The sequence below is a fragment of the Leptolinea tardivitalis genome (assembly GCF_001050275.1).
GTDB lineage: Bacteria > Chloroflexota > Anaerolineae > Anaerolineales > Anaerolineaceae > Leptolinea > Leptolinea tardivitalis.
Map to the genome: position 1 here is coordinate 115,344 of NZ_BBYA01000011.1, position 57,671 is coordinate 173,014.

Genomic DNA, 57,671 nt, shown 5'->3' on the forward strand with positions numbered 1-57,671 from the left:
CTGCATTGATCAGAATCAGATCACAATGCAAACCATCCAGTTGCTTTACCGCATCAGTACCGTTTAAAGCCGTCAATATCTTAAAGCCCTTACGTGAAAGGCCTTCATAATAAACTGACCGTACCGCCGGCTTATTTTCTACCAGTAAAATGGTAGCCTTAGGCGCGGCCGGACCGGGTGGAATTGTTTTTAATGTTGCGAATTTTTGTGAAAACTCGTCCATTATCCGGGCAATTTCCCTGGTACTGAAAAAAATAGCCTTTGAATTTCAAAGGACATGGGTTGTGATATAGGCTTCACCCCCCCCATTGTGGAAACCTTAAAAGTATTTTGTTAAGACTTAAGTATTATACACTAACATCAGAGAACCGGTTGCAGTCAATGTTGGCGCATGTTAGAATCGAATGAATGATGGGAGAGATCCTATCAGGGAGGTTCGAATGCCCCGAATGGTTGAAGTCGTCATAGACAGTGTGCGTGTTTCGCTGACAAATCAGCAGCGGATTGTTATTCTCCGGGAAGTGGATGCTGAAAGGTACCTGCCGATATGGATTGGCCCGTATGAAGCAGAAGCCATTACAATTGCATTACAGGATATTGAAGTTGCCCGACCACAAACCCATGATCTGATGAAAAACCTGCTTACCTCTCTAAATGCCCGGCTTGTACGGGTTGAAGTGGTGAGCCTCAAGGATGATGTTTTCTACGGTAATCTTGTGGTGGATGTAGACGGCAAGATTTTAGAAATCGATTCGCGCCCATCAGATGCGTTAGCCATGGCTGTGCGTGCCCATGTACCCATTCTGGCAGCACGTGAGGTCATGGAGACAGCCGGAATTCTCCCAGAGCAGGATATGCAACCACATGAACCTTCTGCACCGGCTCCCCGAAAACCTGAATGGGCGAAAGCAGAAGAAGAGGAAGGCAGCGACCGTCTGGAAGTATACGAAGACTTTCTTCAGAACATCGATCTTGACAGCCTCAGTAAACCACCTGACGACGATAGCAGCGAACCGCCGTCTTCTGAACCGGATGAACCATCCCCTTAATAAGACTTTCATGTTTCGCTGAATACTCCACAAAAGAATCGGATACAATAACGGGTAGGCAGATTTTTTCACTACCCGTTAACATTTAACCTATGGACGATTTCCAACTTACCGAAGAAGAACCAATAGCCGATATCCAGGTACAACCGCACAACCGGCAGGCAGAAGAAGCTGTGATTGGTGCCGTGTTGATCAATCCTGATTCGTTTTTTGAACTCGGGCAATTCCTGAAACCGGAAGATTTCTATATTGTGCGTAATGGTTGGATCTGGGGGGCATTCTCGCGTTTACATGAAAAACGCACCCCGATCGATTTCCTGACGGTTGTGGAAGACCTGGAAGCAAATAACCAACTGGCTGATGCCGGTGGTCCCGCCTACCTCATGCAGTTGATCAACCAGACCCCGACTTCATTGCATGCTGAAACATACGGTCACATGGTGGAGGAGACGGCCATGCGCCGCCGCATGCTGGCATCTGCCAATGATCTGGCCCGATTGGCATATGATCAAAAAACCACACTGGATACAGTTATTGATACGGCCGAAAAGTCCATTTTTGCCATCAGTGAACGCCGTACCCATAAGGATGTCCAGCCGATCAAAGAAGTAGCCAGTGAATATTATGACCGGGTGGACAAACTTTCCGGCCGCAGTGAAGAGATTTACGGCGTTCCCACGGGTCTGCTTGATCTTGATAATTTACTGGGAGGTCTGCAAAAATCTGATCTGTTGATCATTGCCGGTCGTCCCTCTATGGGAAAAACAGGTTTCCTGCTTTCAATAGCTAAAAATGCTGCCCAGATGTACAAGAAACACGTAGCCATGTTCTCGCTGGAAATGTCCAATGAACAGTTGGTACAGCGCCTGGTTGCGCAGGAGACCGGGATCGATACCCAGCGGCTTCGTACGGGCAAGTTGCGTGATGACGAATGGCCGCTGTTCACCCAGGCAATTGAGACTCTGGGTGAAACACAAATTTTCCTGGATGACACCCCTGCCATCACCCCCATGCAGATGCGCACCAAATGCCGCCGATTGCATATGGAATATCACCTTGATCTGGTGATTGTGGATTACCTGCAGCTCATGTCATCTGATACGCGAAATGATAACCGCGTACAGGAAGTGTCTTACATCTCCCGCAATTTGAAGATCCTGGCCCGTGAGTTGAATGTTCCTGTATTGGCTGCTGCGCAGTTATCTCGCGCGGTGGAAATGCGCGCAGATAAAAAACCGATCCTCTCTGACCTGCGCGAATCGGGCAGCCTGGAGCAGGATGCCGATGTGGTAATGTTCATCCATCGTCCGGATCTGCTCGATAAAGATAATCCACGTGCCAACCTGGCTGAAATCATTGTGGCCAAACACCGAAATGGCCCGGTTCATTCGGGTATTGAACTGGTTTTCTTGAACAATCTGGCCCGGTTTGACAATGCGGCCACCATACCACACAGGTAATCAAGGGTGAAATCGATGACATCCTTTCAGGGCTTTCCTTCCGGCAAAACCCATCTGGTTCCCATCCCTGCCGCCTTTTTCACAGAAGTGCTCCCACAGGTTGACGATGTGAATACCGTCAAGTTGATGTTGCATATTATCCGCCTGTTGGATGCACAGGAAAGGGCGGTTCGATATATCCGGGTGAACGATCTTATGTCAGACGATCAGCTTCTTAACATTCTTCATCTGGAAGAAGCCAGCGGGCAATCTATCATTATGGCTAGCATTAAGAAAGCTGTAGATATCGGTTTTGTTTTACAGGCAGAAGGTCCCAATGCAGGAGATTCTGCCATTCTCTTCCTGAATTCCGCCCGTGGACGGGATGCCCTGGCTGCCTTAAAATCGGGTAAATGGGTGCCAGATGATTCTCATGGTTTATCCCAACCCCTGCCTCCGGTATGGCCGGGTATTTTCCGGCTGTATGAAGACAATATCGGCCCGTTGACCCCCATGCTGGCTGACATTTTGCAGGAAGCCGAAAAGACATATCCGCAATCAATCATCCAGTACGCTTTTGAAGAAGCCGTGAAGAAAAATGCCAGAAATTGGAAGTATATCGATTCCATACTCCGCAACTGGCAGCAGAAAGGCTCGAATGGACAGAATTCACGAGACTCTGAAAAAGATCGACGAAAATATATTGAAGGCGAGTACGCGGAATTCATCAACCATGAATAAAGCCAATGATGGAGACTTACCACGGGATATCTGTCCGATCTGCGGTGGGGTCGGTTTTGTGCGTCAAGACCTTCCAATTGGTCATCCAGATTTTGGAAAATTAATCCCCTGCGTTTGCCAGGCGAATCACCGCAATGGGAAGAATGCCGCCAACCCGGCCAATCTGAACCGGCTGGCCGATTATGCCGGAAAAACTTTTGATAACTTCAGCACCAAAGGACGGATGGGATTGGGTGATGAACAGGAGAAATCACTATCCATTGCCCGCAGCCATGCGGAACAATTTGCCAATGACCTGAAAGGCTGGCTGTTATTTTGCGGTGGATACGGCTGCGGAAAGACACATCTGGCGGCTGCCATAGCCAACAAAGCCGCCGGACTGGGCATCCCCACACTCTTCCTGACGGTTCCTGATCTACTGGATACGCTGCGGGCATCATATGGTTCGGATGATGATCCCTATGCCGCCCGGTTCGAAGAAATCCGCAATGTGCCTCTCCTGGTTCTGGATAACCTGTGGACGCAAAATGCCACCTCGTGGGCATTGGAGAAACTCTTTCAACTTTTTGACCATCGTTACGTGAAACGCCTTCCCACCGTTGTAACCACCGATATGGACCTGGAAGAACTGGACGGACGCATCCGTTCACGGCTGCAAGATCCTGAACTGGTCACAGTATTGAAGATTAATGCCCCCGATTACCGTCAGCCGGTACAACAGGGTATTCAACCCCATCGTTCGGTTTTGAGCCTTTTGCATGCCTGTACGTTTGGCAATTTCAGCCTGCGTGAACTTGAAAAGCTCAATCCTGAAGAGCTGAAAAGCCTGGCCGCGGCATTTCAAAAAGCTCAGTCTTTTGCCGAGCAACCCACCGGCTGGCTCGTTTTTATGGGTCCGTATGGTTCAGGCAAGACCCACCTGGCAGCGGCTATTGGAAATTACCGGGCTTCACAGGGTTTCCCGGTGGATTACTGGGTGGTTCCTGATTTACTGGATCATTTGCGGGCAACTTTCAGTCCAACCAGCAATGTTACGTATGACCGAGAATTTGAAGAAGTCAAGACGTCACCTTTACTGATTCTGGATGATCTGGGCACTCAGGTGCCTTCTGCCTGGGTAAAGGAAAAACTTTACCAGTTATTTAACTACCGGTATGCCGCCAATCTGCCAACGGTGATCACCACGTCAGACCGGTTAGATGAAATTGACGCCCGCCTGCGCACCCGTATGCTGGATAAACGGCTGTGTACGATTCAGGCGATTACCGCTCCGCCATTCTTAAAATCGGCTGTACCGAATGTCATCAACCGTATGCGGCGGAACAAAGCGCTGGATCAGAATTCCTGAAACTGCCAGAAGTGATGTTCCACTGGTGGATTTTCGAGAATTTCAGCGGAACAAACATTAAAACCCAGTGGCAAATCGGTATGCCAGATTATCGTCAGATACTTGTCTCTGCCGATTGGCATAAATGAAATCAAATTACATACACAACCTGCGAATGACTTGATTACCGGCTGTATGTTCCCATCCATTCACCGGAAGCCAGAATGTGCCCTGATAATGCGGCTGCCAGTCTCTCTGACGTCAATCCATCCGGCAAAGTGGGTTCAATATCGGTAGCATACAGTTTGAAAAAATAACGATGCGGTTTCCCAGCCGGGGGGCAGGGCCCGAAATATCCATTCGTCCGCGAAGAATTTATTCCCTGGCTGCCGCCATTGACCATTTTGCCAACCGGAATACCCTCTGGAAGGTTGACCAGTGACGGCGGCAAGTTATACACCACCCAGTGTGTATATGTCCCCATGGGAGCATCCGGATCATCGACAATTAACGCCAGGCTGCGAGTAGATGCAGGTATATCACTCCACGTTAACGCCGGTGATTTGTTTTCGCCGTCGCAAGTGAATTTTTGCGGTATGGGTTGATTGTAGGCAAAAGCAGGACTCGTTACTGTCAATTTCATCATATCAACACCTCCATCTGAGACCAAAGGAAGGGAAGAAGAAATCAACGAATAGGCAATCAAAGCGGCGAGAAGGCCGCCGCAAAATGTACAAAATGTATTCACCCAGTCATTGTTCAACCAGGCAGCGCCGCGTAATAACCGTGTCGGATTACCGCATCCATGCAGGGGATGTTTTTCTGTCGCTTTCTGGCAGATATCACAATAATACATTGCCTGGTTGGTGGCGCCGATCCATGAATCAATCAGACTGCCAGCCAGACCGGCCAACGTCACAATGATAGGAAGCAAAATATTATTCTCGAGACTGTTGGTTATGGCAGCTGGCTTAACTAAAACTGCCAGCAAGCCGATCAACAGTGACCCGGAGAAAGCAGCCAGTATGCCAGTCCATGTAATTCCGCCGGACGTCCCTGTGTCTACCGGTTTCCCCGTTGTGATCAGACGGGGTTTGGATTTTGACAGAATCCCAATTTCAGTACCCCAGGTATCGGCATTGGCAGCCGCCAGCGCCCCGGCGCAAGCAGCCCATAACCAGACCGGTTGTCCGAGCAATGGGAAGAGCAGGGCACATAGGCCGGCAATGGCGCCGTTAGCGGCTACCTGTCCGGCATCGCGCTGCGAACCTTTTGAAAAATTGGCCGCAATAGCTTTCTTTTGATGTTTGAATAAGATGGATAAAAAGCTGGAAGACAGGAAGAAGGCCAGCAGTAAGACAGCCCAATTGAGACCGCCGATTCCAAAAATGACGGTACCCAGGATGAATGCGGCCAGCGCTCCCGAGCGATTTAAGGCTCTGGCAAAATAGGCGGCGGCGGCAATCAAACCGGCAAGAATCAAACCCAATGGAAGTTGAATATAGATAGGCATCATCGAAGAAAGAGAAGTGAAATAAGCAGAAGCACGGGCGTTGTACCGGCTCCCGCCAGGATGAGATAGGCCGCCATACGTTGTTCCAGATGGCGATAGTAAAACAATCCGACCGATAGCGAGATGGCAACGCTTATAGCTGCCAGAATAGGCAACAAGAGCAGCCTTTCCGGTGAGACTGGAGGTAATGGACTACCTGTCGGAGTAAAGCCAATTGAAATCTGATTTCGTGATGGGATGATGATCACCGTTCCTGCCAGCAGAAGAATTGTGGCGATCAAACTGACGAGAATGGGTAGTCTGGCAATTCGGTCGCGCCAGACATTTCGCATAAAAGCAGCCGGTTGAGAGCTGAAAGCCGGCATCGGTGATAAGCTGCCCATTTCTGAGGTTCTCTGGAAGGCCTTCATAAAAACTTTTGGTTGGGCAGGGGAAATGGCGAAAATTCGCGTAGGAGTGGCAATCAACAAAAGAGTATCCGGTTCAGCGGCAATGAATTCCACCAACCCCAATTCAGCCACAGAGGAGAAGCCCAGAAGTGCGCCTGGCCAACTGAATCTCGGTTGGTTCAGATGAAATCCAAGCTCAGAAGCGGGACGTACCCATTCAATGGTATTTAATGGGATATCTTCCGCTCGCAATCCCCAACGCAGCCGCAGACCTTCGCGTTCCAATTCATACGTTGCACGGCCGAGTGCAATGGCGCGATATACGATCAGAGGAACCGGGGCGAGAAAAACCATCGAGATAAAAAGCAACCCGATGAAGTACAGGCCGATCTCCTGATCCATGGCCAGCCAGAATGTCAAACCGCCCGCGCTGAAAAATGCCAGGGCAGCGCCAATTTGAAAAATCAGTCCCCGCCGCCGGGGCGGGCGGAAGGTGTTCTCTTCCGTCATACCAGTTCGCGCAGGGCGCGGCAAACAAATTCAACCTGCTCTTCTTTCATCACACCAGAAAATGGCAGGGCCAGGCCGCGTTCGCCAAGGTCTTCGGTTACTGGATAGTCACCCGCTTTATACCCGAAGCGTTCAGCCATATACGGCTGTAAATGGATTGGCAGGAAATAGGGTCGTACAGGGATGCCTTTTTCAGCCAAACGATCGGCTATGACTTTTCGGTTGGCACCGCGGGGGATGCGTACCACATAGACAAACCAGCTCATACGGGTGGTAGTAGGCACGATGGTCAGGGGTTCGATGGATGGAATGGATGCCAGATGATGGGCATACATGTCTGCCACTTTTTGCCGCTCTGTAAGGAGATAATCGAGCCGTTTTATCTGGGACGTGCCCATGGCGGCACTCATCTCATCCATGCGATAGTTATATCCCAGAAGCGTATGCTGAAGCCAGTTGTCACCCGGAGCCCGACCTTGATTGCGTAAAGCCAGCATGGTCTTTGCATACTGTTCATTATCTGTGATGATCATGCCCCCTTCACCTGTGGTAATTTGCTTATTGGGATAAAAAGCAAAAATGCCGATATCGCCCGTCTTGCCGCTGGGAGTGTTCTTATACATAGCCCCAAGGGCTTCACAGGAATCCTCAATGATGGGAAGATTGCGATGATCGGCTATCTGACGGATGGCATCCATATCGGCCGGTTGACCGAAAACATCAATGGGAAGCAGAGCTTTCAAGCGAGGGAAAATCTCACTGCCCGCATCATCAAAATACCGGGGAAGTTTGCGCGGCAGCCACCGGCGGGCATCGGCGCCGCCGGCTGACAGATCTTCAACAGCCTGGGCCAGTTGAGTGGTATCCATGTTGCCAGTAACCGGATCAACATCCACAAAGACAGGCAGGGCATTTTCAAATAGGATGGCATTTGTTGAGGCAACAAAAGAAAATGGCGTAGTGATAACAATATCGCCTCTTTGAATGCCCAGAGCTCGAATGGCCAGATGAAGCCCGGCTGTACCACTGTTAACACCTATGGCATACCGGCAGCCCGTCAATTGGCGGAAGGCTTCTTCAAATCGGTCTATCCAGGGCCCCATGCTGAGATATGTGGTATTGATGACAGAACGTACAGCGTTACGGTCTTCTTCAATAATATCCGGAGAAGACATGGGGACTACAGGAGGATTATTTTTTGTCATGTGTCTATTTTATCAGGAAGAGCCACTGACTCAGGGCGAGATAAATAGCCGGTGTGAGATTGTGTTTGCTTTTCCGGCTGATCCAGCCTGTGATCAGGCCGTAACCGGTTGCCAGCAAAACCTGATATATGGCATCTTGTCCAAAGGCACCGTGTAATGACAGCGGGATAACCTGCCAGAGTGTGAAAAACGCTGCTGAGATCAACCATCCGGTTGTTGGTCCAAACCGTGATGATAATCGCGGTTGTGAATACCCGAAAAAGAAGGTGGTTTCACACAGAGAAATCATCAGAAACTGCAGCAATGCCAGTCCTTCGATGGATTCAACTCCATTGGTAATGGCTGAAATTTTAGCCCGAATAAAAATAATCATCGCTGCGATCAGCAGGCTGAAATTTACATTTGGCCGCAGGGCATCTTTCCCCCAGAGAGCACTGCGGAAAGGTTGTTTTCGGTATACCAGGGCAGCGCCGATGACCAAAAGCGCAATCAGATCAATGATGATTCGCTGCCATCCGGCTTCAATATTAAACCCCAAAAAAACAGTTGGGATAGTGAAAAAGTATTTGTACACAATAATGCTGAAGAAAAAGATCACAGCATTGAGTGAGAATGTTATTGAGGCTTCACGCCGAGGGAAAAGAAATTGAAGTGGTTTGACTTTTTGCAGTTGTGGGCTTAATCCGGCCAGCATTCCCAGGGCAACTATGCCGATCCATTCGGCGGCAATGAGCAAGAGTGTATCGGTAGTCATGATGATCCTTTGATGGGGGCTTTCTTTTCAGGCGCCGGGGGAGGTGGTTCGGTCGGTTGGGTTTCACCTTCAGGCTCCAGATTCAACTCCACTCGTTCTTCCATGCGAACCTGACCGCGAAGGAATGCGCCTTCTTCTGTGGAAAATGACACTGTGACCACATCTCCCCAAACCCGGCCAGTGGCGCGAATTTCGATCTTTTCAGCGGTGATATTTCCCCGTACCGCTCCGGCTACGATGACGGTGTTGGCTCTGAGATTTTCACAGGTGACCCGTCCGGTTTCACCAACTACAACCAGCCCGTGAATGCTGATTTCGCCTTCCATCGGACCTTCAATCCGCACACCGCCTGTTCCACGCATGCTGCCATTCCATCGTATACCGGGGCCTAGAACGGTGGTAACCCGTTCTACGGGGGCAGATGGTGTGGGACCTGGAGTGGAAGGTTGTTTGCGAAACATGCGTATCCTTTAGCTGCTGGTTGATCGTTCAGGCCAGATCTGACCGGCGTAGACACGTCCACCGGGCGGGACATCCGCCTTGATCGTTGCACCGTTGCCGATCCGGGCTTCCGCGCCGATGGTCAGATTTAAATTGATGGTAACACCCATTCCGATCTGGGCACGGTCATCGATTTTAACACCACCTGCGAGAGTTGCACCAGGAGAAAGATTAACATATTCGCCAATGTAACAATCATGTGAAACTACGACGTGCGAATTAAGCAGACTGCCGAACCCTATCCGTGAGTCAGTACCTACATAAGTCAGGGGGAGAATCTGTACCGCAGGTTCAAGAATTGCCGATGGTTCGATCCATGCTGTCGGATGCACAAGTATGGGGAAGGAAAAGCCGACTTTTTTTAACTTTTCAAAGACCAAAACCCGGGCCTGTACGTTTCCAATTCCCCCTACACTGTTGGCTGCCTGGCGGAATCCGACATTATATAGATCTTCCAGAATGTCACTTCCGCCAAAAACCGGGAGATCCATGACATGACTTCCCGGTTCCAGATTGTCATCCACAATGCCGCCAATTTGATAGGCGTCCAGTTCTCTGGTCAGGTCTATCAGGGTTTTGCCGTGGCCGCCGCCGCCAAATAACAAAACAGTGGTCTCGTCGATCCACGGGGGGATAAGAGATTTCCAATTGATGTTTGTATTACTCATGGGGATTCACTCTCTGTTCTTAGGTACTTTCCTGGAGAACAAAGCGCCAGGGCATATTGACCCACGGCTCGCCGGCATATTGTATTCCAATTCGTGGAGTGCGGTGAATACGGTCTTCTGTGATGGAGTTGCTTTCTTCAATGAATAGTCCGCCGGATGTACCGGTAAGGTCCACTTCATTGCATTCCCGTCCAATGGCCAATGCCCGAGTCAACCGCGCCGGCCCGCTGCACCAGTCACGTTGGGAAATGCCTTGCCGTTTACAGGCAATGAAGTCCAGACCTTCATCCGGAATCAGACTTCTGATCAACACGGCAGCGGGGTAACCTTCGGGTCCGCAAACACAATTTAGCATCCAGTGCATGCCATATGTAAAGTATACATAGGCTCGTCCCGGTCTGCCATACATGACGTAATTTCGGGCGGTTTTTCCTGATTTTGCATGGCAGGCCTGATCCTGCTCGCCGTCATAAGCCTCAGTCTCGTTGATTATCCCGCTGATTCTCTGCCCATTAATCACCCTGACGAGGCGTTTTCCCAGCAAATCATGGGCTACATCAACTACAGACCGATCGTAAAAAGCTGCTGGAAGAATTTGACCTGTTGTCACAGTTTTCTGCATCAGGTGTTTTTTTGCATCAAACGTGGATCGTTTTCATATGTAAGACGAAGCCCAGCATCAATTGTCACTTTGGGTTCGTATTTCAAAAGATCCCTGGCAGAAGAAATATCGGCACACATTCTTAATGTGCTGACTTCATTATGTGGGTTATATACGATTTCGGGCCGGCCGCCGGTTATTTCAATGATGGATTGTGCCAGTTCTTTTACACTGGTTTCTCTGCCTGAACCCACATTAATGGTTTTCTGATCTATTCCATCTGTCGTTGCCGCAGCCACCATGACATTGATCACATCATCTACATAAACGTAATCGCGAGTCTGGTTGCCGTCACCATGAATAACCAGAGTGCCGTTTTGTGATGCCTGCCGAATGAAATAAGGGATAACAGGGGCATGTACAGGGGGGAAATGCTGGCCTGGCCCATAGGCATTAAATATGCGCAGACATACCGTTTCAATTCCCCATAATGCCCCGATAGTCTTGATGTAATACTCTGCGGCCAATTTGGATACGGCATAGGGGGACCGCGGATTGGGTATTGTATTTTCAGAAATCGGTTGTGATTCCTGATCGCCGTAAACGGCGCCGGAAGAAGCAAATACCACCCGGCGGACGCCAACATCGCGCATGGCTTCCATCAATGTGACTGTGCCGCCAACATTTACCTGGTTGTATTCCCGAGGGTACAAGATGGATTCGGGTACCAGCACGCGGGCTGCCATGTGATACACACAATCCACATCCTGAAGCAGCGTCCAGAGTTTAGGCCTGTCATTAACATCACCCCGGGTGAAATGGACCTCCGGCAGAAGAACCATCGGATCCCCGGTGGAACAATCATCGACACCCCGAACTGAATGACCTTCGCGTGCCAGAGTGTTTGCCAGTGATGAACCTAGAAAGCCGGCTGCGCCGGTGATGAGAAATCGCATGCTGGTTTTTCCAAGTAGTTCGATGGGAGTTGTAAATGGATTATAGCATGGAGTCAAGTAGGGGCTGATAATCTCAATAAAGCTCAAAAATCCATTAATATGCCAATAAAGGTTTGATACATGAACATTGCCTGAAAATCCATTGTGGATTATGATTGTTGACGTCAGTCTTTGCCTGATGTAATCTATAATCACTTCATATCTTTCGGGAGGAAACCATGTCAAAAACGATCGACGATTTAAAAGCAGCCTTTGCAGGTGAATCTCAAGCCAACCGTAAATATCTGGCTTTTGCCAAGAAAGCAGATGAAGAAGGATTCCCTCAGGCGGCTAAACTCTTCCGGGCGGCTGCCGAAGCTGAGACTGTACATGCTCACAATCACCTTCGTGCCATGAACGGTGTGGGATCAACGCTGGATAACTTAAAAGAAGCTGTCGGTGGCGAAACATACGAATATGAATCTATGTATCCACCCATGGTAAAAGAAGCTGAAGCAGAAGGCAACAAAAATGCCCTGAGAAGCTTCAATTATGCCCTGGAAGTTGAGAAAATCCATGCTTCTTTATACAAGGAAGCCATTGATAACATCAATAAAAAAGAAGAAGTGTACGATTATTTCGTCTGCCCCGTTTGCGGGTTTACAGCCCCGAAATATGCCCCGGAAAAATGCCCGATCTGCGGGGCGTCTGGAACAAAGTTTATCAAAGTTGTCTAATATATCAATATAGGGTAAAATTAGTCCGGTTTATACCGGACTTTTTTATATAAGGATAAAACAACATGCCCTGGCAGCAAACATATGATCCTCTTCACAACATGGCATTAACAACACTGGCCGCCCTTGCCCCGGTGGTCATTTTACTCGGATGCCTGGCATTATTTCATATTAAAGCCCATTATGCCGCTTTACTCGGGTTAGCGTCGGCTCTGATTGTTGCACTGTTTGTGTTTCAGATGCCTGCTCCGCAGGCAGCCGCTGCGGCAATATATGGAGCGGCATACGGATTGCTGCCGATTGGGTGGATCATCGTCAATGTTATTTTCCTGTATCAGTTGGCTAACCGTAAGGGAGCCTTTGCCATTCTGCAAGAAAATTTAACAGCCATTACCCAGGATAGACGGTTGCAATTGCTGTTGGTATCATTTTGTTTTGGTGCATTTTTCGAGGGTGCAGCCGGTTTTGGAACACCGGTGGCTATAACGGCTTCCATGTTGATTGGGCTTGGCTTTGGGCCGTTGCAGGCTTCCGGTCTTTCACTGATAGCGAATACGGCGCCTGTCCCTTTTGCTGCTCTCGGTACTCCCATTCTGGCATTGCAGGCCGTCACCGGGTTTGACTTACGCACTCTCAGTTCGGTCATTGCCTGGCAATTATTGATCTTTGATATCATCATCCCCTTCTGGTTGATCTGGGCATTTGCCGGATGGAAACGGATGCTTGAGATCTGGCCAGCTTTGCTTGTCTCCGGTATTTCTTTTGGCCTTTCTCAGATTGTGATTGCCACTCTACACGGCCCCTGGTTGGTGACAATCGTTGGTTCACTGGTCTCAATTATTTCACTCGTAGTATTTTTACGGTATTGGAAACCAAAAACGATCTACCGGTTTGAATCGGATTCTGAAGGCGGAAAAACAAAAAGCCAGCATCATTATTCAAGAAAGCAGACACTTCAAGCCTGGCTTCCCTGGGTTGTCCTCTCTGTGATGATTTTTCTATGGGGACTGCCGAGTATAAAAAGCTGGTTTGACAGCTTTTCCACCATTAAGGTGCCAGTTCCTTATCTCCATGAAATGGTCATGCGTATGCCGCCCGTAGTTCCCGAACCCACCAAAGAAGCGGCCGTATTTAATATCAACTTCCTTTCTGCAACAGGAACAGGAATCTTGATTGCTGCCATGATATCTGCCCGCATTCTGGGTTATTCTATTCGGGAGACGGTGCATGTCTATGCTGCCACACTCAAACAGGTACGTTTTTCTCTCCTGACCATCATGGCCATGCTGGCTCTGGGATATGTAACCCGATACTCCGGATTGGATGCATCCCTGGGCTTGACCTTTGCCATGACGGGATGGATGTACCCGTTCTTCGGAACGCTGCTCGGGTGGCTGGGTGTTGCTCTGACAGGGTCTGATACCTCATCGAACGTATTGTTTGGAAGCCTGCAAAAGTTGACTGCCAGTCAGGTAGGCGTCAATCCGGTGCTTATGGCTGCGGCCAACAGCTCTGGCGGTGTGATGGGGAAAATGATTGATGCGCAGAGTATTGTCGTCGCCAGCACGGCCACCAAATGGTATGGTCATGAAGGCGATATTCTGCGGTATGTATTTTTCCATAGCATTGCATTGGCATTTCTTGTCGGGTTGGTTGTGATGGCTATGGCGTATATCCCCGGTCTTGCAGTTTTACTTCCGGCTGGCTGATATATTTGATATTAATGACCGAAAAAAACAAATTTAATTTCTGCCTTACGCCTTTTTTATTGGAAAGGCTCTTTACGATTTGTATAATGGATTCACCGATCTTGATGGGTGAAAATGGATTATTCTGGAGCACTTGGTGAGTTACGGAAGTTTGTTGCCCCTGAATTTGTATTTGGTTTAGGGGCTAGAAAGCTGGCTGGAAGGTATGCCGTTAACTTTGGAATTAATAAAGCGCTGGTTGTATCTGACGATGGCGTGGCGGCTGCCGGATGGCTTGATTCTGTTCTAGATTCTCTGAAAGAACAGGGTATCCAGTCGGAGGTTTTTTCGCAGGTTCATTCCAATCCGCGAGATTTCGAGGTGATGGAAGGGGCTGAACAGTACCGTGCAAAGAACTGTCAGGCAATTATTGCGGTAGGCGGCGGCAGTCCGATGGATTGTGCAAAGGGCATTGCCATCGTCAGTTCTAACAGGGGGAATATATTGGATTTTGAAGGGGTGGACGAAGTGGATAAACCAGGCCCACCATTAATTTGCATTCCAACAACGGCGGGAAGTTCTGCCGATGTTTCACAGTTTGCCATTATTAATGATATTAAGCGGCATGTAAAAATTGCGATCATCAGTAAGGCAGTTGTACCCGACGCTGCCCTTATCGATCCAGAAACTACCCTCACTATGGATCCATACCTTACCGCCTGCACCGGATTGGATGCTTTAACCCATGCCATTGAGGCGTATGTGTCCAACGCCCAGTCACCTGTAACAGACTTACATGCGCTTGAAGCAATTCGGCTTGTATGGAATAACCTGCTTGACGCCATTGATAAGCCCGACGATCTGGATACCCGATGCCGGATGATGTTAGGAAGCCTGGAAGCCGGATTGGCTTTTTCAAATGCCAGTCTGGGGGCAGTGCATGCCATGGCCCACGCCCTGGGCGGACTGCTCGACCTTCCACATGGGGAATGCAATGCCCTGTTATTGGAACACGTTGTACGATTCAACTTCCCTTCAACTCCACACCGATATTGTGCGATTGGCCGGGCGATGGGTTTGCCTATGGATGAACAGAATCTGCCTGGCTCTCTTATGGAACTTGTCTCAGGTATTCATGATTACAGGATTCGCGCCGGTATCAAACGGTCATTGAGCGACAATGGTGTGGAACAAGATGCCATCAAAGAGCTGGCTGAGAAAGCTTTTCAAGATCCCTGCCTGGTGACCAATCCTTATCCAGCTTCCAGACAAGATATTGAGCGGATTTACGCTGATGCCTGTTAAAAAAGCCGATTCAGAATCTTTACGTAACCGGATCATCGGTTTGGGGGAGAAATCGATCCATAAAAGCTATTACCCTGAACTTCAAAACCGCCTTGCAGAATTGGAACGTTTCCGGTCTATGCTGGATCAAAGCTCGGATATCATTTTTCTTCTAAATTTCCCTGATCTGCTGATCTATGATGTTACTACACCGGTTGTTACCCATCTTGGATGGACTCAGGAAGAACTTGTCGGTTCCAGTTTTTTGAATATTCTGGATGAAGAAACCAGTCAGTGTTTTCAGAAAAAGATGGATACTGCCTGGCATGATCGCCAGGAGCGGGAAGTTTTTACAGCACTTATTCGCGGGAAAATCCCCATGGAATTTGTCTGTTCGCCGGTAGTTTTTGAGGGGAATCGTTTTCTGATCATCGTAGGGCAGGAGATCAGTCAGCGTTTAGCCGCAGAGCAACAAATCCGACGGCAGTTATTTCAATTGGATACACTGCACCATATTGATAACCTGATCACGGCCAATTTGTCACTATCAGATCTACTGACGGGTGTCTTATCTGAGGTACGCATGGCATTAAGGGCGAATGCTGCCGCGATATACATATTTGATTCTCCCACCAAGATGAAACGTATTGCCTGGTCGGCCGACGAAATTGGAGTGGATGGTGACACAATTTTACTCACAACCCGGCACTTGCCGACTCTTGAATATGGAGAGCAAATCCTCCTCAATGGAAATGATGGATACGATGAAGCATATTCGATGATCCTGCAGCGAATCCAGCAATATGGTTTTTGCGCTTATGGAGCCGAGCCACTCTCAACCCGCGGGCAAATTAAAGGTATTCTGGAAGTCTATTTCCGATCTCCGCAGGAGTTTAATGATGATTGGAAGACATTATTGACCCGTGTGTCTGCCCAGGTGACGGTTGCTGTGGAAAAAAGCCAGATGTTCAAACATCTGGAACAGGCGTACGCCGATTTGAATCAGGCGTATGATGAGACGCTTGAAGGTTGGGCGGCTGCACTTGATCTGCGGGAAAAGGAGACGGCCAATCACAGCCAGAAGGTTGTTGAAATGACCATTCGCCTGGCACATGCGGCTGGAATTCGGGCAGATGATTTGATCCATGTGCGCCGGGGAGCATTCTTGCATGATATTGGAAAGATCGCCGTACCAGATTCAATTTTATTAAAGCCAGGGCCATTATCAGAAGATGAATGGGTGATTATGAGACAGCACCCCGTATACGCCTATCAGATGCTTTCAAAGATTAACTATCTAAAACCTGCTATCGAAATTCCATACTGTCATCATGAAAAATGGGATGGAAGCGGCTATCCCCAGGGGCTGGCAGGAGATGCCATCCCTCTGGCTGCCCGGGTTTTTGCCGTAGTAGACGTCTGGCAGGCACTGACATCAGATCGTGTGTATCGCAGAGCCTGGCCGGAATCAAATGCTAGAAAATATATAATAGATCATTCCGGTACACATTTTGATCCGAAAATTGTGGAAGCATTTTTGAAATTGGTAATAGCGGATGTCAAATAAGTGGTATTTTGGGGGAATAGCATATTAGAATAGACCCTGCCGATCACTATTGTGATCTGGATTTTTATCAGTCATTTGGGATGTAATTTACATACTCCGGGTGAACACTGCCCGAATTTATTGGATGATTTATATGGATAACTCAAAACAATTGCCTGTGATTGCCTTTGATATGGATGGCACTCTGATGACGCACCAGGATGCCATTCACCCTAAAGATATTGAACTACTCACCATGGCTGACCCGCCTGCGATATTTGTTCCTACTACCGGACGATCTTTATATGCCATCCGTCGGATTTTTTCGGAATTTAAGATTTGTAATGGCAGTCCATTATCCTTCCCGATGGTCTTACAGAATGGATCTCTCATTTACAACCCCGGAGAAAAATTACTTCGTTACACCCCCCTTGAATTAAGTACACAAAACGAATTGATCCGTTTATTCAAGACTCAACCGGATGTTGCCTTTCTGTTGTTTTCTGAAGACCGGCTGCGTCTTTTGAATGCAACTGAATTTGGACTGTCTGAAACCCGCCGCTATATGTTTGATCCTGAAATTTATGATGATGATGCTCCTGCCGTAGCCTGCAGCAAAATCTTGTGTATTGGTCAGGATCCAGAGAAAGTGCGGGAAATACGAGAGATGGTTAGAGATTTCAACCTTGAAGTGGCTCTGAGCAAACCGACGATCCTGGAATTCAATGCACCGGGAGTCAATAAAGGTTCTGGATTGGAATATCTGGTTGAAGCCAATGGATGGGATAAGCACCGGGTGTTTTGTGCCGGTGATGGTGACAATGACCTGGAAATGTTCCGCCGGTTTGATATTTCGTTTACTCCTTCCACCAGCTCTGAAGAAATAAAGAAACGGGTGACCCATGTGATTGATACACATCGGGATGGGTTGTTATCATCCATCCTTCATACCATCGAAAGAGAGAAGATTTAATCTTTTAATGTCAAATCGAGCCCGATCCATCATTGAAGCGATTTTCGCTGTTATTGTGTGGGGTGGCACATTTGTAGCCACTAAAGTTGCCCTTCAACAGGTTCAACCCGACACGGTTGTTTTCCTGCGTTTTGGGATGGGTGTAATCATTCTCGCGGCTGGTGTTCAATTGCGCCGGCAATGGATTCCATTGACACGCAGAGATATCCTATCTTTGATTGGACTGGGATTCCTTGGGATCAGTTTTCACCAGTGGCTGCAATCGACCGGCATGGTGACATCGGCAGCATCAACAACTGCCTGGATAGTGGCAACATCACCTGTTTTTATTGCGATTCTGGGCTGGATACTATTAAAAGAAAAGGCGGGTTGGCTGCAGATAGCCGGAACAGTGCTGGCTTTTTTTGGTGTATTGCTGGTTGTTACCCGCGGTGACCTTCAACTTTCAACTATTGGTCATATTGGAACAATTGGAGATGCCTTGATACTCATCAGCGCCATCAACTGGGCTGTTTTCTCTGTTTTATCACGGGGTATGTTAAAACGGCTGCCTTCGGCGCTGATGATGTTTTATGTAATGCTATTTGGCTTTATTTTTTCGAGCCTTTTCTTTTTTATCAAGACCGGACCGGCGGATATTCTGCGGCTTAATATGAGCGGATGGGCGGCAGTTCTGGTTCTGGGGATTTTCGGTTCGGGTCTGGCTTATATCGCCTGGTATGATGCCCTGCAAAATCTATCTGCCAATCAATCTGGTGTGTTCCTTAATATCGAACCACTGGTGACCATGCTGGTGGCATACGTTGTTCTGGGAGAACCGATTACCTGGGCTTCTATACTGGGCGGCGCTGTAATCATTCTGGGTGTCTGGCTGGTAAACCGAAAACCGGCAGTCAGCTAACCGCCTTTATTCCACGATCCGATTTCGATCAGATTGCCTTCCGGGTCCATAATCATGGATGAGCGCATTCCCCAGGGTTCATCTCTAGGTGCGTAAACTTCGCGTCCACCGGCAGCAATCACCCGCGCAAATTCCCGGTCAACGTCTGCCGAAGTGGGCAGGTCGATAGCCAGTTCAAATGTGCCGTTGATGCCGGTAGTGAAACCGGGAGTTTTCCCGCCGAAGAGGGTAGGCAGCTGTTTGCGTTCGTACATGGCAAATCGCACACCGTCATTCTTAAATTCGGCATAAGGTCCCTGTCCATCCCAGTCGATTTCAAATCCAAGAACGTCACGGTAAAAGGCCACCATTTCCGCCAGATTCTCCGGAAAGATACCAATCAAATCGATCCGAGTTGCCATTATTCTCCTCCTTCTTTGTTCTTTTGTTTGCAAAGGTAGTAGAGCTTTAAGACATGAAGCTCGTTGTAATCCACGGATTCATTCAAGTGAAGAAAAACTGGCTTCAACAAATCCGATCCAAGGGAATCAAAGGCATCCATCACTTTTCGCCGTATAGCAGGAGATGAATGGGAGTAAGACAAAAATTGCTCGGGGTTGGGAATGGAATTTCCGGCGCTTACATATTTAATAAGGTGGTTGATAATTGTATAGGCAATAACTGAATGCTTTGCGGCAAGATCTTCAATTGAGGCTCCTGAAAGAAATTCTTCTGCAATTTCATCGGTTTTCGATCTTTTTTCCACATTTTTTCCGGCAGGATGTACTGATTCTCTCTTTACCGGAATGATCTCTTTAAGATTATGGTTCCGGCAATACTCCTTAATGGTTGTAAGAAATCTATCTCCAAAAGTCTTACTTTTTACAGAACCAACACCGTGAATCATCCGCAATGTCACCAGACTGAGTGGATGATAGGCTGCCATTTCAGCCAATGTTCTGTCTGAAAAGATCATATAAGGGGGAATGCCCTTTTCATCTGCAATTTTCTTACGAAGCTGGCGCAATAAATCATACAACTCCGTATCGATTTCTGGCATGCGTGTGCGGCGGGCGGCCTGTTTGGATGGTTCCGCGGGGTTTTGACGGGCAGACGGTTGATTCTCTTCAAAAAGGGAACGCTGTGGACGCGGTTTTACTGTTGTGATCGTCTGGCGGGTGCGCAGCATCTCCACGGCAGAGTCTGTCAGTTTTAGAGAATTAAACTCACCAACCTTTTCAATGAGATTAAGGTCAATCAACTGATCGGAAAGCTTCAGCCAGTCATTCTTCTGGCGGTCTTTCCCGATCCCGAATGTGGAGAGCTCCTGATGTTTGTGCGAGAGAACCTTTTCTGTTCGGGCTCCCATCAGAATATCTGCGATATGGGCCGCCCCGAACACCTCACCACTGCGTTTGATACAAGACATAAACTTCTGGGCAGGGATGGTAATATCGATGATTTTCTCCTGCGAAGCCAGGCACCAATCGCACATGCCGCAGGACTTTTGTAAATAGCTTTCACCAAAATAGGCCAACAGGGGCCTGCGGCGGCAGCCGCGTGTTTCAATGTACTTAATCAGAGCGTCCAGTTGTTCTTCAGCTGCAGCCTGCTCTTTACCAGACTTCTGGCGAATGAGATATTCGATTTTATTTTTATCACCATAACTGAAAAGCAAACGGCAGACAGAGGGCTGACCGTCTCGCCCGGCCCGGCCAATTTCCTGATAATACCCTTCCAGGCTTTTGGGCAGATCATAATGCAGCACATACCGAACATCCGGTTTGTTAATACCCATCCCAAATGCCACGGTTGCCACAATGATATTTGCATCATCGCGGATGAAAGCTTCCTGGTTTTTGCGGCGGGTGGCATCATCCAGACCGGCATGATAGGGTAGGGCGGAATACCTGCGCCTGACCAGATCGGCGGTCAATTCATCCACCTGTTTTCGCGAGAAGCAATAAATGATCCCCGGCCGGCCGGGAAATTGTTCGATCAGGTCGATGGTTTGTTTCAGGGCATCCTGCTTTTTTTCAATTTCAATGATCAGATTCTTACGATCAAAGCTGGAGATGAATTCGTTGTGATCTTGAAATCCCAGCGATTTCTTGATATCCGCCCGCACCTTATGTGTGGCTGTGGCAGTGAGCGCCAGACAGGTGACATTTTTCAGCCCTTTACCCACCTTGATGAGTTCCCTGTATTCTGGACGGAAATCATGCCCCCATTCCGAAATACAATGGGCTTCATCAATTACCAGCAGGTCCACCTGGACAGTCTCCAGCAGACCGGATACTCTGTCAGTCAAAAGGGTTTCCGGTGCCATATAGATAAGCCGGGTTTTCCCCTTGCGGATCTGTTCAGTGTTCCGGAAATATTCACCGGCATCCAATGAGCTGTTCAATGTGACGGCTGGTATGCCAAGCTGTTTGAGCTGATCGATCTGATCTTTCATCAGGGCGATCAACGGCGAGACAACAATTGTCAGGCCGGGAAGAAGCAATGCGGGAATCTGATAACACAGTGACTTGCCCCCACCGGTCGGCATAATTGCCAGTGTGTCTTTCCGCTGCAATATATTTTCAATGACCTCTTTTTGCAGGGGCAAAAAGAGGTCATATCCGAAGATGTCGTTAAGGATGGTTTCAGGTGATTTCGACATGACAAAAGAAATGGCAGCGAATTCCAGCCGTCGTGTATCCTACCATAGAATAGTAGTTCTATGAAGGTTTCTTTCTCAGATAGGCATACCAGTAAATCAGGCCAACCATTACAACTCCGCCGATGATATTGCCGATCGTCACAGGTAGCAGATTGCCAATAAGGAAATTTTCCCAGGTAAGGTGGGGAAAATCCGCCGGTGTTTTTTCTATGGCATCAAAGAAGGCCTGATTCGCACCGTATTTGATAAATAAAGCAGATGGGATGAAATACATATTGGCCACACTGTGCTCAAAACCTGCGGCGACAAACATGGTGATAGGGAAAATGATCGCCATGATCTTGTCGGTGGTCGTGCGGGCGCTGTAAGTCAGCCACACGGCCAGACATACGGCCATATTGCAGAGAATCCCCAGGTAGACAGCGGGGAAAAACGCCAGGCTGGTTTTGGTTTCACCGATGGTAAGCATGTTTATTCCGATTACACCATGCCCGAAAGCATACTGTCCGCTGTAGAAGATCAATCCGGCCATCACGATCGATCCGGCAAAGTTGGCCAGATAGACGATTAACCAGTTCCGTAGAAGAGCTTTCAGCGTAACCTTGCCGTCTGCCCAGGCCATGATGATAAGCATATTCCCGGTAAATAGTTCAGCGCCGCCTACCACCACCAGAATCAAGCCCAGACAAAACGTCAGGCCTGAGAGCAGTTTGGTCACACCATAGGAAAGCAGACCATTGGCTCCGCTGGTCACAGCTGTGGCGAAAATGGCTCCCATGGCGATATACGCCCCGGCAAGGAAACCCAGAACTGACAATGTGGATACAGGCGAATTGGCTTTTTTTATCCCCAGTTGTACCGCTTTTTCCGCCATTCCGGCTGGAGGTATGGCATCAAAAGATGGAGTTGAATCCATGGTTTGTATTCCTCCCTGTGAATGGCGTAATTCTACACCTGATGCAGACCAAGTTTGCAGGCAGTGTTGGATCCTTCTTTTCGCAGGTCTTTCCCAATTAAAACCCGTTCAAGGTTAGCCGGAAGATTTTGAATTCGCCGACCGGTGGCATGGAAGATGGCATTGATGATAGCCGGTGCTGCCGGTACCAGACTGGGTTCGGCAATGTTCTTTGCCCCATACGGGCCGTCAGAAAATGGCTTTTCAACAAATGCTCCCACAATCTCCGGAACATCCATAGCGGTGGGGATGATGTATTCATCAAAATTCGTCGCCTGGATAAAACCTTTATCAAAATCCACCCGTTCCATGAGAGCGTATCCCAATCCCTGGGTGATGCCGCCGTAAAGTTGACCGAGAATCCCCTGGGGAAAAATAACTGTTCCGGTATTGTGAACTCCCCAGTATCCGGTGACTTCTACTTTTCCGGTTCCGGTGTCTACCAGAACTTCAGCGACCTGGGCGCCAAAATGATAGGCAAAGTATGGTTTTCCAGTTCCGCTTTCAAATGACCAGTGATTTTCGGGAGCATTCCAGCGTCCCTCTGTAGAAAGCGTCAGTCCCATCTGGCGGGCATGATCAACCACCTTATCAAAACTGGCTGGTTCTTCATTGGGGCCGATGTAATTCTCCCCGTCCCGCAAAATATCGACAATCTGACAATGAAATAAATCAGCCGCTGCATTTAATAAAATAGCATCAAGACGCATGGCGGTGACCTGAGTGGCATTTCCGCCCAAAACCGTGGCGCGTGAAGCAACGGTCGGCCCGCTGTCTATGGCGGTATCGGTATCTGGCCGGAGCATGTGAATACGGGATGGATTAATTCCCAGGGTTTCCGCCGCTATGAGGGTGAAGACGGTTCGTGATCCACTCCCGTAATCAGTGAGACCCGATGTCAACGTGAGTGTATTATCATCATTAATGCGGAGAGTTCCAACGGCTGAATCTTTGCCTTCTGCACCCAATGACATCCCATGAAAAACGGCAGCGACTCCAATGCCTTTACGCAACTCTCCGGGATGGATTCGTGCCGGGTCACCCTGCTCGAATTCTTTTCGTTTGCGATCCCAGTCAGATAGTTTGCGGACCTGCTGCAGACATTCGGCCAGGGCAACATCATCCCCCAACTTCTGCCCGTGGGATGTGGTATCACCCGGACGCAGACAGTTCTTAAGGCGTAAGTCAATAGGATCCATGTTCAAGCGATAGGCAATTTCATCCACCGCCAATTCGCTGGCAAAACACACTTCCGTGTTTCCAAAGCCTCTGAAGGCTCCAGCAAACCCGTTGTTTGTGTAAACAACATCTGTGTCCACAGAGCAGGCCTGGTACCGGTATGGTCCCATGGCATGTATGGTAGACCGCCAGGCAGTAAAGGGAGTGATGGCCGCATAGGCGCCGCTGTCTACAATCCCATGAAATTGACAGGCCATTAAAGTGCCGTCTTTTTTCGCCCCGATCTTATAGTGCATGATCATGGCATCGCGTTTATACGAAGAGATCATCGACTCTTCACGAGAAAAAACCATTTTTACCGGCCGGCCTGAAATCAGAGCCAGTTTGGCTGTCTGGGCAATGGTCTGATACATGGTATCGTCTTTGCCGCCGAATGCTCCGCCGACATACGGCTGAATGACCCGGACATCTTCCGAACCCAGGCCTACCGTCTGAATGATATTATTTTTCGCCAGAAACGGACTCTGACAGCAGGCATAGACTGTAACACCACTGGATTTTGGCCAGGGAACCGCCAGACTGGCTTCTGTTTCGATATAGGCATGTTCCTGGTGCATGGTGGTGTACTCTTTATCCAACACCAGATCGCACTCTTTCCAAACAGCATCCGGATCGTTTTGCCGGACAATGTAATCAATCAACAAGTTCCCATGGGGATATCCTTCTGCATCCCTGGGTTTCTCACCAACCAGCGGGGCATCCGGTGAAAGAGCCTGGCGCGGGTCAAACAGACCGGGAAGCGGTTCTAATTCCACTTTTATCGCCTTGAGAGCGGCTTGCAGGCTTTCTTCATTCTCGGCGGCTACGGCTGCAATCGGATCTCCCACATAACGAACCCGCTGATAAGCCAGCATATACATATCCACAATCGGAAAACCGAACCGACCGTGATCGATGAAATCATCACATGTGATGACCGCATGAACCCCTGGAATTTGCCTGGCTTCTGATGTGTCGATGGAGATTATCCGGGCATGGGGAACCTTACTGCGCAGGCAGCGCGAGATAAGCATACCTGGCAGGTAGTAATCTGCCGTATATCGGGCGGTTCCCATCACTTTTTCGAGCGCATCCACCCGGTTGGTTGGTTTGCCAATAAATTGTCGGTCAGTCACGGCGGCCTTTCTCCTGTCGTTTCAAGGCGGTTGCCTGAATGGCATCTACAATCTGCTGATAACCGGTACAGCGGCACAGGTTGCCAGCAATGGCTTCCCGAATTTCTGCCCGGGTTGGATTGATATTACTGTTCAGTAGAGCCTCACCGGCCAGCACCATACCAGGAATACAAAATCCGCATTGAACAGCTCCATATTCAATAAACGCCTGTTGTAGATCATTGGGACCGCCGTCTTCAGCATGGATTCCTTCAATGGTTACCACACGGCGTCCATTAGCCTGAGCGGCCAAAATCAGACACGAATTGACCAGTTTGCCATCGAGCAACACAGAACAGGCTCCGCATTCTCCCACATTGCAGCCTTCCTTGGTTCCGGTCAATTTAAGATGATCACGAAGGAAATGCAACAAAGAAATATCAGCCGGCGCTTCTGTATGGATTGGCTCTTCGTTGACAATCAGATCAAAAATCATACTACCTCTCCTGATGGCTCGCGAACCTGGAATACACGAGACAGGGCACGCGATGTCATTGCGGCCAGGGCGGGAACTTTATATTCTGATGACCAGCGGTATCCCGATAGTCTGATCATCTCTTCTGTCGCAAGTTTTCCGGCTGCCAGCATTAATGCTGGTGTGGGGACCTGTCCCAGCAGGCTGGTTTCCACATCTTTGAATCGGCAGATTTGCGGCGCGGCCGACCCGGTGACAAAGCGGGCATCGGCAATCCGGCCGTTTTCATCCAACCGCCCCAGGGCTGCCACAGTCAACCGGCTGATGGCCATGGCATTGCGGCGGCCCAGTTTAAGAAATACACCGCGTGTACCGGATGGAGGTATGGTATACCGCAGGGACACCAGCAGCCCACCGGCCGGTATGCGTGTTTTATTCGGACTGATGACCAGCTCACTAACCGTCCAATTGAACTCTTCTGAAGGGGTTAGAACACGGGCCATAGCATCGAGGCAGACCAGCGCTGGAAGTGAATCGGCGCAGGCCGCTGCATTGGCTACATTTCCACCGATGGTTCCCATATTGCGGATCTGGGTAGCCCCCACCGTCTTGCAGGCTTCAACCAGTATGGGACCTGTCTCCCTAATAATTGGATTGGAAATAATTTCTGAAAAGGAAGCTGATGCACCGATAATCACATCGTTTCCTGTCTTTTCAATCGTGTGCATCTCAGGTATCAAGGAGATGTCTACCACCCGGTCGCAGAGGTCCGGGTTTCTTCGTAGAAGTAAAACAAGATCGGTGCTCCCGGCAAGGGGACGATTCTTATAACCAGGCTGGTTCAGAAAGGTTAGGGCTTCTGAAATGGTGGCTGCCCTGACATATCCAAATCGTTCCATTCGGACTCCGTCAAAGTTAAATTTGATCAGGCTGAATGATGTACAGCCTCTTCCATGGAAATACCGGCCATCATCAAACCAATCTGTTCAACGGTGGCTTCATTCCGATCAACGATACCGATGATATTTCCTTCGTAGATGATAGCAATCCGGTCAGATAACGTGCGGATTTCATCGAGATCTTCTGAAATCAAAAGAATGGCTGTTCCGGCGTCACGCTGCATCAACAGCCGTTCATGGATATATTCCGTGGCTCCGATGTCCACTCCGCGGGTCGGCTGGGCGGCAATCAATACCTTGGGATGCCGGGCAAGTTCGCGTGCCATGATAAGTTTCTGGATATTCCCGCCGGAAAGATTCTTCACCGGAGTATCCAGACTCGGCGTTTTTACGGTAAATTCCCTGATCATTTTGGAAGCAAACGCTTCCATGCGTGGAAAATCCAGGAATATCCCCCGGGTGAATTGCGGCGAAGCGTGGTCTTGCAGGAATAGATTTTCCTGAACAGAAAATTCACGAATGGCGCCATCTCGCATGCGTTCTTCGGGAATGTATGAAAGACCAGATTCGACCCGATTTTTCAACGGAAGCGACGTGATATCCATTTGATCAAGTTCAATCCGGCCGGCAGTCACTTTGCGCAGCCCGGAGAGGCACTCCGCCAGTTCACGCTGGCCGTTGCCGGATACTCCAGCCAGGCCGACGATTTCACCGCCGTGAATATCCAGGTTGATGCCGCGGAGCATTTCTGTTCCGCGATCACCCATGGTGTGCAGGTTTTCGATTTTCAGCCGCACCGGTCCTGACCGGATAGGCTGCGGAGCAATCTGTTTCATTTCGCGTCCCACCATCATTTTGACCAGATCGTTGCGAGTCATTTCTTTTGCCGGACGTGTGCCGATCACCTGGCCATCGCGTAAAACCGTCACCCGGTCGCTGATCTCCATCACTTCGTGCAGTTTATGGGAAATAAAGACCAGCGCGTGACCTTCTTTGACCATGTGCTTAAGCGTGGCGAAAAGATCGGTTACTTCTTGAGGAGTAAGAACGGCAGTCGGTTCGTCTAGAATGATCAGGCTGGCTCCACGGTAAAGCGCTTTGATGATCTCCACACGCTGCTGTTCGCCTACCGAGAGCTGCCAGACAAAAGCCGCCGGATCTACTTTTAACCCATAAGAACGGGAAAGTTCCAGAATTTTCTGCGATACAGTATCAAGATCTAATATCGGCTCATGTTTTGATGTCAAACCCAGGATTACGTTCTCCGCCACTGTCAATGTGGGGACCAGCATGAAATGCTGGTGGATCATGCCAATGCCCGCCCTGATGGCATCGGCTGGTGAGTGAAACACCACGGGGTTTCCGTCAATAATAATTTCACCTTCGTCGGGTTTGTACAGGCCGTAGAGCTGGCGCATCAGGGTACTTTTCCCGGCGCCATTTTCCCCCAGCAGAGCATGGACTTCTCCGGCTCTGACATCAAAATCCACTTTTGAATTTGCCAGAACTCCGGGAAATCGTTTGACGATCTGGCGCATTTCAACATGTTCCAACCTGTGCTTACTTTGCGCTTTCGTTTCAACTGGCATATCTACCTCGAAGATGAATTTATGATTGATAAAAACCTGCTCCCTCCCCCGAGACCAATGGGGGAGGGAGACATAACGATCAAGAAACCTTACGGTTCTACCTTGATTGAGCCGTCTTTGATGCCGTCGATAGCCTTCTGGGCGGCAGCTTTAACATCATCGGGCAGTTTGTAATCAGGGTTGAAGGCAATCTTCAAACCATCATTCTTCAACTGGAGAACGTATTTATCTCCGCCAAGTTTGCCTTCTGCACGTTTGGCGATGATCTCTTTCAACATACCAGTCCAATCATAGACCTGGCTGGCAACCACAAGTTCAGGAGCCAGAGAAGCCTGATCAGCCTGGGTGCCAAACCAGAGGACACCACCTTTTTCCTTGGCTGCACCAATGGAACCGACTACCGATTGTGATGAACCGGTCAAAGCATCAGCGCCGGCAGCAATATGAGTTTTTGCCGCTTCAGTCATCAAGGCGACATCCGAGAAGGAACCGGTCCAGGTTTTGGAGATTTCGATTTTAGGATCAACAGAGGCAACACCCTGGCTGAAACCATCAATATAGGTCTTGGCATCGCCAACTTCGATGGGGCCGGTCACGCCGATTTTCTTGCTCTTGGTCAGCATGGCAGCCATGACACCGTTGATATAACCACCTTCCTCAGCGGCGGCCGTGTAGGCGTATACGTTCTTGAGGCCGAAGGTGTTGACATCGGTTCCCCAGGCAAATGTGGTATCCGGGAAGTCAGGAGCAATTTCCTGAACCGATGCACCGTATTGTGAACCGTGGGCGATCACGATATCAAATCCCTGTGACGCATAATCGCGGATGGCAGCAGCGGCATCGGGCACATTGAACATATTCTCGGTGTATTTCAATTCCATAGCCTTTTCGCCGCCCATTTCGGTCTGGATGGCTTTCAAAGCGGAATACATAGACTGGCTGAAGGCTAGATCGGTAGTGGCACTCGGCATAATCACAGCGATTTTGATTGTTTTGGCTTCGGCGGCCGGTTTTTCAGCCGGAGCGGCGGCAGCGGGTTCTGTCGGTTTGGCTGGTTCTGGTGCTTTGGTTGGTTCGGCTGCGGCAGGCTTTTCAGCCGGGGCAGCAGGAGCCGGGGCAGGTGCGGGTGCACAGGCGGCGGCCAGCATGCAGATTAATAATCCGACGAAAAACATACGTTTGATACTCATCATTTCCTCCTTAAGTGAATTGCCTGAGTAGGGTTAACTCTCGCCTCTTTCAAAAGGCTTGTTCAATGCGGCGGGCTGACGGGCCCGATTTACCGTCACAGCCAGTGCCGCGATTGTCAAAAGGTAGGGCAGCATGACTGCCACATCAGAGGGGATATTAACGCCCAGAACCTGCATCCAGAGCTGGAAGGCGTTAACGGTGCTGAAGAGTAAAGCCCCTCCCATAATCCCCAATGGTTTCCATCCACCGAAGTAGACCAGAGCAACGGCAATGAATCCCATTCCGGCGGTCAGATTATCCTGGAACAGGTCCAGCAAAGATATAGAAAGGGACGCACCAGCCACACCGGCCAGCATTGCGCCGATGCACACGCTGATGTAGCGGGTGCGATCCACGCTGACACCCAGAGAATCGGCTGCGGCGGGGTTTTGTCCAACGGATTTAATACGCAATCCCCAGCTTGTTTTATCCAGTATCCACCAGGCGACCGGAACAAGGAGAAAAGCACCATAGACCAGAATGCTGTGGTTGAAGAATATTTCTCCTACTATGGGAATATCTCCCAGCAACGGTATTTTGATGGAAGGGAACCCAGTAATGGTTTTAACGGTTCCAACCAGAACATTGAACAACAGACTGGAGAGTCCCAGCCCAAACATGTGCAGACCGATGCCGCTGATTCCCTGTTCCGCTTTCAGAGTCACACTGATCAATGACATCAGCAATCCCATTACCAGGCCGACCAGAATGGCTGTCAACAGTCCGAGCCATAAATTACCGGTATTCAACACAACATAGAAAGCAGAAAAAGCACTGATCAGCATAATACCGTCAACGCCCAGATTGACCACACCCGAAGATTGGGCAAAAGCTTCCCCGATTCCAGCATACAGATACGGTGTCGCCAGACGAATGGCGGAGGTCAAGATCCCAACGATGGCACCTAATGTAAATACCTGGTTCATCCGGCTGCCTCCGATTCTTTGACGGCTTCGATTTTTCGGCGGGCAGCCCACCGTTTGGACCAGATGGAAGAACCGACGACAAATAGAACGACCAGGCCTAGAATGGCTGTGATCAAAGATGAAGGCACCTGGACAGCCCGCTGCATTTTATCGGCACCTACCAGCAGACCGCCAAATAATATGGAAGCCGGTATGGCGCCCAGAGGATGCAAGCCTCCGAACAGGGCAGCCACAATGCCGGTGAATCCGTATCCGCCGGTGATTCCCTCCAGCAGACGGTGCTGCACACCCAACACTTCCACTACACCGGCCAGACCGGCAAAACCGCCTGCCAGAGTGAGGGAAAGCGCCTGATAAAAGGGGACATTGATACCGGCATACCGTGAAGCATCTGGATTAAGACCGACAGCCCGGATCCGGTAACCGATGGTAGTGCGCCAGAGAAAGATATAAACAACAACGGCCAGAATGACTGCCACAATCGCCCCGGCATTCAACAGGGTTTGCGGCACTAATCTTGGAAGCCAGGCATTGGCCGGCAGGCGTTCAGATTGCGCCAGGTACGTCCCCGCGGCCACTCCGGCCGGGTCAATCAAAGGTCCCCGGATGAGCAGGTTCATCAGTTGCGCCGCGATTGAATTCATCATCACAGTGCTGAGGATTTCGTTCACTTTCAACCTGGCTTTTAACAGGCCGGGAATGAACCCCCATATGCTGCCAGCCAGAAATCCCATGATCAGCGTAGTGGAGATCAAAAGCCAGCCCGGCCAGCTCCGAAATTGCAGCGGCCACCAGGCAGCCATCAGAGCGCCTGCAATGATTTGACCCTCACCGCCAATGTTGATCACACTGGCGCGAAAGGCGATGCAAATACCCAGACCAACCAGCAACAGGGGAGTGGCTTTTACCAGTGCCTGTGCTAACCCTGTCCAGCTTCCAAATGCGCCGCCCATTAAAACAGCATACGCATCAAATGGATTGACGTTAAGAAAAACCAGCAATATCGCGCCAATTGTCAGGGCAATTAACATACCAGCCAATGGAATGGCAATATTGACTACCACCGTGCGCCAGTCAATGGAAGAGCTTCTGGCTGCCCTGCCTTTTGGAGCAGCGTCATTAGAAGGCAATGGTCACCTCCAGGATATTGGGTACGAACTCAGATACACGGGATAATGCAAGGAAAACCAATTCACATTATTCCGCCAATTCATACGCCTAATTTCCTATCCGGCGTACGACATGAAAGTCAAAATATCCGGGAACAAAATGACTGATTGAATAATCTACCACCTGGTTCCCCTGAGAGAATAAGCGGGCTTCCAGGCGCATCAAGGGAGTATGAGGCGGAATACCCAGCAATACCGCCAGTGTTGGATCGGCTGTCACAGCTGCCAGTTTAGTCAGGGAATAGGCCAGAGGCGGTTTGCCGAGTTTCAGGAGTAGATCAAGTACAGAGCCATGGAAGGATGTTTTCAAATCTTCCATGCAGAGATACTCTACCGGCAGAACATCTTTCAAATACGCTACAGGTTTATCATCAACAAGGATTGCCCGGCTTGCCGAGAGGATCTGGATGGGCGTATCCACGCCCAGTTCATCCATTTCAGACCAGGTGGATGGACGTTCTTCGATGTTGGCTTCCCCCATGCTTGTCTTTAACCCGATACGGCTGGCTATTCGTTCAATGCTCTCCAGTACTTCCAATCCGCTTTCCAGACGTTTCCCGTAGGTTGGTGAAATGAAAGTTCCTACCCCATGTTTGCATATGATGACACCTTCCAATTCCAGACTGTGAAGGGCTTCGCGCAGGGTGGGGCGTGAGATGCCAAGCTGGCGGGCGAAATCGCCCTCGGGAGGAAGTTGCTGCCCGGGTTGGTATTCACCGTTTTCGATGAGCTCTCGAATATATTGGGATGTTTGATTGGGGAGAGAGACCTTAACGGCCTTGAGCGGCCTCATGCTGGTAGTCATGCTACCTCCGATGTAAAACATCTGAAGCCAGACTTCTGACAACTATGATAGAAGATTTAACAAATTAATTATATATGTCATTTGTCATTGTGAAAAACGAATAAGGTACCTCTTTGGGTACTTTTCTGTATTTTCATAAATATCCCAATATAGACACAATATATCCAATATCAATAGATATGTCGAGGCAATATCACCCTTTTTTATGATGGATGGGATCGTCTTTTCCGGTAATATGTGATAAATTTCACAAATGAAATAAATTGCAATATGTGAAATAAAAAACGAGGTTCCTGTCCAAAACAGTTGTCTAGTTTTCCAAAGGAGGATCATCATGACAGCGGGAAAAAGTTCCAGTAAATCAGCAGGCCATAGCGAAATTATTGAAAATCATAGCGGTGCTACTACGATCGAAGAATTGGATGCTTTGATCTTGAAGGTACAGGAGGCCCAGCGGATTTTCAGTACGTTCTCACAGGAAAAGGTTGATGCCATTTTCCGGGCGGCATCCATAGCCGCCAATGAAGAACGCATCCAGCTGGCAAAGGAAGCTGTGGAAGAAACCGGAATGGGGATTGTGGAAGACAAAGTCATCAAGAACCATTTTGCAGCGGAATATATCTATAACAAATACCGGAACACCCAGACCTGCGGGGTGATCGAATATGACCCTACTTTTGGGATCCAGAAGGTAGCAGAACCGGTTGGAGTGATCTGCGGCATCATTCCAACAACCAATCCAACCTCCACTACCATCTTCAAGGCATTAATTGCCCTGAAAACACGCAATGCCATCATCTTTTCTCCTCACCCGCGAGCCAAACTGTGCACCGCACATGCCGCCCGGATCGTCCTCGAGGCGGCTGTGCGGGCGGGTGCCCCGGAGGGGATCATCGGATGGATTGAAACACCGAAATTAGAGCTGACCAGTCACCTGATGTCTCACAAGGGGATTAACCTGATTCTGGCTACGGGTGGTCCCGGCATGGTTAAAGCGGCTTATTCCTCCGGTGTACCAGCCATTGGCGTGGGTGCCGGTAATACCCCGGCTCTGATTGACGAGACAGCGGATGTTCGTATGGCTGTCAATTCCATTGTGATGAGCAAGACGTTTGACAACGGTGTGGTATGCGCGTCTGAACAGACCGTGATTGTTCACAAAGATGTTTATGCTGAAGTGGTAGATGAATTCAAGCGCCGGGATGCTTATATCCTGTCTCCCGAAGAAAAGGAAAAGCTCTGCCAGATTCTGTTGGAACCCAAGAGCTGCTCGGTAAATCCGCAGATTGTCGGCCAGCCGGCAGTCAAAATTGCCGCGATGGCCGGATTGGATGTTCCAGCAGAAACCAAGATGTTGATTGGTGAGATGACCGAAATTCGAGAGGATGAGCCATTTGCCCATGAAAAACTATCACCATTGCTTGGTTTGATCCAATGCAAGGATTTCGATGAAGGTATACGAATGGCTCAACATCTGGTGGAATTGGGCGGCATCGGTCACACGTCGGTACTTTACACCGACAAGTTGAACCATGACCGCTTGAACAAATTCGCCAGCCAGGTTAAGACCGGGCGGGTGCTTTCCAACATGCCCTCTTCCCAGGGTGCCATCGGTGATATCTACAACTTCCGGCTTGAACCGTCACTCACTCTGGGGTGTGGAAGCTGGGGAGGCAACTCTGTCAGTGAAAACGTAGGCGTCAAACATCTGATGAACATTAAAACAATTGCAGAAAGACGGGATAACATGCTTTGGTTCCGGGTACCTCCGAAAATCTACCTCAAGATGGGCTGTCTGCCGGTTGCTTTGCAGGAACTGGCCGGCAAGAAACGGGCTTTCATCGTGACCGATTCGGCGTTGTTCAACCTCGGATTTGCCGAAAAAGTCACCTCTGTGCTGGAGCCGCTCGGAATTGAGTGCGAAGTCTTTCATCAGGTTAAACCAGATCCAACCCTGCAAACCATCCGCCAGGGCGTGAATCTGATCAATGCGTTCAAACCTGATGTCATTATTGCCCTGGGTGGCGGTTCTCCTATGGATGCCGCCAAGATCATCTGGCTCCTGTATGAAAATCCGGATGTGGAATTTGAAGGACTGGCTCTGCGGTTTATGGATATTCGGAAACGTATTTATTCCTTCCCGAAAATCGGCCAGAAAGCCCTGTTTGTGGCCATCCCCACCACCTCAGGTACTGGCTCTGAAGTGACACCTTTTGCGGTGATCACAGATGACCGAACCGGCATGAAATACCCGATTGCCGATTATGCCCTTACACCCGATATGGCGATTGTGGATGCCGAATTAACCATGGGGATGCCAAAAGGGTTGGCTGCTTCCTCAGGTATTGATGCCGTTACTCATGCTCTGGAAGCCATAGTGTCTGTGGCAGCCACCGATTATTCCACCGGACTTGCGCTGGAATCATTGCGGGTGATGTTCAAATATCTGCTGCGGGCCTATGAAAATGGTGACAAAGATCTGCGTGCCCGCGAGAAAGTGTTAAATGCTTCCACCATGGCCGGCATGGCGTTCGCCAACGCTTTTCTGGGATTGAACCATTCCATGGCCCACAAATTGGGTGCTGCCTTTCATATTCCACACGGTATTGCCAATGCATTACTGATCTCGCATGTGATTCGTTTCAATGCCACGGATAACCCCACCAAACAGGCAGCTTTTCCGCAATATCGGTATCCTGGTGCAGTACCCCGGTATGTGCGCATCAGCGAATACCTCGGATTGAGAGGTAATACCGATGAAGAAAAGATCGAGCATTTGATAGCTGCACTAGAGGATATGAAAGCCCGGCTGGATATTCCAAAGACTATCAAGGAATATGGTGTTCCTGAAAAGGAATTCCTGGCTCAATTGGATCAATTATCTGAGCAGGCATTTGATGACCAATGCACGGGTACGAATCCAAGGTACCCATTGATCAGTGAGATTCGCGAACTGTATCTGAAAGCGTATTACGGAAGTTAATCCTCACCTCTTCCAAAACAAGAAGGGTAGCTCATCATGGGCTGCCCTTCTCTCGTTAATTCTTTTGTACTTATTTTTTCCAACGGTTTACCCATGCCTCATCCAATCGAATGAGACGGTTCTTTTTTAAGTTTTCCTGCATTACCCATCTGACGTCTTTATCCGTTGATAAGAGCCATTTCTCCATCAGATCCCTGCCATAACGAAGATCGGCTGCTGCGGCCACACTCCACCCGTAAGCCAGTCCTTTCTTTAGAGCGATGAATCCTTCATCTTTTCTGTTGGAATACCCTGAGAAAGACCGGGTGATCTGATCCAATAATTGAAGGGCAAACCGTTTGACAGCCGGTTCCTGGAGTAATACCGGTTCGCAAATGGCAGCCACGGCACACCGTTGTTCGTACGGATTTCCTCCAGCCAGACGAGGAAGGATTTCTACTAATCTTTGAATATCATGTTTCCCTATAAGTTGCAGAGCCGTGGCGGCAGCTTCACGAGTCCGCCAACGGGGATCGCTGGCCGCATATACTATTCTTTCCAGAGCCTGTGAATCGCCTTCATTAAATAATCGGCCTTGACCGAGAACGCCGCAAAATGACAGGTATTCAAGGGCGGTATTCACAGGTGCATCTTCGGCATTCAAATAGGTCCAATCGGTCAACAGATCAGCAGAGACCTCCGCAGCGGCGGCATACGCCAATTCCAGATTTCCACGGGGACCGGGGAGATTGGAATTTTCAAGCAGGAAGAAATGAATTTCTGCCGGATTGGATATATTTTTCAATGTATTGCGGTAATCATCTATTTTGCTCATCGAGTTATCCATTCCCTTAAAAAGATTGATGAGTATTACTTTACTTTAAATACCGCGACTTCAGTTTCACTGGATGCCGCCAGGAGAGTACCGTCAACAGAAAATGCGACGCTCGTAAACCGTTGATCCGTCGGAGCCAGTTCAGCTACCTGTTTTCCTGTGGATGCATCCCAGAGAAATAATCCGCTGCCTGCTGAAGCTAAAAGCGTTCCATCCGGAGAAAAAGCCAGTCCCATGGCAGGTGAATCTTTTAGAGGAATGATTGATCTCTTTTCACCAGTGGCGGCATCATATAAAAAAATCAACGGCTGGAACTCACCATTTAATGTACCGCCGGTCGAAGTAGCCAGGATTGTTTCATCAGATGAGAAAGTATGAGACATGATGAAATCTTCGTGACCAATATGTGCGGCAAAAGTACAGTCAGGCAGATGGTTGAGCTGGATGGTCGCCCGGGCTGTCCAGACCAGCCATTTGCCTGAAGGAGACGGAAAGGCGGCGTAGACTGGAGCAGCAGTTTCAAACCCACCGCATTCCCCCGATTTCTTCCCTGTTTTGACATCATATGAGACAGCCTTGAACTCTTCCATGGAAGACAGCCAGATGGTCTGTCCCCCCGGTGCAAAGGTGGCAGAACCAAATCCGCCCGAAGGATGGAAAGTCTGTAGTGTTTTTCCATCCCAATCCATAATTTTCAACGACATCCTGTCTTCCGTTAATGCCATGTATTGACTGATGGGATCAAAATCAAGAAGGCTGGTATTATCCGGCACTTTGTATTGCTTAATAATGGAAAGATCATGCCCGTTCAATAAAGTGAGACTGTTCAATGTGACGGCCGCCAGTGTTTGGGAACCAGCCAGCCAGACCAGGCGATTGGCGTTTTCAATGGCTGATTTTGCCTGGATCTGAAAATTTGATGCTGCAGATTTGGGAACCTTGATATTGGCAGGAGTGGGAGTGGATATTGGAATCGGAGATGGTGAAATCGCTATGGTGGAAGCGGGTGTACTTGCGGATACATCAGTGGGAGTGATGGTATCGGGTGGATTGGCAGTTATCTGACCTGATGGCACAGAACATGCTGCAGAAAACATGATAATCAGACAGGCAATCCATTTATTCTTCATAATTCAGCTTCTCCTGGTATGAAAAATGCACCAAACCATTATATAATCTTATTGTTCCGCGGAGGTAAGTATGAGCACCGTCAACATCCTGGTTGTTGAGGATGATGAGATTGTAGCGCGAACTGTAGAACGCAGTCTGCGCGGCCATGAATTCCGCGTGACCATTGCCAACAGCGGCGTGGAAGGATTAAAAGTAGCCCGCCGGCAGGCAACAGACCTGATCATTCTCGATGTGATCATGCCGGGGATGGATGGTTATGCCGTATGCCGTGAAGTTCGGGCAGATCCGCTACTGGCCAACATCCCGATCCTTTTCCTCACAGCCAAAGCCAAAGATGAAGACCGCATCGCCGGATTCCTGGCCGGTGCAGATGATTATCTGACGAAACCATTCAATATTGATGAATTGATTCTTCGGATTCGGGCCATTATGCGCCGGTCAAAATCACATCCCCGGTTGGAAGGGGATCCGACCATAGAAACCAGCTCTCGTGTTGTTCCAGTTTCTCAAGACGATATGGAAACCAGAGAAGCAGGCGGAAAACATCAAATTGCTATTCGTGATTATGTATTGAATGTGAAAAGCTATGAATTGAAAACACATTCGCGCGGCAAAGTTCGATTGACGCCTGTTCAATTTGATCTGCTTTATCATCTTATGAGTCATCCCGGCGAGATATTTTCACCAAGTCGTCTACTGGATGAAGTCTGGGATTACCCGTCAGATGCCGGCAGTCCAGATCTCGTTCGAGTACATATTAAAAACCTCAGAGAGAGAATTGAACCGGACCCGCATGATCCGCAATTCATCCAGACGGTTGCCGGTTATGGATATACCATCCGTGCTGACGAAGAATAATATTCTCTGTAGACAAAGAAGAAACACCGAGTCATTTTTATGACAACTGTACAGAGACCGGAAAAAGACCGATCATGGGAAGAGTCTGTTGAAGCTCTCGCCGGATTACTGGCAGGCCAGGAGCAATTAAAGCCGGCTTTGCATTCCGGGCTTTCTTTTGTTCTGGATAAACTGCAATTAACCAGTGGATTGATTCTGGCTCCTGAATGGAACAAGGGTGATCCGCTCATTACTGTAGGGGTTGGTAACACCAAGCACTGGGAAAACCAGATGCACTCCACCGAGAGTTTCTTAAACACCCTGTTGAAAAAAGCATCCGAAACTCCGGGTGGTGAAATTGTTTCCGATTCGGCCGGAAAACTCATCATTTTTCCCTTAATATCGGCCGATGGCAGCCAGGGTTTGATGCTGATCAACCTGCGTAGTTTTATCAAAGAGGAAAAAGATTTCCTTGAAGCGGCCAGCTTTTTACTCGGCCAACGGATTTCTACGTATTACAACCAGCTTGGTATGGTGCAATACCGTAAAGGAATGGACCTGATCAGCCAGATATTTGCCGGGTTGAACAGCATGACAGCTGGCGAAGAATTGGAAACCCGTCTCGTACGTAATTTACGCGATATTTTTGATTGTCAGGCGGCATCCATTGCCCTGATCAGTGAGAATTCAGATTCCCTGCTGATCAAGAAATCACTGGCCGATGGAGATGACTGGATCTATCAGGTCAGCATTAAACCCGGCAAAGGACTGCTGGGCGCCTGCATGCAGGAACATAAACCGTTCATTATCAATCAACCGGTGCTTGATACCCGGTTTGATCCCGAGATTGACTCGATTCCCGGAATTGATGCCACCTCATTAGCATTGGTTCCTCTCACATCGTCAGATCAAGTTAGTGGAGTGGTGGAATTGATCAATCACCGTGAAGGTGGATTTACGCGTGGTGACCTGGATTTGTTGGAAAAGCTGGGCGAATCGATTGCTCATCTGCTCCGGAATATCCAGATGACCGAACAATTAAAGGTCATGAATGCCCATCTGGAAGCCAGCCGCTGGGAACTGGTCCGTTCCAGAAATACACTCAGAAGCCTCTTTGATAACCTGCCTGATTCACTGTATATTATTGATCGAAAATACCGTCTGGTAGCTGTAAACATGGCACGGGCTAACCGCGTGAATGCAGAACCCCGTCAGATCATCAATCATTTATGTTACGAAGCCTTATATAAACGCTCAGAGCCCTGCACAAATTGCCTGGTGGCTGAGACTTTTTACAACCATATCATTACCAACCGCACCGAACGTGTATGGGATGGCAGCGATCATCCGCTTGAATGGGATATCACAGCCTATCCCATCCTGGAAGAAGAAGACGAAGTTCCCCAGGTGATTATTTTCGAGCGCGACGTCACGGAAAAGAACATGATGGGTGCCATCTTGATTCAGTCAGAGAAGATGGCGGCTGTAGGGCAACTGGCTGCGGGCATCGCTCATGAAATTAATAATCCCCTGACGGTTGTATTGGCCAATGCCCAGCTTCTGGAACGTTCCCTCCCCAAAGATAGTGATGATGCCGAAGCTGTGGACCTGATTTCCCGTGCAGGCACTCGGGCATTGCAGGTTGTGCGTAATTTGTTAAATTTCGCCCGCAAAGAGCAGTCTGAGGTCAAGCCGACGGATATCAACCAGTCCATTCAATCTGCTCTTGATATGCTGCGGCATGAATTTTTGGAACGATCCATTGAATTCACCTTTGAGCCGGGAAATAACCTCTCAATGATTATGGCATCTCCAGAGAATCTTTCTGGTGTATGGGTGAATATCTTGATCAACGCCATGGATGCCATGGTGGGCATTCAGGGAAAAATTCGTATAGTGACCCAGCAGAACGGAAATGAAATTCGTGTCATCATCAACGACAACGGGCATGGTATTGAGCCCGAAAAACTTAAACGAATTTTTGAACCTTTTTACACCACCAAGGAAGTCGGTAAGGGTACCGGGTTGGGACTTTCGATCTGCCACAGGGTAATAAAGCAGCACGGTGGCAATATTCTCGTTGACAGTCAGGTTGGTGTAGGAACTACATTCACCATAATTCTTCCGGCGTATTGATTTTACGTTTCGTTTATCCTGCTTTTACAGGGGTTTTATCAAAACGTGATGGGAAGGATGGTACAAAAGAACCAGGCGAAAACTTGGTTCAATTTTGGATTTAATGAGAATGATTGCACTTACTCGACTTAACGGAACGAAATATTACCTGAATGCCGATTTGATCGTGACGGTGGAAGGAACCCCGGACACTGTAATTTCGTTAACTAACGGGACGAAATTTGTCGTGAAAGATCGGCCAGAAGAAGTGGTTCATCTGATCATCGAATACCAAAAATTGGTCCATAACACGGCAAAAGAATTGGTACGAGGAGAATAATATGGATCTTGCTACAGTAATGGGGATCGGCCTCAGCCTGGTTATTGTTATCATCGTCATGATTCTGGATGGCGGATCTCCCGTTGAACTTCTGGCACATCCATCGGCAATTTTGCTTACCCTGGTTGGTTCCATGGTGGCCACAATTGGTACCATGCCATTTGAAGGTGTATTAAGAATCCCGAAATTCATTCAGAAAGCATTTTTCACCAAAAAAGTAGACCTGCCAGCCATTATTAATACGCTGGCGATTATGGCCGATAAAGCCAGACGCGAAGGCCTTTTGGCATTGGAAGAAGAAAGTAAAAAAATCCCTGATCCATTTCTTCGGCAGGGAATTATGCTGGTTGTAGATGGAACTGATCCAGCTCAGGTTCGTGCGATTCTGGAACTTGAGATCAAAAACATGGAAGAACGCCATGAACTGGGGATCAATTTCTTCAATACAGCCGGTGGTTTCAGCCCGACCTTCGGTATTATCGGTACGGTTATGGGCCTTATTTCAGTGTTGAAACAATTGGATGATCCGGGCAAACTGGCCAAATCCATTGCGGCTGCTTTTCTGGCTACCCTGTGGGGCTTGCTTTCCGCCAACCTGATCTGGATTCCCATTGGCGGTAAGCTGGCGTTACGCAGCCGTGAAGAAGTGGCTTATAGAAAAATGTTATTAGAAGGGGTTCTTGCCCTGCAGGCTGGTGAAAACCCCCGCATTATCAAAGAGAAATTGAGTGCCTTTATTCCGCCTTCAGAACGAAGCGGCGTTGAGGCTAAAGGCGGCGCCGGCGCCCAGGCCGGAGCACGGCAGGGAGCTTAAGGAGACGTATGAGCAGTCATGGCGGTGGAAACGACCGTTGGTTGGTCAGTTACTCTGACTTCATCACCCTCCTGATGGTGTTGTTTGTGGTTTTATATTCAATGGGTCAAATCGATGTTCAAAAATATAAAGCGCTGGCACAAAACCTCAAAGCAGCCTTTACAGTAGGCGGTGCCCCTCCTAAAGTGGTTGATCCAAATATTGACCAATCCGGCGGTTTGAACAATAACATGTCAGCCCAGCCAATTGTGGTAGAAGGGCTGCCAGTTATTTCATCGGTTGGTAATGAAGTGGCAGGAAAACTGACTGATCTGTTGAAGGAAAATGGATTGAGCAGTGAAGTCAGCGTGCAAAACAATGTTGAAGGTGTGTTGATTTCATTAAGTCAGGAGATCACATTTATCGAAGGCAGGGCAGAGCTGCAACCAACAGCTTACCCGGTGCTTGATACAATCGCCGCCATGGTTCAGGAAATACCCAATGATGTTCGTGTAATCGGACATACGGATAATACTGTACCACTTGACCCGCGCTACGCGGATAATTGGGCGCTTTCCCTTGCTCGCGCAAATGAGATTGTACGGTATCTTCAGGTAAAGGGAATTTCTCCCGATCGCATGATTCCTTCTGGACGTGGTGAATACCAACCCCTCTTTCCTAACGATACTCCTGAACACCGCAATCTGAACAGCCGGGCTGAGATTGTGGTTGTTTACCCGATCAGTACAGATGTAGCCCAATTGGACATCAGGAATTTACCCGGAGATACAACAAACCAACAGGTTCCTGAGCCCACCAAGGAGGTAACCACAAATGAGCACTGATGCTCCTGCCAAACCCAAGGCAAAAACCAATGTTTTTAAGATCATAATCTACTTTGTTGCCGGTGTTATTCTCATGACAACCGCGGTAACCAATTTGCTGGTTGTCTATGTGCTTTTTGCCCCGGATACCTTCCCAAAACCCATCTATCTGGTCTATCAGCTGCCAGTTGGAGTAACGCAGCCGGCGGTTGAAGGTGCGGCTCCGGCTGCAGGAGAGCAGGTGGTAAATGGCGGCAGCGCCAACCCGATAGCCATCATCACCGGAAGGCCTGCTGCTGCAGAGCCTTCTCAACCAGCAAAAGCAAATTCATCTTCCAACAAGAAGAATTCCAACTCATCAGGCGATGTACAGCCTGGTCAGGGAATTATGATCGACACTGGAACCAAGATTGTCAACCTGGCCGAGCCAGGTGGTAAGAAATTTATCCGTGTGACGGCTACTCTTGAATTTGCTCCACCCGAAGATTATGCAAATCTTAAGGAAGAAGAAAAAACAACGGCACTGGCTACTTTCACAACGGAACTCAACTCTAAACTTCCGATTCTCGATGACATCATTGTGACCATACTCTCTTCGAAAGATTTCCAGTCTGTATATACTGCAGAGGGCAAGGAAGCCCTTCGACAGGAAATCATGGATACCGTCAACAACCAGTTGCCAGATTACCGTGTGATCCGTGTCTATTTCAAAGAATTTGTAATGCAATAAAAGAAGGTGCGTTATGTTAACTCAGGCAGAGATTGATGCCCTTCTTAATGGGGCAATAGAAATCGAAGGAACCGAAAATCAGGAGAATGTCAATCTTGCCGATATGATGGGCAAGACCGGGCAACCAAAAGAAACGGCTTCTTCTGAGAAAAATGTTCGCCCGTACAATTTCTGGTCACCTGACCGGTTTTCGAAAGAACAGATCAGAGCTATTGAATTGGTCCATGAAGAATTAGGCGAACGGTTGACCAACAGCCTGCCTTCCTTCATTCGTACCAACTTACGTCCTCGGGTTGTGCATACAGAGCAGGGCAGATTCCATGATTTCATGGCTGACCTGGCCCCGACCACGCTATATCATCTTGTCTCTCTGGCTCCTCTGCCTGGCCAGATCGTTGTGGTATTCAGCGATGATGTAAATTTTGTTATTCTGGAACAACGCCTGGGAGGTGCTTCAGACAGCCGCGGACGCAGTCACTCGCTGACTGAAATTGACCAGAACCTGTTGCAGGATCTGGTTGAGAATATGCTAAATGACGTAAAAGCATCCTGGGGAAAAGTGGTGAGTGTTGAACCTAAACTGATCGACAGTACCGTCAACCAGCATTGGGTTCAGATGATGATGGGCAATGAGCGTGTGTTGATGGTCACATTTGAAATGATGATCAAAGACACAACCGGAACCATGAGTTTTTATATTCCTTATTCTATGTTGAAGCCGGTAATCAACGAACTCAATCCCCATGTGATTATTACAGGCAAGAAAGAACAGGTGGTAGATTACAGTGCACGGCAGACCAACCTGGAAAGCCTGTATCGCACAGTAGTCCCATTGAAAGCCATACTTGGGACTGTACAACTTTCTATAAAAGAAATGTCCAACCTTGCTGTTGGTGATGTATTGGTCCTGGATTCATCCATAAATCAGGACGTAATGATCCAGGTCGCCGGGACAACCCGGTTCAAAGGTCGCATCGGAAAACAGGCCAACCATCTTGCCGTGCAGATCAGTGGGCCTGTGAATATACCGAAAGTCGCCCCGGGAAAATAGGAGAAATTGATATGACGGATGAAATTCTGCAACCTACGGAGTCCACGGATGGACAGAACCAAAGCATGGAAGCATTACAGGAAAGTATTAATGCGATGCTTGGAGGGGATTCTGCTGCCGCCAGTGGTCAACCGGCTGCAGAAGTAGCCGAAGAAAAACCGGCTGGAATCTCCGGAAATTCAGCCATCAATATGTTGATGGACGTCAACCTGCTTTTCACGGTTGAACTGGGAAGAACGCAGATGTCTATCAAACATGTGCTGGAGCTGCAAAAGGGGTCGGTTGTAGAACTTGACCGTATTGCCGGTGAACCTGTTGATATTTTTGTCAACGAGCACCTGATGGCTCGCGGCGAAGTAGTGGTGGTTGATGACAAATTTGGAGTGCGTATCACCGAATTGATCGCACCCGAGACGAAAGAATAATCTCATGCTGGATCAATTGAAACAGGCCTGGGAACGTCTTCGTTCAGTGAAGGGGTTCACAACCTGGCTGTGGATTGTGATTCTGTTTGTTGTTCTATCTGTGGGATTGCTGCTCAGCGAACCTGTGCCGGCTGTTCCCGGTGAAACTCCATCAAGCCCATTCGGAAGTACCGGACTGGCGCTTTCCGTATTCTTTCGTTGGATGGCTGTCATTGGTCTTGTGTATGTAGCCTTCATTTTTTATAGAAAGTGGCAATCGGGAAAAACAGGAACAACCCAGCGCAGAATTACCGTCGTGGAACGCTTTCATCTCTCGCCGAAACAATCACTGCTGCTCATTAAAACAGATGACCGCGAATTCCTTGTAGGGGCAACGGATGCTTCCATCCAGTTGATCGCAGAATTGGAAACTTCAGGGATGGAACCTGCAACACCACAGATTTCATCGAATGAATTTGAATCTCTGCTTTCCAAACGGAAAGGGGATTCTTTGGAAAACCATGATAGACAAGAATAAATTATCTACAATAACAAAAAAAGAACCGGACCGCCGGGTGGCAAATCGGTTTTTCTGGGCAGCCATAGCTCTGATGGTATTAACCGTATTTCTTTCCGGGTGCGCCGGCATTTCAGAATCCACTACAGCTCCCGGTGTTTCTCTAACTCTTAATCCCACCGGCCAACCGAAAGAAATAACCAGTGGTGTTCAACTCCTGGTTCTGTTGACCGTATTGAGCCTGGCGCCCTCCATCCTGATCCTGGCTACCTCATTTACTCGTATTGTGATTGTGCTATCTATGTTGCGAAATGCCATCGGCACTCCGACAGCACCTCCTAACCAGGTCATTATCGGGCTGGCGCTGTTGCTTACATTTTTCAGCATGTCACCCATTATTAATAAAGTTAATAATGATGCGATCAAACCGTATTCTGCCAATCAGATTGATCAGGAGACATTTCTGAAAAAGGCAGTTGATCCTTTCCGAGAATTCATGTTCAAGAACACTCGCGAAAAAGACATAGAACTCTTTCTTGCCATGAGTAATTCTCCACGTCCAAATTCGTTGCAGGATATTGATACGGTTGTTTTGATGCCTGCCTTTGTGATTAGTGAATTAAAGACCGCCTTCACGATGGGATTTGTGATCTATGTGCCATTCCTGATTATTGATATGGTGGTATCCAGTATCCTGCTATCCATGGGTATGATGATGATGCCGCCTTCCCTTGTTTCACTGCCCTTTAAACTGTTATTATTTGTTATGGTAGATGGTTGGTATTTGATTACCCGCTCCTTACTCTTGAGCTTCAAGTAACGACAATGACCGAAGCCTATCTTATTTCCTTTGCACAGAACTCATTAACCGTAGCGATCATGATCGCCGGGCCAGTGCTGATTGTCAGCCTTGTCATTGGCAGTCTGGTTTCATTGATTCAGGCAGCCACTCAAATCAACGAAGCCACAATGACATTTGTCCCAAAAATCATTGCCATCATACTGGTACTCACTCTTTTAGGTGGATGGATGGGGCAGCAAATAATCAGCTATACATCTGGTATATTTAATGATCTCCCAAATTTAGTAAAATAACTGTATCAGGAGATAGATGGTAGCACCGCAGCCCGATGAAGCATTGATTGTTGACCGGCGAGTAAAGAAGATTCTTCACTCGATAGAATTAATGCGTCCTATTCCTATGGTGATCACCCGGATTCTGCGAAGTCTGGATGAACCTGGTTCGAGTGCCGGTTATGTGTCAGAAATTGTTGGATTAGATCAAGCCCTGGCAGCCAATGTGCTTCAGGCAGCCAATTCCGCATTTCTTGGATACGGACCTTCATGTGCAACATTGAAAGAAGCCGTGATGCGGTTGGGATATAAACGCATCCGTACCCTGGTTTTGGCTGTGGCAGCCAGCCGCGGTATGGATGGTTCTCTGGCAGGTTACAACATGGCAGCCGGTGACATGTGGTCCCATTCGGTGGCCACCGCGGTCGCCGCACAATGGTTTGCCCGGGCAATTAATTACACTGAGCCGGAAGAAGCCTATGCAGCCGGTCTGCTTCATGATATCGGGAAAATTGTGTTGAATAAATTCGCCGAAGAAGAATACAAATGGGTTTTCAATTCGAAGAAGAAAACCAGTTCCACCATCTGGGAAACAGAACGGAAAACCTTTGGCATTGACCATGCTTATATCGGCAGCCTGATGGCCCAGAAATGGACTTTCCCGATGATCCTGATCAGCGGGATCCAATACCATCACGATCCTGCCAATGCCGGTGAATATAGAACCCTGGCTGCCATCACGAATCTTGCCAATGCTCTTACACCGGTTGATTCCGAAACACTGACACGACTCGGCCCGAGAAAAGTGGATGATAAGACGTATGAGATACTCCATCTGTCGCCGGAGCAAGTGGCAAATATGAACCAGCAGATGGTGTCATACTACAAAATGAATTTTGGCACCGGGAGATAACCCAACCATTGCCGGTTAATCGTTCCAACAGGGTTTTGATCGCAGAAGAAGACAAATGTGTCGCAGACCTGCTTTCGCTAAGCCTGCGGGAGCTGGGGTGTCAGGTGAAGATCACCTGTCAACAAAATGAAATCCGCGAAGGGGTAATCCGGTGGAAACCGGATATGCTTTTATTGGATCTTATCCTGCCCGGATGCAGCGGCCTTGATTTGCTCCGAGAGTTCCACCAGCTTGGCAACCGTTTAGGCCGGCCGTTCCCGATTCTGGTGGTTTCTGCATTAGGGTTCCGTGAAGTGGTGCAGCAGGCAAAAGCTCTGGGTGCGGTTGACTTTATCCTTAAGCCGATTGATCTGGATAACTTCAGACAAAAAGTTCTTATGTATCTTCCATAAAGAAAATCTTATCGGCATTTTTTACGCGTTCTTTAGACCTGCTTCACATTCAATTTACTGTTCAAAAAAAACGTATCCGGTATCCTAATCACAGAGCGAATCGGATATTTCCAATGATTGTATCTATTGCACAGACACAACTTTTCTTTCTGGCGTTAACACGTGTGTTAGCGATCCTGGTTCAGGTTCCAGTTTTCGGATCAGAAATTGTGCCCAATCAGGTCAAACTCGGATTGGGCGTAATTCTTGCCATGATCGTTATCCCGTGGAATCCATTGCCGGAAAATGCCGCCGCCATACCCTGGCTGGCGTATGCCGGGTTGATCTTGCGCGAGCTGATTATTGGTTTTCTGGCCGGTTTTGCTGCAGCACTCACCTTTGGTGCTTTTCAAATCACAGGAAAATTGATCGATATGTCCAGCGGCTTCGGCGCGGGGCAGGTATTCAACCCGGCCATGAGTGATGCCGGTGGAACGATTGATCAGTTCTTTGTTCTGGTGGTGATGCTTTATTTTCTTGTGACAAATGGGCATCATATCTTTTTGATTGGGTTGCAGGACACATTCAAATTGCTTCCGTTGAACCAGCCGCTTCCCGAGATAAACCCGGAAGCCCTTTTGACTATTTCATCAGGATTGATCATGTCAGGGGTGCAAATGGCACTCCCGGTTGTGGGGGCGCTTTTCCTTACTGACCTGACTCTGGGGTTACTGGCCAAGGTCGCTCCCCAGGTCAATGTGTTTTTCCTTGGTTTGCCGATCAAAGTATGGGTCGGTCTTTTTGCTCTTTCCCTCCTGTTTGGTCTTTTAGTGCCATCCCTTGACCGGGCATTCAAGAACATCGGTCCTCGGATGTTGCAAATTCTGGGTGCATAAATAATGGCTGATAAGACTGAAGCCCCAACTTCTGGACGTATTCGGGAAGCCCGCGAGCGTGGGCAGGTAGCCCGCAGCATTGAAATGAATGCAGCGGTCAGCCTGATGGTTGGTATCTGGTTGATTACAGGAGTTGGCAAGAACCTGGTAACTGGCCTTCAAGGGCTGCTTCGTTATACCGTCACAAACCTGCCAACAACAGAAATATCAGATATCTGGCTCCGGCAAATGGTTTACAGAAATTTCTCATTTTTTATTGTTCCTCTTGGTGAAATCATCCTGGTTTTGCTCGTTGTTGGGGCGGGTACGACACTGATTCAAACAAATTTTCTCTGGGCTTCAAAACGCCCCTTCTTTGATGGTTCGCGTTTGAATCCTATTAATGGTTTCAAACGTATCTTCTCAATGCAGGGTGTTGTGGAAACTCTTAAATCACTCCTGAAATTACTGGTGGTCGGATGGCCGGTCTACAGCTTTCTGATGGCCAATTTTGGTCCCATCATCCAGATGATCCAGATGCCGCTTGACCAGGAGATCAGTCAGTGGATGGGACTGGCTACCAGTTTGATGTGGCGGGTGGCTGGATCTTTTCTCATTCTGGCAGCGGCTGATTATGCTTACCAGCGTTGGAATTACATGAAGCAGTTGCGCATGTCCAAACAGGAGGTGATGGATGACCTTAAAAAGACCGAAGGTGATCCCTTCCTGCGTGGTCGCATCCGCCAGCAGCAGCGTCGCATGGCGCAATCCAGGATGATGTCTCGCGTGCCCAAAGCTGATGTGATTGTCACCAACCCTACGCACTATGCCGTGGCGATCATTTATGAATCGGGCAAAATGAATGCCCCCATTGTTGTGGCCAAAGGGGCTTTCTATGTGGCCCAACGTATTGTTGAAATTGCCCGAGAAAACAACGTTCCGGTGGTACAAAATGTGCCCCTGGCGCGGGCAATGTACAAGATGGTGGAATTGGAGCACCCTATTCCGCCGGAGTTATATGTGGCTATGGCGGAAGTGCTCGCCTATGTTTACCGCTTGAAGAACAAGAATATGCAGCCTGCGGCTGCCGAGGCATAAGGAATACACAGTATGGCAACTGCTAAAACAACTGTCAACCGGTTTGACTGGAGAACATTACTGCAATCCAACGACCTTGTAATGGCCTTTGGAGTGGTCATTCTGGTCGCTTTAATGATTGTTCCCATTCCCAGCGGTTTTGTAGATGTTTTGGTGATCCTCAATCTCGCCATGTCTCTTGGAACGATGTTCTTAAGTCTGTATATCACCCGGCCTATGGATTTTTCCATTTTTCCATCCATGCTTCTGGTGATCACCCTTTTCCGTCTTGGATTAAATATTTCCATCAGCCGGTTGATTCTCATTGATGGCGATGCCGGTGAAGTGGTGAAAGTATTTGGTAATCTGGTGATTGGCGGAAATTATGTGGTGGGTGTGGTCATTTTCCTGATGTTAATGATCATCCAGTTTGCGGTTATCACCAACGGCGCCGGACGTGTGGCAGAAGTGGCCGCCCGCTTTACGTTGGATGCCATGCCTGGCAAACAACTTTCCATTGATGCTGATCTAAATGCTGGAATTATCAACGAAGAACAGGCACGTGCCCGTCGCAAGGAAATTCAGACGGAAGCTGATTTTTACGGCTCAATGGACGGTGCCAGCAAGTTTGTGCGCGGTGATGCCATTGCCGCTGTGATCGTGATCATTGTCAATATTATCGGTGGTTTTGTCATCGGTATGTTCCAGCGGAATCTCAGCCTGATGGATGCTCTGAAGACCTATACTCTTCTGACCGTCGGTTCCGGATTGGCCGTTCAGATCCCATCCTTGCTGGTTTCAACGGCCGCTGGTTTGATCATTACCCGCAACGCCAATGAAGGCGCCCTGGGCGCTTCTGTGACCAAGCAGCTTTCGAACTACAATGCTCTGCTGGCTTCGGCTGTGGTGGTAGGTTTGATGATGTTCATCCCTGGCTTGCCGAAGCTGCCATTTATTCTGGTGGCTGGTGTGCTGGGCGGCGGGGCGTATTATGTCCGCCGGATGGAAAAGAAGGCAGCTGCGCTCGAAGCTGCTCCTGCAGAAGAAGCTCCCACCGCACCGTTGGAATCTCCGGAAGAAATGATGGGTATGGTGGTCATTGACCCGTTGGAACTGGAAGTGGGTTACGGGCTTATCCCTCTGGTGGATGAAGAACGGGCAGATAATCTGCTGCATCAGATCACCAACATACGGCGTCAGATGCTTAGTGAACTTGGATTTGTATTACCAGTGGTACGTATTCGCGATAATCTGCGCCTCCCGCCGCAAACGTACCGCCTGAAGATCCGCGGAGAAGAAGTGGCTCGCGGTGAATTGATGATTGATCGTTTCCTGGCCATCCCTGGATCACAATCGGAAGAAAACCTGCAGGGAATTGCCACAACAGAACCGGCTTTCGGTTTACCTGCATATTGGATCAGCGATGCCGAAAAGGGCAGAGCCGAATTGATGAATTACACTGTGGTATCTCCGTTGGCTGTGCTTTCCACGCACCTGACTGAGGTCATTCGATCGCATGCTTCTGACCTGCTCAGCCGTCAGATGGTACAGGAAATGTTGAATCAATTGAAAGAGAAAACACCTGCAGCGGTTGAAGGCGTTATTCCCGATATTATCCGTCTCGGTGATGTTCAGGATGTCTTAAAGAACCTTTTGAAAGAACGGGTACCCATTCGCGACCTGAGCGGAATTATTGAAGTCCTCGGCAAACATGCCGCTTCTACGCGTGACCCGGCTATTCTGGCAGAGGCTGTGCGCCAGACCATGGCCCGTACATTATCCAATCTTTACCGCGAAGAAGACGGCTTCCTGCATGTGTTCACCCTGTCTCCCCAGTTGGAGATGACACTTAAGGAATCCCTCAGCGCCACTGACAGCGGTTTAGGCTTCTCTATCGATACTGTTACCGCACAATCCATTCTGAATGCCACGGGTGAACGTATGGAGGCATTGGCTCAGGAAGGTCATCCGCCGGTATTATTGTGCCCGCGCGAGTTGAGACTGGCGTTCCGGCGGTTGGTGGAACAGGCTTTTCCAAATCTGGTGGTTCTGGCTTTTTCAGAAATCAGCTCTGGAACCCGTGTTCAGGCACATGGTATGGTCGATCTGACCTTTGAAAAGGCTGTGGCATAAGGTAAGGAATCAAGATGATTACCCGGACATTTCGCGCAGAAACCATGATGGAGGCTCTCGAACAGGTCAAAAAAGACCTGGGTGCTGAAGCTCTGGTCGTTTCTGCCCGCCAAATCCCCGGCGGTCAGCCGTGGCAGGTATGGCGTAAACCTCTGGTTGAAGTTGTGGCAGTGCGCCTGGAACCGGGAGAAGAAGTCTCAACCACGGCACAAACATCGGAAAAACCATCTTCAACGACTCAAAAGAAGGTTTCTCCTGATTTGACCCGTAAAGATACGGTTCTTCCCAAAAAAATACACCCGGCTGGAACTCAAAAGACCAGGAAAACCGAAATTCAGACTCCAGATATGCGAACTTCCCCTGCTCCAGCCAGACAGACGGATCAAGCCGATATTTCTGTTTCTCGTCCGGTTTCAGCCGAATTATCCAAAGAAACCGATAAATCCGAAACTGAAATTAACCAGGATAAATCTGCCCTTACAGATGTGGTGGAAATCAAGGGGAAGAAGATTGCTTCTAAACCGGTTACTGAAGCAACGATCGATCTTCTCCAGCAGCTTGGTCGAGATGAAACATTGGAAGATGTGCGCATCGTTCAAGTTCCTTCTGCTCATCAGAAGCTGCCCCCGTTGAATTTGCCACAGGTGCCGTGGGCTCCGATTCCGGAAGTTCCCCAAACCATTGAAGGCGCCTGGCCTGTTCTACAAAAGATGTACGACCAGTTGATCCGTCAGGGTGTTGAGGTTGGTCTGGTTAAGCGGATCTGCCAGCTCAGTGCCGATACTCTCGGATACCAGACGGCCATGGATGACAGGAAGCTGGTGGAGCACCTGCGCCGTCAATTAGAAGCCTATATTAAAGTTCAACGAGAATTAACGACCCGTGAACGGGTTGTCTGCATGGTTGGCACCAGTGGAGCTGGTAAAACCAGTTTCGCTGCAAAACTGGCCGTCCGATATAAAAAAGAATTGAAACGTTCTGTCGCCTGGGTATGTGCAGATACCGTTCGTACCGGTGGGATTGCGGAAGCCCGAGCTTTTACAGAAGCCATCAACATCCCCATGCAGATAGCCTATACTCCCCAGGAATGTGCCGCCATCATCGACTCGTTTCATGGAAATGACCTGATTATTGTAGATACCCAGGCCTGTAACCCACGGAGTGAAGAATCTCTAGTGGAAATTGGCGCCTTCCTGACAGCTATACCTGACCGCTCAACCTGGGTAGTGGTACCGGCCATAGCGAAAGAAAATGATCTGATGAATACAACCAGTGCCTTTTCTGTATTCAATCCCCGTGCATTGGTCGTTACCAAATTGGATGAAACAAATTCTTTCGGTGCTGTCTATAACCTGGGTTGGCGTTCACAATTACCTTTCGCTTATTTCAGTTGCGGCGCCCGGGTTCTCGATGACCTGATCCCAGCTGCGAGCGCACGGTTGGTGCAATCATTGTTTACTGAGAGGTTTGATCGATGAGGGCTGATAAAGATATCATCTCCAACCTGCCTGGACCAGCCAGCAGCGCAAATCGTTTGCCATTGCTGGTGGACATCTTCATGAACCTCTCACAAATTTTCGTGTTGGTTGTGGCCATTATCACTGCAGTTCTGTCCGTTCTGGCAAATGTGGAACCTTTGATTGTCATTTTACGAACGGCTGTGGCAATTTTGGCTGTTGGCATTCCGATTTATGTTTTAAATTTCCTTCTTGGCCGGTACTTTGTCAAAGCCACATTGGAAGAGATGATAGAGAAATTGCCGGAAAAAGATATCGACAAACCAGCCGGAACTACTTCGGAAGAACCGGTTGGCGAATTGGAAAAAGAAGCCTGAAGTGACGTATGGAAGATCCCAAAGCTGAAGCTGAAATGATTGAAACATTTCTCACGACCCGCAATCCGGAGCTGCGAGAAGAATTGATCATGCGGTATGTATCGCTGATTCATTTTGTGCTTGGCCGGTTGGGATTTAATCCCTATGGCGGGGTTGAATATGAAGATCTGGCCAGTCAGGGAATGCTTGGGTTGATAGAAGCCGTAGACCATTTTGATCCGGCTTACGGCACCCGTTTATCCACCTATGCCACGTTGAAAATTCGCAGCAAGGTGCTTGACTATCTGCGTGACCTGGATTGGCTTCCCCGGATCGCCCGACAAAAAGTAAGGGCGATGCAAAATGCCATGGTAGACCTTGAACATAAACTGCATCGGCTTCCCACTGATGAAGAATTGGCCGGCTATCTGAATTTGAATCTGGAAGAACTTTCACAAATCCAGGTGGATTCAAGCCGTGTAATCATTTCACTGGATGAAACCACCAACAAAATGAACAGCGAAGATGGTGAATCATCCATGCATGAATGGTTGATGGATGAACAGCAGGAAAATCCATCTGACATGTATGAAGAGAAGGATATGCAGGCGAAACTGGTTGAAGCGATTAAGGCTCTTCCAGAACGTGAGCAGATGGTCCTTTCTCTATATTATTTTGACGAACTCACATTCAAAGAAATTGGAAAAACCCTGGATATTTCTGAATCCCGCGTGTGTCAGATACATGGACGGGCAGTTGTTAGCCTGCAGTCGCTCCTGAATGGAGAGGTTAATTCCAAACGACGCGGCCGCCCTTCGAAACAAGAACAGGCAAAACAGAAGAAGAATTCTGAATTATCCCAACCGCCGGCGCATTCCATGTTGGACCGTTACCGGTAGGAGGAGAGGAATATGGATGGTATTCAAAACAATCTGCTCAGTGACACACTGAATCTCGTGCAATTGGCTCGTGAGACTGCCCGAATTCGAGGCAGCCAAAAGCAGGCTGATAAGTTAACTCCTGTTGTAAGCCAGTTGAAAACCCTGGTTACCCAGCAAAGAGAAACAGCCCCGGCTGAAGCTACCGGCATTCTGGCACAGGATGATTTTCAAAGCCTGTTATCTGCCTCAAAAAGAACCACGGCCGGTTCTACGGGTGATGCCAGAGAACGCAATCAGGTGATTGTGGCGATGGCGTCTGGCGGTATGACTGATGTGGATATTGCCCGTCAGATGGGTATGCCCCGTGATGAAGTTCGTATGGTGGTGAACCTTGCCAATTCCACCAGCAGGAGGATCTCATGATCAAGGGATTTTATGCGGCTGCCTCAGCCATGGTTACTGGTATGCAACGTCAAATGGTGCTTACACATAATATTGATAACCTTGACACACCGGGTTTCAAACAAATTTTGACATCCATGGATGAATTTATCACCACTCCTGTGTCAAATACCAGTCCATTTGCAAGTAATCCGGAATTGCCGGCCATCCTGCAAAGCCGGGGATTTAATAAAATCTCCCGATTGGGTGACCTTGGATTGGGTGTGATGACTGGAGAAGAAACGACCGATTTTACCGAAGGTGCGGTGCAGGTTACCAATCGTGAACTGGATGTGGCAGTTCTAGGGAATGGTTTTTTTCGGATTCAAACAGCTGCCGGTGAACGATATACAAAAGACGGTCGGTTTATTAAAGATGGCAACGGTGTATTGAAAACTGCGGATGGTAATGAGGTCCTGGCTGAAGGTGGAGGAACCATCACCCTGCCAAAAGGTGATATTTCCATTGATGAGCAAGGACAAATCTCTGTTAATGGGAAAAATGTGGCCAAACTGGGTATTGCATATTTCGCTGATCCATCAACTTCGCTCACGCGCGACGGAGAAAATACATTTACTGGTACGGGTGCATCAACCGACCTGAGCAAAGTCACTGTGAGGCAGTATGCTCTGGAATCCAGTAATGTTGACCTTACCCAGGTGATGACCCAGATGATTCAAACATCGCGGGCGTATGAAGCAGCTCAAAGATTAGTTCAACAGCAAGACAGCCTGTTGGGGCAGTCAATCAATACTCTGGGTAAGTTTTAGGATAAAAGGAGGATAAGATGCCTTTGTCATTTGGTGGTTTATATCATCTGGCAACCAACGGTTTGATAGCCCGGCAGTTGGATATGGATAGTATTAGCAACAATATCGCCAATATTCATACAGCCGGTTATAAACAAAGCCGGATAAATTTTCAGGAGCTTTTAAACAATAAAGAGATCAGCGGCACATACGCCGCCTGCACACAGTCAGGTACGGCGCAGGGTGTTCTATCGATTACCAATAATCCGATGGATTGGGGAATTGAAGGCGCCGGTTTCTTTGGAATAAAACTTCCTGATGGCACTCTCGGCTACACCCGGGATGGAACATTCAGCCTCGATAAAAATGGGAATATCGTAAATTCTTCTGGATATAAACTGGATTGGACGGGAACCATACCGGCTGATGCTGATATGGTAAATGTGGATACCGATGGAACCATTCGGGCGCGTGTAAATGGTGAATGGCATGATGCTGGCAGTGTAAAACTCAGTATCTTCAATAATCCCACAGGTCTTGAAAGCGCCGGATCGAATATCTGGAAAGCGTCAGACGCCTCTGGCGCCGCCCAGACTGGTGTTCCAGGAAGTGAGAATTTTGGGAAGATACGTGGGTATACTATTGAATCATCCACTGTGAATGTTTCGGAAGAAATTACCCACCTAATCCGTACCCAGCGCGGATTTCAATCTATCGCAAGGGCATTGGAAAAGACAGATAATATGATTTCCCAGGCAATTCATATGCGCCAGGGATAAAGTTTTTACCACCGGTGCCGATAATAAGAGCAGCCGAATAAGCAATACCGGAGGTAAAGGATCCTATGAAAATCGAAAACAATCCTGCATCAAATATAATTCCGCAAAAAACTGAGAACATCAGCTCAGTTGAGCGTTCACAGCTGCAGAAAACCACGTCCGCTCCGGCTGCCCGGACAACCGAAAAAGACCATGCAATCCTTTCGGATCAGGCGCAATTGCTTTCCAAGGCATTGTCAAAAATGGAAGGTACTCCGGAAGTCCGCATGGAAAAAGTGGAAGCTTTACGTAGCCAGATTCTGGAAGGTCAGTACCAGGTGAACTACGAAGGGCTTGCCAAGAAAATGAGCGGCCTGCCGGGCTTGAAGTAACTCTCTGCCATCACAGCAGAAGAGGAGGATTCATACCGGGCGGCCTGAGAGTGGAGGAACGATGGTAGTTCAGGCACCCAAAGAAACCCCGCAAGAAATCATGAGCGCTATTGAAGCGGTCATGGTGAATGAATTTCGTGTTTGTCAGTCATTATTGACTGTCTTGCAGCAAGAACGTCAGGCATTGGTACAGAAGGATGTCAATGCTCTGTCTCATCTGGTTGAACAGAAAGAAACCCTTCTAGATGAGCTTGGCAGTGATGAGGAATCGCGGCGATCTCAACTAGAAAAATTGGCTCAGAATTGTGGACTTAAGAATGAAGTCTTAAGTTTGAATGAATTATTGTTGAGATTACAATTGACAGCTTCTGAGCGGGTTTACAGACTTCAAGAAGGTATTGTGGCGTTGCAAAGCAAAATCCGGGAATTGAACCGGGCCAATCTGGCACTGGCTGAGATGAACATGGAACGGATTACAGCTCTCCAGAATTACCTGGTTGGCTTGTTCTCATCTCCAAGCTACTACGAAGCTTCAGGAGCTGCCACCAAAGCTGGACTTCCACCTGCCAGTTATGGCATGGATCACCGGGGATAAGGAGACGCACGATGTCAAGCTTTTCAGGGATTAATGTTGCTCTCCAAAATTTACTGGCTCAACAAGCGGCGCTTGAAATTACCCAGAATAATGTGGCCAATGCAAACACAGAAGGGTATCATCGCCAGCAAGCTGTGATGAAAGCAGGCTTCCCTGCCCGCAGCATGTCGCTTACCAATTCTGCCGGTGTTCAGAATATCGGAACCGGTGTTTACATTAGTAACATCAAACGCTATTCTCTGGATTTTTATGACACACAATATCGCAGCCAGCTTTCACAAAATTCGCGTTATTCCATGCTTACGGATATGCTATCTGAGATTGAGACTAACCTGGCGGATTCTTCATCAGACAGTCTGACCAATCGGATAAACAATTTCTTTGCCGGGTGGCAGACTGTGGCGACCGATCCGGATATTGCTGCCAATCGCCAGGATTTACTTGAGACCACTCAGACATTGGTCGAAGGATTTCAAAATAGGGCACTCAGTTTGATCCAGATTCAAAAAGACCAGAATCTGGCGATTACCCAGCGGGTGGACGATGTCAACTCGATTGCCAAACAACTTGCTGAGCTAAATGCTGAAATCGGACGTTCTCAAACGGATACAAGTGATCCGAACGCACTGCTGGATGAACGAGATAGATTGCTGGATAAACTGGCAACCAATATTGGTACTACCGTTCATATTCAGGATGATGGCCAGGTTTTGGTTTCTATACAGGGGCATGCCCTGGTTATTGGAAGTCGAACTTTTAAATTGGAAGCGACACCTGTGGCGGCAAATGGAAATCTGGTAAAGATCAACTGGGCGGATGATCCTGACAAAAACGCTTTGACGATAGAAAATGGTGAAATCGGCGGCATCATGTATGCGCGAGATACTGTGATCGGGGATCAACTAAAGAGGCTCGATAACACAGCCACATCCTTGATGAACCGCGTTAATGCCATCCACCAATCAGGTTATGATTTGAACGGCAATGCCGGTCTGCCTTTCTTTGTTTTCTCTGATGGATCGACCAATCCGGTTCATGCATCGCTTTCGATTTCACTAAATACGAATATCACCAGTTACACACAGATTGCCGCCGCCACTCAAGTGACAGCACCTGGTGTGGGCGCTCCTGGTGATGGAAATAATGCGCTGGATATTGCCAATTGCATTAACACAACCACGTTTCCAACCCGGGTTCCACCAATTACAGCATTGACAAATGCACAAGACCCGGTAATGGCGGCAGGTGAACAATCCATTGGACATTACAACACC

58 protein-coding genes (2 of these 58 cut by a window edge) are annotated in these 57,671 nt (G+C 48.6%); 36 read left to right on the forward strand and 22 right to left on the reverse strand.

Features of this window, described 5'->3' with window-relative positions; translation table 11 throughout:
- A protein-coding gene (locus tag LTAR_RS13365; RefSeq protein ID WP_062422770.1) for a response regulator transcription factor crosses the window boundary here: on the reverse strand, positions 1–223 show its 5' portion. The gene continues 551 nt to the left of window position 1, outside the view; the window shows 223 of its 774 coding nt (coding positions 1–223); the start codon lies at positions 221–223; the stop codon falls past the left edge of the window.
- Positions 224–440: 217 nt separating this feature from the next.
- Between LTAR_RS13365 and LTAR_RS13370 the strand changes: the two genes are divergently transcribed.
- The 4 genes from LTAR_RS13370 (at position 441) to LTAR_RS13385 (ending at position 4,577) form a co-directional block, all read left to right on the forward strand.
- Positions 441–1,049, forward strand: a complete 609-nt coding sequence (locus LTAR_RS13370; protein ID WP_062422771.1) for a bifunctional nuclease family protein — start codon at positions 441–443, stop codon at positions 1,047–1,049.
- Positions 1,050–1,141: 92 nt separating this feature from the next.
- Positions 1,142–2,509, forward strand: coding sequence for a replicative DNA helicase (gene dnaB, locus LTAR_RS13375; protein ID WP_081419983.1), 1,368 nt, complete (start codon positions 1,142–1,144; stop codon positions 2,507–2,509).
- 15 nt (positions 2,510–2,524) lie between these two features.
- Positions 2,525–3,229, forward strand: a complete 705-nt coding sequence (locus tag LTAR_RS13380) for a DnaD domain-containing protein (protein ID WP_062422772.1) — start codon at positions 2,525–2,527, stop codon at positions 3,227–3,229.
- Complete coding sequence (locus LTAR_RS13385; protein ID WP_062422773.1) at positions 3,222–4,577, forward strand: ATP-binding protein; 1,356 nt, start codon at positions 3,222–3,224, stop codon at positions 4,575–4,577. Before LTAR_RS13380 ends, LTAR_RS13385 begins: the two co-directional genes overlap by 8 nt.
- Before the next feature lie 163 nt (positions 4,578–4,740).
- Here the strand turns inward: LTAR_RS13385 and LTAR_RS13390 are convergent, their stop codons facing one another.
- From LTAR_RS13390 to LTAR_RS13425, 8 genes are read right to left on the reverse strand one after another with little or no spacing between them, the layout of a single operon-like run.
- Entirely contained in the window at positions 4,741–6,072 is a 1,332-nt protein-coding gene (locus tag LTAR_RS13390) for a YbhB/YbcL family Raf kinase inhibitor-like protein (RefSeq protein ID WP_062422774.1), read from the reverse strand.
- On the reverse strand, positions 6,069–6,968 hold the full coding sequence (locus LTAR_RS13395) for a PH domain-containing protein (RefSeq protein ID WP_062422775.1): 900 nt from the start codon (positions 6,966–6,968) through the stop codon (positions 6,069–6,071). Before LTAR_RS13395 ends, LTAR_RS13390 begins: the two co-directional genes overlap by 4 nt.
- Positions 6,965–8,173 carry a DegT/DnrJ/EryC1/StrS family aminotransferase gene (locus tag LTAR_RS13400; RefSeq protein WP_062422776.1) on the reverse strand — a complete coding sequence of 403 codons (1,209 nt, stop codon included), beginning with the start codon at positions 8,171–8,173 and terminating at the stop codon, positions 6,965–6,967. The genes LTAR_RS13395 and LTAR_RS13400 overlap by 4 nt, the downstream gene beginning before the upstream one ends.
- 4 nt (positions 8,174–8,177) lie before the next feature.
- Positions 8,178–8,927: a CPBP family intramembrane glutamic endopeptidase gene (locus LTAR_RS13405; RefSeq protein ID WP_062422777.1), complete on the reverse strand. Its 750-nt coding sequence runs from the start codon at positions 8,925–8,927 to the stop codon at positions 8,178–8,180.
- A complete protein-coding gene (locus LTAR_RS13410; protein ID WP_062422778.1) occupies positions 8,924–9,388 on the reverse strand; it encodes a bactofilin family protein in 465 nt (154 codons plus the stop codon). The genes LTAR_RS13405 and LTAR_RS13410 overlap by 4 nt, the downstream gene beginning before the upstream one ends.
- A 9-nt stretch (positions 9,389–9,397) precedes the next feature.
- Positions 9,398–10,096: an acetyltransferase gene (locus tag LTAR_RS13415; RefSeq protein ID WP_062422779.1), complete on the reverse strand. Its 699-nt coding sequence runs from the start codon at positions 10,094–10,096 to the stop codon at positions 9,398–9,400.
- A 19-nt stretch (positions 10,097–10,115) separates the two neighbouring features.
- A complete protein-coding gene (locus LTAR_RS13420) occupies positions 10,116–10,706 on the reverse strand; it encodes a DNA-3-methyladenine glycosylase (RefSeq protein ID WP_201775998.1) in 591 nt (196 codons plus the stop codon).
- Positions 10,707–10,717: 11 nt separating this feature from the next.
- Complete coding sequence (locus LTAR_RS13425; RefSeq protein ID WP_062422781.1) at positions 10,718–11,653, reverse strand: NAD-dependent epimerase/dehydratase family protein; 936 nt, start codon at positions 11,651–11,653, stop codon at positions 10,718–10,720.
- A 218-nt stretch (positions 11,654–11,871) separates the two neighbouring features.
- Between LTAR_RS13425 and LTAR_RS13430 the strand changes: the two genes are divergently transcribed.
- The 6 genes from LTAR_RS13430 (at position 11,872) to LTAR_RS13455 (ending at position 18,761) form a co-directional block, all read left to right on the forward strand.
- The gene (locus tag LTAR_RS13430; protein ID WP_062422782.1) at positions 11,872–12,369 is read left to right on the forward strand and encodes a rubrerythrin family protein; all 498 of its coding nucleotides are present in this window, start codon (positions 11,872–11,874) and stop codon (positions 12,367–12,369) included.
- Between the two features lie 65 nt (positions 12,370–12,434).
- Complete coding sequence (locus LTAR_RS13435; protein ID WP_062422783.1) at positions 12,435–14,078, forward strand: L-lactate permease; 1,644 nt, start codon at positions 12,435–12,437, stop codon at positions 14,076–14,078.
- 114 nt (positions 14,079–14,192) lie between these two features.
- The gene (gene ercA / locus LTAR_RS13440) at positions 14,193–15,362 is read left to right on the forward strand and encodes an alcohol dehydrogenase-like regulatory protein ErcA (protein WP_062422784.1); all 1,170 of its coding nucleotides are present in this window, start codon (positions 14,193–14,195) and stop codon (positions 15,360–15,362) included.
- Positions 15,352–16,908 carry an HD domain-containing phosphohydrolase gene (locus LTAR_RS16915; protein ID WP_081419985.1) on the forward strand — a complete coding sequence of 519 codons (1,557 nt, stop codon included), beginning with the start codon at positions 15,352–15,354 and terminating at the stop codon, positions 16,906–16,908. The genes ercA and LTAR_RS16915 overlap by 11 nt, the downstream gene beginning before the upstream one ends.
- Positions 16,909–17,041: 133 nt before the next feature.
- Positions 17,042–17,860 carry an HAD-IIB family hydrolase gene (locus tag LTAR_RS13450; protein ID WP_062422785.1) on the forward strand — a complete coding sequence of 273 codons (819 nt, stop codon included), beginning with the start codon at positions 17,042–17,044 and terminating at the stop codon, positions 17,858–17,860.
- Between the two features lie 7 nt (positions 17,861–17,867).
- The gene (locus tag LTAR_RS13455; RefSeq protein WP_062422786.1) at positions 17,868–18,761 is read left to right on the forward strand and encodes a DMT family transporter; all 894 of its coding nucleotides are present in this window, start codon (positions 17,868–17,870) and stop codon (positions 18,759–18,761) included.
- Here the strand turns inward: LTAR_RS13455 and LTAR_RS13460 are convergent.
- The 11 genes from LTAR_RS13460 to LTAR_RS13510 form a co-directional block, all read right to left on the reverse strand.
- Entirely contained in the window at positions 18,758–19,162 is a 405-nt protein-coding gene (locus LTAR_RS13460) for a VOC family protein (RefSeq protein WP_062422787.1), read from the reverse strand. The genes LTAR_RS13455 and LTAR_RS13460 overlap by 4 nt on opposite strands.
- The gene (gene recQ / locus LTAR_RS13465) at positions 19,162–21,405 is read right to left on the reverse strand and encodes a DNA helicase RecQ (RefSeq protein WP_081419988.1); all 2,244 of its coding nucleotides are present in this window, start codon (positions 21,403–21,405) and stop codon (positions 19,162–19,164) included. Before recQ ends, LTAR_RS13460 begins: the two co-directional genes overlap by 1 nt.
- A 58-nt stretch (positions 21,406–21,463) precedes the next feature.
- On the reverse strand, positions 21,464–22,321 hold the full coding sequence (locus tag LTAR_RS13470; protein ID WP_062422788.1) for a formate/nitrite transporter family protein: 858 nt from the start codon (positions 22,319–22,321) through the stop codon (positions 21,464–21,466).
- 32 nt (positions 22,322–22,353) lie between these two features.
- Positions 22,354–24,714 carry a xanthine dehydrogenase family protein molybdopterin-binding subunit gene (locus LTAR_RS13475; protein ID WP_062422789.1) on the reverse strand — a complete coding sequence of 787 codons (2,361 nt, stop codon included), beginning with the start codon at positions 24,712–24,714 and terminating at the stop codon, positions 22,354–22,356.
- The gene (locus LTAR_RS13480) at positions 24,707–25,189 is read right to left on the reverse strand and encodes a (2Fe-2S)-binding protein (protein WP_062422790.1); all 483 of its coding nucleotides are present in this window, start codon (positions 25,187–25,189) and stop codon (positions 24,707–24,709) included. Before LTAR_RS13480 ends, LTAR_RS13475 begins: the two co-directional genes overlap by 8 nt.
- Positions 25,186–26,067 carry an FAD binding domain-containing protein gene (locus tag LTAR_RS13485; RefSeq protein ID WP_062422791.1) on the reverse strand — a complete coding sequence of 294 codons (882 nt, stop codon included), beginning with the start codon at positions 26,065–26,067 and terminating at the stop codon, positions 25,186–25,188. Before LTAR_RS13485 ends, LTAR_RS13480 begins: the two co-directional genes overlap by 4 nt.
- 26 nt (positions 26,068–26,093) lie before the next feature.
- Positions 26,094–27,656, reverse strand: coding sequence for an ABC transporter ATP-binding protein (locus LTAR_RS13490; protein ID WP_062422792.1), 1,563 nt, complete (start codon positions 27,654–27,656; stop codon positions 26,094–26,096).
- Between the two features lie 89 nt (positions 27,657–27,745).
- Entirely contained in the window at positions 27,746–28,849 is a 1,104-nt protein-coding gene (locus LTAR_RS13495; protein ID WP_201775999.1) for a BMP family lipoprotein, read from the reverse strand.
- A gap of 30 nt (positions 28,850–28,879) precedes the next feature.
- Positions 28,880–29,812 (reverse strand): ABC transporter permease, encoded by a 933-nt coding sequence (locus LTAR_RS13500; RefSeq protein ID WP_062422794.1) that lies wholly within the window; start codon positions 29,810–29,812, stop codon positions 28,880–28,882.
- Positions 29,809–30,942 carry an ABC transporter permease gene (locus LTAR_RS13505; protein WP_139044564.1) on the reverse strand — a complete coding sequence of 378 codons (1,134 nt, stop codon included), beginning with the start codon at positions 30,940–30,942 and terminating at the stop codon, positions 29,809–29,811. The genes LTAR_RS13500 and LTAR_RS13505 overlap by 4 nt, the downstream gene beginning before the upstream one ends.
- An 88-nt stretch (positions 30,943–31,030) precedes the next feature.
- On the reverse strand, positions 31,031–31,786 hold the full coding sequence (locus LTAR_RS13510; RefSeq protein ID WP_062422795.1) for a GntR family transcriptional regulator: 756 nt from the start codon (positions 31,784–31,786) through the stop codon (positions 31,031–31,033).
- A gap of 334 nt (positions 31,787–32,120) precedes the next feature.
- Between LTAR_RS13510 and adhE the strand changes: the two genes are divergently transcribed.
- Complete coding sequence (gene adhE, locus LTAR_RS13520) at positions 32,121–34,769, forward strand: bifunctional acetaldehyde-CoA/alcohol dehydrogenase (protein ID WP_081419990.1); 2,649 nt, start codon at positions 32,121–32,123, stop codon at positions 34,767–34,769.
- A 70-nt stretch (positions 34,770–34,839) separates the two neighbouring features.
- Here the strand turns inward: adhE and LTAR_RS13525 are convergent, their stop codons facing one another.
- Both LTAR_RS13525 and LTAR_RS13530 read right to left on the reverse strand, forming a co-directional pair.
- Positions 34,840–35,583, reverse strand: a complete 744-nt coding sequence (locus LTAR_RS13525; protein WP_062422797.1) for a hypothetical protein — start codon at positions 35,581–35,583, stop codon at positions 34,840–34,842.
- Positions 35,584–35,618: 35 nt separating this feature from the next.
- Entirely contained in the window at positions 35,619–36,713 is a 1,095-nt protein-coding gene (locus tag LTAR_RS13530) for a WD40 repeat domain-containing protein (RefSeq protein ID WP_062422798.1), read from the reverse strand.
- Positions 36,714–36,783: 70 nt separating this feature from the next.
- Here LTAR_RS13530 and LTAR_RS13535 point away from each other — a divergent pair, with 70 nt between their 5' ends.
- From LTAR_RS13535 to flgK, 25 genes are all read left to right on the forward strand, one after another.
- The gene (locus tag LTAR_RS13535; protein WP_062422799.1) at positions 36,784–37,572 is read left to right on the forward strand and encodes a response regulator transcription factor; all 789 of its coding nucleotides are present in this window, start codon (positions 36,784–36,786) and stop codon (positions 37,570–37,572) included.
- A 39-nt stretch (positions 37,573–37,611) separates the two neighbouring features.
- Positions 37,612–39,687 (forward strand): GAF domain-containing sensor histidine kinase, encoded by a 2,076-nt coding sequence (locus LTAR_RS13540; protein WP_062422800.1) that lies wholly within the window; start codon positions 37,612–37,614, stop codon positions 39,685–39,687.
- Positions 39,688–39,796: 109 nt separating this feature from the next.
- Positions 39,797–40,006 carry a flagellar FlbD family protein gene (locus LTAR_RS13545; RefSeq protein ID WP_062422801.1) on the forward strand — a complete coding sequence of 70 codons (210 nt, stop codon included), beginning with the start codon at positions 39,797–39,799 and terminating at the stop codon, positions 40,004–40,006.
- Position 40,007: 1 nt separating this feature from the next.
- Positions 40,008–40,820 (forward strand): motility protein A, encoded by an 813-nt coding sequence (locus tag LTAR_RS13550; protein ID WP_062422802.1) that lies wholly within the window; start codon positions 40,008–40,010, stop codon positions 40,818–40,820.
- A gap of 8 nt (positions 40,821–40,828) precedes the next feature.
- Entirely contained in the window at positions 40,829–41,644 is an 816-nt protein-coding gene (locus LTAR_RS13555) for an OmpA/MotB family protein (RefSeq protein WP_062422803.1), read from the forward strand.
- Positions 41,634–42,353, forward strand: coding sequence for a flagellar basal body-associated FliL family protein (locus LTAR_RS13560; protein WP_062422804.1), 720 nt, complete (start codon positions 41,634–41,636; stop codon positions 42,351–42,353). The genes LTAR_RS13555 and LTAR_RS13560 overlap by 11 nt, the downstream gene beginning before the upstream one ends.
- Before the next feature lie 13 nt (positions 42,354–42,366).
- Entirely contained in the window at positions 42,367–43,404 is a 1,038-nt protein-coding gene (locus LTAR_RS13565) for a flagellar motor switch protein FliM (protein ID WP_062422805.1), read from the forward strand.
- Between the two features lie 11 nt (positions 43,405–43,415).
- A complete protein-coding gene (gene fliN, locus LTAR_RS13570; protein WP_062422806.1) occupies positions 43,416–43,829 on the forward strand; it encodes a flagellar motor switch protein FliN in 414 nt (137 codons plus the stop codon).
- Positions 43,830–43,833: 4 nt separating this feature from the next.
- Positions 43,834–44,346, forward strand: coding sequence for a FliO/MopB family protein (locus tag LTAR_RS13575; RefSeq protein WP_062422807.1), 513 nt, complete (start codon positions 43,834–43,836; stop codon positions 44,344–44,346).
- A complete protein-coding gene (gene fliP / locus LTAR_RS13580; protein ID WP_081419991.1) occupies positions 44,330–45,145 on the forward strand; it encodes a flagellar type III secretion system pore protein FliP in 816 nt (271 codons plus the stop codon). Before LTAR_RS13575 ends, fliP begins: the two co-directional genes overlap by 17 nt.
- 5 nt (positions 45,146–45,150) lie before the next feature.
- Positions 45,151–45,420, forward strand: a complete 270-nt coding sequence (gene fliQ / locus LTAR_RS13585) for a flagellar biosynthesis protein FliQ (RefSeq protein WP_062422808.1) — start codon at positions 45,151–45,153, stop codon at positions 45,418–45,420.
- A 16-nt stretch (positions 45,421–45,436) separates the two neighbouring features.
- A complete protein-coding gene (locus tag LTAR_RS13590; RefSeq protein WP_062422809.1) occupies positions 45,437–46,312 on the forward strand; it encodes an HDOD domain-containing protein in 876 nt (291 codons plus the stop codon).
- Positions 46,313–46,320: 8 nt separating this feature from the next.
- Positions 46,321–46,704 carry a response regulator gene (locus LTAR_RS13595; protein WP_062422810.1) on the forward strand — a complete coding sequence of 128 codons (384 nt, stop codon included), beginning with the start codon at positions 46,321–46,323 and terminating at the stop codon, positions 46,702–46,704.
- Between the two features lie 113 nt (positions 46,705–46,817).
- Positions 46,818–47,579: a flagellar biosynthetic protein FliR gene (gene fliR / locus LTAR_RS13600; protein ID WP_062422811.1), complete on the forward strand. Its 762-nt coding sequence runs from the start codon at positions 46,818–46,820 to the stop codon at positions 47,577–47,579.
- Positions 47,580–47,582: 3 nt separating this feature from the next.
- Complete coding sequence (gene flhB / locus LTAR_RS13605) at positions 47,583–48,656, forward strand: flagellar biosynthesis protein FlhB (protein ID WP_062422812.1); 1,074 nt, start codon at positions 47,583–47,585, stop codon at positions 48,654–48,656.
- Between the two features lie 12 nt (positions 48,657–48,668).
- Complete coding sequence (gene flhA, locus LTAR_RS13610) at positions 48,669–50,768, forward strand: flagellar biosynthesis protein FlhA (protein WP_062422813.1); 2,100 nt, start codon at positions 48,669–48,671, stop codon at positions 50,766–50,768.
- 14 nt (positions 50,769–50,782) lie between these two features.
- Positions 50,783–52,246: a flagellar biosynthesis protein FlhF gene (locus tag LTAR_RS13615; protein ID WP_062422814.1), complete on the forward strand. Its 1,464-nt coding sequence runs from the start codon at positions 50,783–50,785 to the stop codon at positions 52,244–52,246.
- Positions 52,243–52,602 carry a hypothetical protein gene (locus tag LTAR_RS13620; RefSeq protein ID WP_062422815.1) on the forward strand — a complete coding sequence of 120 codons (360 nt, stop codon included), beginning with the start codon at positions 52,243–52,245 and terminating at the stop codon, positions 52,600–52,602. The genes LTAR_RS13615 and LTAR_RS13620 overlap by 4 nt, the downstream gene beginning before the upstream one ends.
- A gap of 8 nt (positions 52,603–52,610) precedes the next feature.
- On the forward strand, positions 52,611–53,480 hold the full coding sequence (locus LTAR_RS13625; RefSeq protein WP_062422816.1) for a FliA/WhiG family RNA polymerase sigma factor: 870 nt from the start codon (positions 52,611–52,613) through the stop codon (positions 53,478–53,480).
- A 12-nt stretch (positions 53,481–53,492) separates the two neighbouring features.
- A complete protein-coding gene (locus tag LTAR_RS13630) occupies positions 53,493–53,885 on the forward strand; it encodes a DUF6115 domain-containing protein (RefSeq protein ID WP_062422817.1) in 393 nt (130 codons plus the stop codon).
- Positions 53,882–54,673 (forward strand): flagellar hook-basal body protein, encoded by a 792-nt coding sequence (locus tag LTAR_RS13635; RefSeq protein WP_062422818.1) that lies wholly within the window; start codon positions 53,882–53,884, stop codon positions 54,671–54,673. Before LTAR_RS13630 ends, LTAR_RS13635 begins: the two co-directional genes overlap by 4 nt.
- Before the next feature lie 17 nt (positions 54,674–54,690).
- Positions 54,691–55,431 (forward strand): flagellar hook-basal body protein, encoded by a 741-nt coding sequence (locus tag LTAR_RS13640; protein ID WP_062422819.1) that lies wholly within the window; start codon positions 54,691–54,693, stop codon positions 55,429–55,431.
- A gap of 65 nt (positions 55,432–55,496) precedes the next feature.
- The gene (gene flgM, locus LTAR_RS13645; protein WP_062422820.1) at positions 55,497–55,802 is read left to right on the forward strand and encodes a flagellar biosynthesis anti-sigma factor FlgM; all 306 of its coding nucleotides are present in this window, start codon (positions 55,497–55,499) and stop codon (positions 55,800–55,802) included.
- 61 nt (positions 55,803–55,863) lie between these two features.
- Positions 55,864–56,397, forward strand: coding sequence for a flagella synthesis protein FlgN (locus tag LTAR_RS13650; RefSeq protein WP_062422821.1), 534 nt, complete (start codon positions 55,864–55,866; stop codon positions 56,395–56,397).
- An 11-nt stretch (positions 56,398–56,408) separates the two neighbouring features.
- A protein-coding gene (gene flgK, locus LTAR_RS13655; RefSeq protein ID WP_062422822.1) for a flagellar hook-associated protein FlgK crosses the window boundary here: on the forward strand, positions 56,409–57,671 show its 5' portion. 240 nt of this gene lie beyond the right edge of the window; 1,263 of the gene's 1,503 nt are visible here — the first part of the coding sequence; its start codon is at positions 56,409–56,411; its stop codon lies beyond the right edge, outside the window.

Excerpts from the sequence above, each read along its gene's own strand:
- LTAR_RS13370 (WP_062422771.1), top strand. The coding sequence starts at position 441 with ATGCCCCGAATGGTTGAAGTCGTCATAGACAGTGTGCGTGTTTCGCTG.
- dnaB (WP_081419983.1), top strand. The coding sequence starts at position 1,142 with ATGGACGATTTCCAACTTACCGAAGAAGAACCAATAGCCGATATCCAG.
- LTAR_RS13380 (WP_062422772.1), top strand. The coding sequence starts at position 2,525 with ATGACATCCTTTCAGGGCTTTCCTTCCGGCAAAACCCATCTGGTTCCC.
- LTAR_RS13385 (WP_062422773.1), top strand. The coding sequence starts at position 3,222 with ATGAATAAAGCCAATGATGGAGACTTACCACGGGATATCTGTCCGATC.
- LTAR_RS13390 (WP_062422774.1), bottom strand. The coding sequence starts at position 6,072 with ATGATGCCTATCTATATTCAACTTCCATTGGGTTTGATTCTTGCCGGT.
- LTAR_RS13395 (WP_062422775.1), bottom strand. The coding sequence starts at position 6,968 with ATGACGGAAGAGAACACCTTCCGCCCGCCCCGGCGGCGGGGACTGATT.
- LTAR_RS13400 (WP_062422776.1), bottom strand. The coding sequence starts at position 8,173 with ATGACAAAAAATAATCCTCCTGTAGTCCCCATGTCTTCTCCGGATATT.
- LTAR_RS13405 (WP_062422777.1), bottom strand. The coding sequence starts at position 8,927 with ATGACTACCGATACACTCTTGCTCATTGCCGCCGAATGGATCGGCATA.
- LTAR_RS13410 (WP_062422778.1), bottom strand. The coding sequence starts at position 9,388 with ATGTTTCGCAAACAACCTTCCACTCCAGGTCCCACACCATCTGCCCCC.
- LTAR_RS13415 (WP_062422779.1), bottom strand. The coding sequence starts at position 10,096 with ATGAGTAATACAAACATCAATTGGAAATCTCTTATCCCCCCGTGGATC.
- LTAR_RS13425 (WP_062422781.1), bottom strand. The coding sequence starts at position 11,653 with ATGCGATTTCTCATCACCGGCGCAGCCGGCTTTCTAGGTTCATCACTG.
- LTAR_RS13430 (WP_062422782.1), top strand. The coding sequence starts at position 11,872 with ATGTCAAAAACGATCGACGATTTAAAAGCAGCCTTTGCAGGTGAATCT.
- LTAR_RS13435 (WP_062422783.1), top strand. The coding sequence starts at position 12,435 with ATGCCCTGGCAGCAAACATATGATCCTCTTCACAACATGGCATTAACA.
- ercA (WP_062422784.1), top strand. The coding sequence starts at position 14,193 with ATGGATTATTCTGGAGCACTTGGTGAGTTACGGAAGTTTGTTGCCCCT.
- LTAR_RS16915 (WP_081419985.1), top strand. The coding sequence starts at position 15,352 with ATGCCTGTTAAAAAAGCCGATTCAGAATCTTTACGTAACCGGATCATC.
- LTAR_RS13450 (WP_062422785.1), top strand. The coding sequence starts at position 17,042 with ATGGATAACTCAAAACAATTGCCTGTGATTGCCTTTGATATGGATGGC.
- LTAR_RS13455 (WP_062422786.1), top strand. The coding sequence starts at position 17,868 with ATGTCAAATCGAGCCCGATCCATCATTGAAGCGATTTTCGCTGTTATT.
- LTAR_RS13460 (WP_062422787.1), bottom strand. The coding sequence starts at position 19,162 with ATGGCAACTCGGATCGATTTGATTGGTATCTTTCCGGAGAATCTGGCG.
- recQ (WP_081419988.1), bottom strand. The coding sequence starts at position 21,405 with ATGTCGAAATCACCTGAAACCATCCTTAACGACATCTTCGGATATGAC.
- LTAR_RS13470 (WP_062422788.1), bottom strand. The coding sequence starts at position 22,321 with ATGGATTCAACTCCATCTTTTGATGCCATACCTCCAGCCGGAATGGCG.
- LTAR_RS13480 (WP_062422790.1), bottom strand. The coding sequence starts at position 25,189 with ATGATTTTTGATCTGATTGTCAACGAAGAGCCAATCCATACAGAAGCG.
- LTAR_RS13485 (WP_062422791.1), bottom strand. The coding sequence starts at position 26,067 with ATGGAACGATTTGGATATGTCAGGGCAGCCACCATTTCAGAAGCCCTA.
- LTAR_RS13490 (WP_062422792.1), bottom strand. The coding sequence starts at position 27,656 with ATGCCAGTTGAAACGAAAGCGCAAAGTAAGCACAGGTTGGAACATGTT.
- LTAR_RS13495 (WP_201775999.1), bottom strand. The coding sequence starts at position 28,849 with ATGATGAGTATCAAACGTATGTTTTTCGTCGGATTATTAATCTGCATG.
- LTAR_RS13500 (WP_062422794.1), bottom strand. The coding sequence starts at position 29,812 with ATGAACCAGGTATTTACATTAGGTGCCATCGTTGGGATCTTGACCTCC.
- LTAR_RS13510 (WP_062422795.1), bottom strand. The coding sequence starts at position 31,786 with ATGACTACCAGCATGAGGCCGCTCAAGGCCGTTAAGGTCTCTCTCCCC.
- adhE (WP_081419990.1), top strand. The coding sequence starts at position 32,121 with ATGACAGCGGGAAAAAGTTCCAGTAAATCAGCAGGCCATAGCGAAATT.
- LTAR_RS13525 (WP_062422797.1), bottom strand. The coding sequence starts at position 35,583 with ATGAGCAAAATAGATGATTACCGCAATACATTGAAAAATATATCCAAT.
- LTAR_RS13530 (WP_062422798.1), bottom strand. The coding sequence starts at position 36,713 with ATGAAGAATAAATGGATTGCCTGTCTGATTATCATGTTTTCTGCAGCA.
- LTAR_RS13535 (WP_062422799.1), top strand. The coding sequence starts at position 36,784 with ATGAGCACCGTCAACATCCTGGTTGTTGAGGATGATGAGATTGTAGCG.
- LTAR_RS13540 (WP_062422800.1), top strand. The coding sequence starts at position 37,612 with ATGACAACTGTACAGAGACCGGAAAAAGACCGATCATGGGAAGAGTCT.
- LTAR_RS13545 (WP_062422801.1), top strand. The coding sequence starts at position 39,797 with ATGATTGCACTTACTCGACTTAACGGAACGAAATATTACCTGAATGCC.
- LTAR_RS13550 (WP_062422802.1), top strand. The coding sequence starts at position 40,008 with ATGGATCTTGCTACAGTAATGGGGATCGGCCTCAGCCTGGTTATTGTT.
- LTAR_RS13555 (WP_062422803.1), top strand. The coding sequence starts at position 40,829 with ATGAGCAGTCATGGCGGTGGAAACGACCGTTGGTTGGTCAGTTACTCT.
- LTAR_RS13560 (WP_062422804.1), top strand. The coding sequence starts at position 41,634 with ATGAGCACTGATGCTCCTGCCAAACCCAAGGCAAAAACCAATGTTTTT.
- LTAR_RS13565 (WP_062422805.1), top strand. The coding sequence starts at position 42,367 with ATGTTAACTCAGGCAGAGATTGATGCCCTTCTTAATGGGGCAATAGAA.
- fliN (WP_062422806.1), top strand. The coding sequence starts at position 43,416 with ATGACGGATGAAATTCTGCAACCTACGGAGTCCACGGATGGACAGAAC.
- LTAR_RS13575 (WP_062422807.1), top strand. The coding sequence starts at position 43,834 with ATGCTGGATCAATTGAAACAGGCCTGGGAACGTCTTCGTTCAGTGAAG.
- fliP (WP_081419991.1), top strand. The coding sequence starts at position 44,330 with ATGATAGACAAGAATAAATTATCTACAATAACAAAAAAAGAACCGGAC.
- fliQ (WP_062422808.1), top strand. The coding sequence starts at position 45,151 with ATGACCGAAGCCTATCTTATTTCCTTTGCACAGAACTCATTAACCGTA.
- LTAR_RS13590 (WP_062422809.1), top strand. The coding sequence starts at position 45,437 with ATGGTAGCACCGCAGCCCGATGAAGCATTGATTGTTGACCGGCGAGTA.
- fliR (WP_062422811.1), top strand. The coding sequence starts at position 46,818 with ATGATTGTATCTATTGCACAGACACAACTTTTCTTTCTGGCGTTAACA.
- flhB (WP_062422812.1), top strand. The coding sequence starts at position 47,583 with ATGGCTGATAAGACTGAAGCCCCAACTTCTGGACGTATTCGGGAAGCC.
- flhA (WP_062422813.1), top strand. The coding sequence starts at position 48,669 with ATGGCAACTGCTAAAACAACTGTCAACCGGTTTGACTGGAGAACATTA.
- LTAR_RS13615 (WP_062422814.1), top strand. The coding sequence starts at position 50,783 with ATGATTACCCGGACATTTCGCGCAGAAACCATGATGGAGGCTCTCGAA.
- LTAR_RS13620 (WP_062422815.1), top strand. The coding sequence starts at position 52,243 with ATGAGGGCTGATAAAGATATCATCTCCAACCTGCCTGGACCAGCCAGC.
- LTAR_RS13625 (WP_062422816.1), top strand. The coding sequence starts at position 52,611 with ATGGAAGATCCCAAAGCTGAAGCTGAAATGATTGAAACATTTCTCACG.
- LTAR_RS13630 (WP_062422817.1), top strand. The coding sequence starts at position 53,493 with ATGGATGGTATTCAAAACAATCTGCTCAGTGACACACTGAATCTCGTG.
- LTAR_RS13635 (WP_062422818.1), top strand. The coding sequence starts at position 53,882 with ATGATCAAGGGATTTTATGCGGCTGCCTCAGCCATGGTTACTGGTATG.
- LTAR_RS13640 (WP_062422819.1), top strand. The coding sequence starts at position 54,691 with ATGCCTTTGTCATTTGGTGGTTTATATCATCTGGCAACCAACGGTTTG.
- flgM (WP_062422820.1), top strand. The coding sequence starts at position 55,497 with ATGAAAATCGAAAACAATCCTGCATCAAATATAATTCCGCAAAAAACT.
- LTAR_RS13650 (WP_062422821.1), top strand. The coding sequence starts at position 55,864 with ATGGTAGTTCAGGCACCCAAAGAAACCCCGCAAGAAATCATGAGCGCT.